At 59.9% G+C, this 57671-nt stretch carries 49 protein-coding genes (1 of these 49 running past the window's edge); 19 read left to right on the top strand and 30 right to left on the bottom strand.

What is annotated here, in order from left to right; genetic code table 11:
• The first annotated feature begins 39 nt into the window (after positions 1 to 39).
• The 4 genes from phaC (JFT81_RS26045) to JFT81_RS26030 all read left to right on the top strand — a co-directional run bounded on the left by phaC (JFT81_RS26045) (position 40) and on the right by JFT81_RS26030 (position 5270).
• Complete coding sequence (gene phaC / locus JFT81_RS26045; RefSeq protein ID WP_201230045.1) at positions 40 to 1719, top strand: class II poly(R)-hydroxyalkanoic acid synthase; 1680 nt, start codon at positions 40 to 42, stop codon at positions 1717 to 1719.
• A 223-nt stretch (positions 1720 to 1942) separates the two neighbouring features.
• A complete protein-coding gene (phaZ, locus tag JFT81_RS26040; protein ID WP_016984597.1) occupies positions 1943 to 2797 on the top strand; it encodes a poly(3-hydroxyalkanoate) depolymerase in 855 nt (284 codons plus the stop codon).
• 139 nt (positions 2798 to 2936) lie between these two features.
• A complete protein-coding gene (gene phaC / locus JFT81_RS26035; RefSeq protein WP_201230044.1) occupies positions 2937 to 4619 on the top strand; it encodes a class II poly(R)-hydroxyalkanoic acid synthase in 1683 nt (560 codons plus the stop codon).
• Positions 4620 to 4649: 30 nt separating this feature from the next.
• On the top strand, positions 4650 to 5270 hold the full coding sequence (locus JFT81_RS26030; protein WP_201230043.1) for a TetR/AcrR family transcriptional regulator: 621 nt from the start codon (positions 4650 to 4652) through the stop codon (positions 5268 to 5270).
• A gap of 192 nt (positions 5271 to 5462) precedes the next feature.
• On the opposite strand, the gene JFT81_RS26025 is transcribed toward JFT81_RS26030, so the two are convergent.
• The 3 genes from JFT81_RS26025 to JFT81_RS26015 all read right to left on the bottom strand — a co-directional run bounded on the left by JFT81_RS26025 (position 5463) and on the right by JFT81_RS26015 (position 7382).
• Positions 5463 to 6425 carry a phasin family protein gene (locus JFT81_RS26025; RefSeq protein ID WP_201230042.1) on the bottom strand — a complete coding sequence of 321 codons (963 nt, stop codon included), beginning with the start codon at positions 6423 to 6425 and terminating at the stop codon, positions 5463 to 5465.
• Positions 6426 to 6435: 10 nt separating this feature from the next.
• Positions 6436 to 6858, bottom strand: a complete 423-nt coding sequence (locus JFT81_RS26020; protein ID WP_201230041.1) for a phasin family protein — start codon at positions 6856 to 6858, stop codon at positions 6436 to 6438.
• Positions 6859 to 7106: 248 nt separating this feature from the next.
• Positions 7107 to 7382, bottom strand: a complete 276-nt coding sequence (locus tag JFT81_RS26015; RefSeq protein WP_201230040.1) for a polyhydroxyalkanoic acid system family protein — start codon at positions 7380 to 7382, stop codon at positions 7107 to 7109.
• 154 nt (positions 7383 to 7536) lie between these two features.
• On the opposite strand from JFT81_RS26015, the gene ubiE reads away from it, so the two are divergent.
• The 10 genes from ubiE to JFT81_RS25965 all read left to right on the top strand — a co-directional run bounded on the left by ubiE (position 7537) and on the right by JFT81_RS25965 (position 15843).
• Entirely contained in the window at positions 7537 to 8307 is a 771-nt protein-coding gene (gene ubiE, locus JFT81_RS26010) for a bifunctional demethylmenaquinone methyltransferase/2-methoxy-6-polyprenyl-1,4-benzoquinol methylase UbiE (protein ID WP_008080626.1), read from the top strand.
• Positions 8307 to 8930, top strand: coding sequence for an SCP2 domain-containing protein (locus JFT81_RS26005; RefSeq protein WP_201230038.1), 624 nt, complete (start codon positions 8307 to 8309; stop codon positions 8928 to 8930). Before ubiE ends, JFT81_RS26005 begins: the two co-directional genes overlap by 1 nt.
• Positions 8927 to 10531, top strand: a complete 1605-nt coding sequence (ubiB, locus tag JFT81_RS26000) for a ubiquinone biosynthesis regulatory protein kinase UbiB (protein ID WP_201230036.1) — start codon at positions 8927 to 8929, stop codon at positions 10529 to 10531. Before JFT81_RS26005 ends, ubiB begins: the two co-directional genes overlap by 4 nt.
• A gap of 120 nt (positions 10532 to 10651) precedes the next feature.
• The gene (gene hisI / locus JFT81_RS25995) at positions 10652 to 11053 is read left to right on the top strand and encodes a phosphoribosyl-AMP cyclohydrolase (RefSeq protein WP_007909357.1); all 402 of its coding nucleotides are present in this window, start codon (positions 10652 to 10654) and stop codon (positions 11051 to 11053) included.
• Positions 11046 to 11378 (top strand): phosphoribosyl-ATP diphosphatase, encoded by a 333-nt coding sequence (locus JFT81_RS25990; protein ID WP_003220849.1) that lies wholly within the window; start codon positions 11046 to 11048, stop codon positions 11376 to 11378. Before hisI ends, JFT81_RS25990 begins: the two co-directional genes overlap by 8 nt.
• A 25-nt stretch (positions 11379 to 11403) precedes the next feature.
• Complete coding sequence (locus JFT81_RS25985; RefSeq protein ID WP_003220847.1) at positions 11404 to 11685, top strand: twin-arginine translocase TatA/TatE family subunit; 282 nt, start codon at positions 11404 to 11406, stop codon at positions 11683 to 11685.
• A 10-nt stretch (positions 11686 to 11695) separates the two neighbouring features.
• Complete coding sequence (gene tatB / locus JFT81_RS25980) at positions 11696 to 12166, top strand: Sec-independent protein translocase protein TatB (RefSeq protein ID WP_201230029.1); 471 nt, start codon at positions 11696 to 11698, stop codon at positions 12164 to 12166.
• A complete protein-coding gene (gene tatC / locus JFT81_RS25975) occupies positions 12145 to 12954 on the top strand; it encodes a twin-arginine translocase subunit TatC (RefSeq protein WP_169844066.1) in 810 nt (269 codons plus the stop codon). The genes tatB and tatC overlap by 22 nt, the downstream gene beginning before the upstream one ends.
• The gene (locus JFT81_RS25970; RefSeq protein WP_201230027.1) at positions 12951 to 13658 is read left to right on the top strand and encodes a 16S rRNA (uracil(1498)-N(3))-methyltransferase; all 708 of its coding nucleotides are present in this window, start codon (positions 12951 to 12953) and stop codon (positions 13656 to 13658) included. Before tatC ends, JFT81_RS25970 begins: the two co-directional genes overlap by 4 nt.
• Before the next feature lie 268 nt (positions 13659 to 13926).
• Positions 13927 to 15843, top strand: a complete 1917-nt coding sequence (locus JFT81_RS25965) for a methyl-accepting chemotaxis protein (RefSeq protein WP_201230025.1) — start codon at positions 13927 to 13929, stop codon at positions 15841 to 15843.
• A 306-nt stretch (positions 15844 to 16149) separates the two neighbouring features.
• On the opposite strand, the gene JFT81_RS25960 is transcribed toward JFT81_RS25965, so the two are convergent.
• The 18 genes from JFT81_RS25960 to hutC form a co-directional block, all read right to left on the bottom strand.
• Positions 16150 to 16884 (bottom strand): amino acid ABC transporter ATP-binding protein, encoded by a 735-nt coding sequence (locus JFT81_RS25960; protein ID WP_201230022.1) that lies wholly within the window; start codon positions 16882 to 16884, stop codon positions 16150 to 16152.
• The gene (locus JFT81_RS25955) at positions 16877 to 17836 is read right to left on the bottom strand and encodes an amino acid ABC transporter permease (protein ID WP_201230020.1); all 960 of its coding nucleotides are present in this window, start codon (positions 17834 to 17836) and stop codon (positions 16877 to 16879) included. The genes JFT81_RS25960 and JFT81_RS25955 overlap by 8 nt, the downstream gene beginning before the upstream one ends.
• Positions 17837 to 17966: 130 nt before the next feature.
• The gene (locus JFT81_RS25950) at positions 17967 to 18764 is read right to left on the bottom strand and encodes a transporter substrate-binding domain-containing protein (protein ID WP_201230018.1); all 798 of its coding nucleotides are present in this window, start codon (positions 18762 to 18764) and stop codon (positions 17967 to 17969) included.
• Positions 18765 to 19137: 373 nt separating this feature from the next.
• Complete coding sequence (mdoH, locus tag JFT81_RS25945) at positions 19138 to 21708, bottom strand: glucans biosynthesis glucosyltransferase MdoH (RefSeq protein ID WP_201230016.1); 2571 nt, start codon at positions 21706 to 21708, stop codon at positions 19138 to 19140.
• Entirely contained in the window at positions 21701 to 23530 is a 1830-nt protein-coding gene (locus JFT81_RS25940) for a glucan biosynthesis protein G (RefSeq protein WP_201230014.1), read from the bottom strand. Before JFT81_RS25940 ends, mdoH begins: the two co-directional genes overlap by 8 nt.
• Before the next feature lie 276 nt (positions 23531 to 23806).
• Positions 23807 to 24244, bottom strand: a complete 438-nt coding sequence (dtd, locus tag JFT81_RS25935; RefSeq protein ID WP_201230012.1) for a D-aminoacyl-tRNA deacylase — start codon at positions 24242 to 24244, stop codon at positions 23807 to 23809.
• A complete protein-coding gene (pip, locus tag JFT81_RS25930) occupies positions 24241 to 25212 on the bottom strand; it encodes a prolyl aminopeptidase (protein ID WP_064117068.1) in 972 nt (323 codons plus the stop codon). The genes dtd and pip overlap by 4 nt, the downstream gene beginning before the upstream one ends.
• Positions 25213 to 25470: 258 nt before the next feature.
• On the bottom strand, positions 25471 to 26277 hold the full coding sequence (gene hutG / locus JFT81_RS25925; RefSeq protein WP_201230010.1) for an N-formylglutamate deformylase: 807 nt from the start codon (positions 26275 to 26277) through the stop codon (positions 25471 to 25473).
• 10 nt (positions 26278 to 26287) lie between these two features.
• A complete protein-coding gene (hutI, locus tag JFT81_RS25920; RefSeq protein WP_201230008.1) occupies positions 26288 to 27493 on the bottom strand; it encodes an imidazolonepropionase in 1206 nt (401 codons plus the stop codon).
• A 472-nt stretch (positions 27494 to 27965) separates the two neighbouring features.
• Positions 27966 to 29498, bottom strand: a complete 1533-nt coding sequence (gene hutH, locus JFT81_RS25915; RefSeq protein WP_201230006.1) for a histidine ammonia-lyase — start codon at positions 29496 to 29498, stop codon at positions 27966 to 27968.
• A gap of 118 nt (positions 29499 to 29616) precedes the next feature.
• Positions 29617 to 31140, bottom strand: coding sequence for a histidine ammonia-lyase (hutH, locus tag JFT81_RS25910; RefSeq protein WP_201230004.1), 1524 nt, complete (start codon positions 31138 to 31140; stop codon positions 29617 to 29619).
• 183 nt (positions 31141 to 31323) lie between these two features.
• Complete coding sequence (locus JFT81_RS25905) at positions 31324 to 32154, bottom strand: glycine betaine/L-proline ABC transporter ATP-binding protein (protein WP_201147601.1); 831 nt, start codon at positions 32152 to 32154, stop codon at positions 31324 to 31326.
• Complete coding sequence (locus JFT81_RS25900; RefSeq protein ID WP_201230003.1) at positions 32151 to 33002, bottom strand: proline/glycine betaine ABC transporter permease; 852 nt, start codon at positions 33000 to 33002, stop codon at positions 32151 to 32153. Before JFT81_RS25900 ends, JFT81_RS25905 begins: the two co-directional genes overlap by 4 nt.
• Before the next feature lie 83 nt (positions 33003 to 33085).
• Entirely contained in the window at positions 33086 to 34054 is a 969-nt protein-coding gene (locus tag JFT81_RS25895) for an ABC transporter substrate-binding protein (protein WP_201147600.1), read from the bottom strand.
• 70 nt (positions 34055 to 34124) lie between these two features.
• The gene (locus JFT81_RS25890) at positions 34125 to 35597 is read right to left on the bottom strand and encodes a cytosine permease (protein WP_201230002.1); all 1473 of its coding nucleotides are present in this window, start codon (positions 35595 to 35597) and stop codon (positions 34125 to 34127) included.
• Positions 35598 to 35752: 155 nt separating this feature from the next.
• Positions 35753 to 37438: a urocanate hydratase gene (hutU, locus tag JFT81_RS25885; protein WP_201230647.1), complete on the bottom strand. Its 1686-nt coding sequence runs from the start codon at positions 37436 to 37438 to the stop codon at positions 35753 to 35755.
• Positions 37439 to 37919: 481 nt separating this feature from the next.
• A complete protein-coding gene (locus tag JFT81_RS25880; protein WP_201230001.1) occupies positions 37920 to 38489 on the bottom strand; it encodes a HutD family protein in 570 nt (189 codons plus the stop codon).
• A 9-nt stretch (positions 38490 to 38498) separates the two neighbouring features.
• Positions 38499 to 39209, bottom strand: coding sequence for a histidine utilization repressor (hutC, locus tag JFT81_RS25875; protein WP_162130175.1), 711 nt, complete (start codon positions 39207 to 39209; stop codon positions 38499 to 38501).
• 145 nt (positions 39210 to 39354) lie between these two features.
• Between hutC and JFT81_RS25870 the strand changes: the two genes are divergently transcribed.
• Complete coding sequence (locus tag JFT81_RS25870; protein ID WP_201230000.1) at positions 39355 to 40719, top strand: formimidoylglutamate deiminase; 1365 nt, start codon at positions 39355 to 39357, stop codon at positions 40717 to 40719.
• Between the two features lie 117 nt (positions 40720 to 40836).
• Here JFT81_RS25870 and JFT81_RS25865 read toward each other — a convergent pair whose 3' ends face one another.
• Both JFT81_RS25865 and JFT81_RS25860 read right to left on the bottom strand, forming a co-directional pair.
• A complete protein-coding gene (locus JFT81_RS25865) occupies positions 40837 to 41406 on the bottom strand; it encodes a lipocalin family protein (RefSeq protein ID WP_166218507.1) in 570 nt (189 codons plus the stop codon).
• Positions 41407 to 41436: 30 nt separating this feature from the next.
• Complete coding sequence (locus JFT81_RS25860) at positions 41437 to 41691, bottom strand: hypothetical protein (protein WP_007952486.1); 255 nt, start codon at positions 41689 to 41691, stop codon at positions 41437 to 41439.
• 281 nt (positions 41692 to 41972) lie between these two features.
• On the opposite strand from JFT81_RS25860, the gene JFT81_RS25855 reads away from it, so the two are divergent.
• From JFT81_RS25855 to JFT81_RS25845, 3 genes are all read left to right on the top strand, one after another.
• Complete coding sequence (locus JFT81_RS25855) at positions 41973 to 43865, top strand: methyl-accepting chemotaxis protein (protein WP_201229999.1); 1893 nt, start codon at positions 41973 to 41975, stop codon at positions 43863 to 43865.
• Positions 43866 to 44073: 208 nt separating this feature from the next.
• A complete protein-coding gene (locus tag JFT81_RS25850; RefSeq protein WP_201229998.1) occupies positions 44074 to 44346 on the top strand; it encodes a type II toxin-antitoxin system Phd/YefM family antitoxin in 273 nt (90 codons plus the stop codon).
• Positions 44343 to 44675, top strand: a complete 333-nt coding sequence (locus JFT81_RS25845) for a type II toxin-antitoxin system RelE/ParE family toxin (protein ID WP_201229996.1) — start codon at positions 44343 to 44345, stop codon at positions 44673 to 44675. Before JFT81_RS25850 ends, JFT81_RS25845 begins: the two co-directional genes overlap by 4 nt.
• A 1-nt stretch (position 44676) precedes the next feature.
• On the opposite strand, the gene JFT81_RS25840 is transcribed toward JFT81_RS25845, so the two are convergent.
• The 5 genes from JFT81_RS25840 to JFT81_RS25820 form a co-directional block, all read right to left on the bottom strand.
• On the bottom strand, positions 44677 to 45279 hold the full coding sequence (locus JFT81_RS25840) for a DUF924 family protein (RefSeq protein ID WP_201229989.1): 603 nt from the start codon (positions 45277 to 45279) through the stop codon (positions 44677 to 44679).
• Between the two features lie 3 nt (positions 45280 to 45282).
• A complete protein-coding gene (locus tag JFT81_RS25835; RefSeq protein WP_201229987.1) occupies positions 45283 to 46293 on the bottom strand; it encodes a class 1 fructose-bisphosphatase in 1011 nt (336 codons plus the stop codon).
• A gap of 336 nt (positions 46294 to 46629) precedes the next feature.
• Positions 46630 to 47994 (bottom strand): DUF3999 domain-containing protein, encoded by a 1365-nt coding sequence (locus JFT81_RS25830; RefSeq protein WP_201229985.1) that lies wholly within the window; start codon positions 47992 to 47994, stop codon positions 46630 to 46632.
• Positions 47991 to 51575, bottom strand: a complete 3585-nt coding sequence (locus tag JFT81_RS25825; RefSeq protein ID WP_201229983.1) for a DUF2339 domain-containing protein — start codon at positions 51573 to 51575, stop codon at positions 47991 to 47993. The genes JFT81_RS25830 and JFT81_RS25825 overlap by 4 nt, the downstream gene beginning before the upstream one ends.
• 155 nt (positions 51576 to 51730) lie before the next feature.
• Entirely contained in the window at positions 51731 to 54181 is a 2451-nt protein-coding gene (locus tag JFT81_RS25820) for a glycogen/starch/alpha-glucan phosphorylase (RefSeq protein WP_201229981.1), read from the bottom strand.
• A gap of 260 nt (positions 54182 to 54441) precedes the next feature.
• Here JFT81_RS25820 and JFT81_RS25815 point away from each other — a divergent pair, with 260 nt between their 5' ends.
• Positions 54442 to 54879: a YkgJ family cysteine cluster protein gene (locus tag JFT81_RS25815; protein ID WP_038359983.1), complete on the top strand. Its 438-nt coding sequence runs from the start codon at positions 54442 to 54444 to the stop codon at positions 54877 to 54879.
• Between the two features lie 284 nt (positions 54880 to 55163).
• On the opposite strand, the gene typA is transcribed toward JFT81_RS25815, so the two are convergent.
• Complete coding sequence (gene typA / locus JFT81_RS25810; protein WP_064117050.1) at positions 55164 to 56984, bottom strand: translational GTPase TypA; 1821 nt, start codon at positions 56982 to 56984, stop codon at positions 55164 to 55166.
• Between the two features lie 139 nt (positions 56985 to 57123).
• Positions 57124 to 57671: the 3' end of a tRNA uracil 4-sulfurtransferase ThiI gene (gene thiI, locus JFT81_RS25805; RefSeq protein ID WP_126359225.1), read on the bottom strand. Its footprint extends 907 nt past the window's final position; 548 of the gene's 1455 nt are visible here — the last part of the coding sequence; its start codon lies off the right edge, out of view — the gene reads right to left on this strand; the stop codon is at positions 57124 to 57126.

The raw sequence follows: 57671 nt of genomic DNA, 5'->3' as shown, positions 1-57671 counted from the left end.
AAAACCGGGTACTCGTCTCAGGACAATGGAGCGTCGTAGATGAGTAACAAGAATAACGATGACCTGAAGTATCAAGCCTCGGAAAACACCCTGGGGCTTAATCCCGTCGTTGGGCTACGCGGAAAGGATCTGCTGGCCTCTGCTCGTATGGTGCTGAAACAGGCCATCAAACAACCGATCCATAGTGTCAAACACGTCACCCATTTCGGCCTCGAACTGAAGAACGTGTTGTTCGGCAAATCCGAACTGCAACCGGCCGGCGATGACCGTCGCTTCGCCGACCCTGCGTGGAGCCAGAACCCGCTCTACAAACGTTATCTGCAAACTTATCTGGCGTGGCGCAAGGAACTCCACTCCTGGATCGACGACAGCAGCCTGTCACCCAAAGACATCGCGCGCGGCCACTTCGTCATCAACCTGATGACCGAAGCCATGGCCCCGACCAACACCGCCGCCAACCCGGCAGCGGTGAAACGCTTCTTCGAAACCGGCGGCAAAAGCCTGCTCGATGGCCTCTCGCATCTGGCCAAGGATCTGGTACACAACGGCGGCATGCCGAGCCAGGTCAACATGGGCGCGTTCGAGGTCGGCAAGAGCCTGGGCGTGACCGAGGGGGCGGTGGTGTTTCGCAACGACGTGCTGGAGCTGATCCAGTACAAGCCGATCACCGAGCAAGTCCACGAGCGTCCGTTGCTGGTGGTGCCGCCACAGATCAACAAGTTCTACGTATTCGACTTAAGCCCGGACAAGAGTCTGGCGCGTTTCTGCCTGCGCAACAACGTGCAGACGTTCATCGTCAGTTGGCGCAACCCGACCAAGGCACAGCGCGAATGGGGCCTGTCGACGTATATCGATGCGCTGAAAGAGGCGGTCGATGTGGTCACCGCGATCACCGGCAGCAAAGACATCAACATGCTCGGTGCCTGCTCCGGCGGCATCACCTGCACCGCCCTGCTCGGCCACTACGCGGCGCTTGGCCAGAAGAAGGTCAATGCCATGACCCTGCTGGTCAGCGTGCTCGACACGACGCTGGACAGCGACGTCGCGCTGTTTGTCGATGAACAGACCCTTGAGACCGCCAAGCGCCACTCGTATCAGGCCGGCGTGCTGGAAGGCAAAGACATGGCCAAGGTCTTCGCGTGGATGCGCCCCAATGACCTGATCTGGAATTACTGGGTCAACAACTACCTGCTCGGCAACGAGCCGCCGGTGTTCGACATCCTGTTCTGGAACAACGACACCACACGGTTGCCGGCCGCGTTCCACGGCGATCTGATCGAAATGTTCAAAAACAACCCACTGATTCGCCCCAACGCACTGGAAGTGTGCGGCACGCCGATCGACCTCAAACAGGTCACGTCCGACATCTTCTCGCTGGCCGGCACCAACGATCACATCACCCCATGGAAGTCCTGCTACAAGTCGGCGCAGTTGTTTGGTGGCAAGGTCGAATTCGTGCTGTCGAGCAGCGGGCATATACAGAGCATTCTGAACCCGCCGGGCAACCCGAAATCGCGCTACATGACCGGCGAAGAGATGGCCGCCAATGCCGATGACTGGCAAGAGAACTCGACCAAGCACACCGACTCCTGGTGGCTGCACTGGCAGGCATGGCAGGCAGAGCGTTCGGGCGACCTGAAAAAGGCCCCACTGAAACTGGGCAACAAGGCGTATCCGGCCGGTGAAGCCTCGCCGGGCACTTACGTTCACGAGCGGTAACTGACACACCTCGACCCCCCAAATTGTGGGGTGAACCTGTGGCGAGGGGATTTATCCCCGTTGGGCTGCGCAGCGGCCCCAAAACCAGCTGACGCGGTATTTCTGAACAACCGCGTGTGAAGATTTTGCGACTGCTGCGCAGCCGAACGGGGATAAATCCCCTCGCCACAAGGCTCACTCCTACACGGAATCGGGTGTACTTAACATTCACAGGGCCTGACGCATGCCGCAACCTTTCATATTCCGTACCGTCGATCTGGATGGCCAAACCATCCGCACCGCGGTACGCCCCGGCAAGCCTCACTTGACGCCCTTGCTGATTTTCAACGGCATCGGCGCCAACCTGGAGCTGGTGTTTCCGTTCGTCGCGGCACTGGACCCGGATCTGGAAGTAATCGCCTTCGACGTCCCCGGTGTCGGCGGCTCCTCGACGCCGAACCGGCCGTATCGCTTTCCCGGCCTGGCCAAGCTGACCTCGCGGATGCTCGATTACCTCGACTACGGCCAGGTCAACGTCATCGGCGTGTCCTGGGGCGGTGCGCTGGCGCAACAGTTCGCTTACGACTACCCCGAGCGCTGCAAGAAACTGGTGCTGGCGGCGACCGCTGCCGGTGCGGTGATGGTGCCGGGCAAACCGAAAGTGCTATGGATGATGGCCAGCCCCCGGCGCTACATCCAGCCATCCCATGTCATCCGCATCGCGCCATTGATCTACGGCGGCTCGTTCCGCCGCGACCCGACGCTGGCCGCCAGCCACGCGGCGAAAGTGCGTTCGGCCGGCAAGCTCGGTTACTACTGGCAACTGTTCGCCGGGCTGGGCTGGACCAGCATTCACTGGCTGCACAAGATCCATCAGCCGACGCTGGTGCTGGCCGGCGACGACGACCCGCTGATCCCGTTGATCAACATGCGCATGCTCGCCTGGCGCATTCCCAACGCGCAGTTGCACATCATCGATGACGGTCACCTGTTCCTGATCACCCGCGCCGAAGCCGTGGCGCCGATCATCATGAAGTTTCTCCAGGAGGAACGGCAGCGTGCAGTGATGCACCCGCACCCGACCCCGCTGGGCGGCTAAGCGCTGCGGCAGGCTTTATGCAGGGCTTTTGTACAACGTGCGCGGCAGGACGCCGCGCAGGCAGCAACGTGTAACAGCGTCTATGGTGTTCTGGTTCGGTGAGTTTGTTTTTGGCCTGAAGACGAAGGAGTGTTGAGTCATGCGCGACAAACCAGCGACGGGCGTAGTGCCCAGCCCCGCCGTGTTCATCAACGCACAAAGTGCGATTACTGGCCTGCGTGGCCGGGATCTGCTCTCGACCCTGCGCAGCGTCGCCGCTCACGGCCTGCGTAACCCGATTCACAGTGCCAAGCACGCGTTGAAACTCGGCAGCCAGTTGGGTCGTGTATTGCTCGGTGAAACTCTGCACCCGACCAATCCGAACGACAGCCGTTTCGCTGATCCGGCATGGAGCCTCAACCCGTTTTACCGGCGCAGCCTGCAGGCTTATCTGGCCTGGCAGAAACAGGTCAAAAGCTGGATCGACGACAGCGACATGAACCCGGACGACCGTGCCCGCGCGCACTTCGCCTTCACCCTGCTCAACGATGCCGTGGCGCCGTCCAACACCCTGCTCAATCCGTTGGCGGTCAAGGAACTGTTCAACTCCGGCGGCCACAGCCTGGTGCGTGGCCTCAGTCATCTGTTCGACGACCTGCTGCACAACGACGGCCTGCCCCGCCAGGTCACCAAGCAGGCTTTCGAGGTCGGCAAAACCGTCGCCACTACCACCGGTTCGGTGGTGTTTCGCAACGAGTTGCTGGAGCTGATCCAGTACAAGCCCATGAGCGAAAAGCAGTACGCCAAGCCGCTGCTGGTGGTGCCACCGCAAATCAACAAGTACTACATTTTCGATCTCAGCCCGCAGAACAGCTTCGTTCAATACGCGCTGAAGAACGGCTTGCAGACCTTCATGATCAGTTGGCGCAATCCCGATGTGCGCCATCGCGAGTGGGGCCTGTCGACCTACGTCGAGGCGGTCGAAGAGGCGATGAACATCTGCCGCGCGATCACTGGCGCGCGCGAGGTCAACCTGATGGGCGCCTGTGCTGGCGGACTGACTATCGCTGCGCTGCAAGGCCATTTGCAGGCCAAGCGGCAACTGCGGCGGATCTCCAGCGCGACCTATCTGGTCAGCCTGCTCGACAGCGAGATCGAAACCTCAGCCACGCTGTTTGCCGATGAACAAACCCTTGAAGCCGCCAAGCGCCGCTCTTATCAAAAAGGCGTACTGGAGGGTCGCGACATGGCCAAGGTTTTCGCCTGGATGCGCCCCAACGATTTGATCTGGAGTTACTTCGTCAACAACTACCTGTTGGGCAAAGAGCCGCCGGCCTTCGACATCCTCTACTGGAACAACGACAACACACGTCTGCCAGCGGCGTTTCACGGTGACTTGCTGGACTTCTTCAAGCACAACCCGCTGACCCACCCCGGCGGTCTTGAGGTCTGCGGCACGCCGATTGATTTGCAGAAAGTCACCGTCGATAGCTTCAGCGTCGCTGGCATGAACGACCACATCACGCCGTGGGATGCGGTGTATCGCTCGACCCTGCTGCTGGGTGGCGAGCGGCGCTTTGTGCTCTCCAACAGCGGCCACGTGCAGAGCATTCTCAACCCGCCGAGCAATCCGAAAGCCGCGTACGTCGACAACGCCAAGATGAGCAGCGACCCGCGCGCCTGGTACTACGACGCCAAACACGTCGATGGCAGTTGGTGGCCGCAGTGGCTGGAATGGATTCAACAGCGCTCCGGTGCCCAGCACGAAACCCAGATGACCCTCGGCAACCCGAACTATCCACCGATGGAGGCAGCACCCGGCACTTACGTGCATGTGCGCTGACGCTTAACCGAACTTTTCTAAGAAGACTGGATGAAAACCCGCGACCGGATTCTCGAATGTGCTTTGCAACTGTTCAACGAAAAGGGCGAGCCGAACGTTTCCACCATGGAGGTGGCCAACGAAATGGGGATCAGCCCCGGCAACCTCTACTACCACTTCCACGGCAAGGAACCGCTGATTCTCGGGTTGTTCGATCGTTTCCAGAATGAACTGGCGCCGCTGCTTGATCCACCGTCGGATGCCGAGTTGGCCCCGGAGGATTACTGGCTGTTCCTGCACCTGATCGTCGAGCGGCTGGCACAGTACCGGTTTCTGTTCCAGGACCTGTCGAACCTGGCCGGACGGCTGCCGAAACTGGCCAAGGGCATTCGCAATCTGCTCAACGCGTTGAAGCGCACGCTGGCTTCATTGCTGGCACGGTTGAAGGCGTCGGGGCAGTTGGTCAGTGACACTCAGGCGTTGGGGCAACTGGTCGAGCAGATCACCATGACGCTGCTGTTTTCGCTGGACTATCAGCGGATTCTCGATCGCGAGGGTGAGGTGAGATTGGTCGTTTACCAGATCATGATGCTGGTGGCGCCGCACCTGCTACCGCCGGTGAAAGTCGCCACCGAACGGATGGCCCTGCAGTACCTCGAAGATCAAGAATAATCTGAGCCAACCCATACCCTGTAGGAGTGAGCCTGCTCGCGATAGCGATCTGTCAGTCGACACCCTTTTGACGGATAGACAGCTATCGCGAGCAGGCTCACTCCTACAGGGATTCGCAGTGGTTTGAGATTATCTGCACAAACAAAAACGCCCGACCTTCACAGGCCGGGCGTTTTGTTTTGCCCTGAAAAATCAGGACTGACTGGTTGGCGTCGACGGTGTCGATGCTGCAGTCGGGGTGGCCACCGGAGTCGGTGCTGCGGCGGAGTTCGACGCGCTGACCGGAGCTGCCGGAGTGGCAGGTTTGGCAGCAGCAGGCGCTGCCGGTTTTGGCGCAGCGGCTTTCGGCGCGGCCGGTTTTTTCACTGCAGGTTTTTTCGCGGCAGCCGGTTTCGCGGCAGGCTTCGCAGCAGGTTTGGCGGCAGCGGTTTTCGCGGCAGGCTTCGCAGCAGGTTTGGCGGCAGCGGTTTTCGCTGCAGGCTTGGCGGCTGGTTTAGCGGCGGCTTTGGCAGCAGGTTTTGCTGCTGGTTTGGCAGCGGCTTTGGCGGCAACCGGTTTGGCTGCAGCTTTAGCTGCTGGCTTGGCGGCTGCGGTTTTCGCCGCTGGCTTGGCCGCTGCTTTGGCGGCAGGCTTCGCGGCCGCTTTGACCAGTGGCTTGGCCGCAGTTTTGGCTGCTGGTTTAGCCGCAGCCGTTTTGGTTGCAGGCTTGGCCGCTGCGGTTTTCGCCGCGACTGGACGGGCCTTTTCGCCAGTGAGTTTTTCGATCTGCTTGGTCAAGGTTTCCACCTTGCTGTGCAGCGCTTTCACTTCATTGCGGCTCGGTACACCCAGGCGCGAAATCGCGCTGTTCAGGCGCTTGTCGAAAGCCCCTTCCAGCTCGTCCCACTTGCCCAGTGCGCGATCTTTCACGCCGCTGATGCGCGACTTGGCCGAAGAAGCGGAGTCCTTGGCGGCATCGACTTTTTTGCCGACTGCCGACTTGGTGAGCTTCTCGGCTTTCTCGCCGTCTTTGACCAATGTATCGAAGAGCTTGCTGCCGTCAGTGTCGATCTTCGAGTACACGCCTAAACCAGCCAGCCAGATTTTGCGGGAGTAGGATTCGACCTTCCCGACCCACGAGCTGCTTTCTTTATCGGTGTTCTTTTTGCCAGCCATCCCGTTCTCCTTAAGATTTACGCGCGACGCGTTCGAGCAATGCCGTCAGCTCATCGAGCTTAGCAGAGAGTGTCTCAACGTCATGTTTAGACGGAATGCCGATACGATTCAAGGCGCTTGCTACACGGGAGTCGAACGCCTTCTCGACCTTGTCGAGCTGAACTTCGACGCGACCTTTGAACGAGCTGACTTCACTCTTGGCATCATCAATCTCGGCGTTGGCCGCTTCGAGTTTTTCGGTGACGACTTTTTTGCCTTTCTTTTCAACAGTTTGACCAGCCTGGATCAACTCTTGAAAGTACTCGCTACCCTCTTGGCCGACCTTGGCGTAGGCACCCAGGCCTGCCAGCCAGATCTTGCGGGCATAGGATTTGACGTCGCTCAGAGCAGAAGTCGAAGCGTCGATTTTTTTCTTCAAAATAACTTTGGCCATGGTGCACCTCACGCGCAGAAGGTTTGAGGAACTGCCCGCGAAAGTGTCGGGCTCAGGCACAAAGTAGGCAGAAAAATTAGAAACGGCACCCTAACAACTGACATAAACAGCAAGGGCACCACAAAACAAATGTGGGAGCGAGCCTGCTCGCGAAAGCGGTGTATCAGTCAATATTTGAGTCGACTGACGCACCGCTTTCGCGAGCAGGCTCGCTCCCACAGGGGGTATCGGGTTACCGAAAATCGCGATCAGACCAGCGCTTTATCCAGGGCTTTTTCGATTTCGGCTTTGATCATGCCGCTCATGGCCGACATCATCAGGCCCAGCTCAACGTCGACCTTGATCGAATCGTCCGCCACATGCACCGCGCCTTTCACACCCGACCGCTTGAGGTTGAGGGTGTCGCCCGACCACTGCGGCTCCAGACCATATTGCTCGGAGAGTTTCTGCGCCAGCTTGTCAGCCTTCTCGCGGGCAGCTTCCTTGCCCAGGGTGTGGGCGCGCTCAACAGTGATTTTGGCCATTGAATAACTCCTGATGGATGAATAGGTGTCGGTAAATCTTGACCGCCGCTGCGGCAAATCGTCCCGAAGGTTGCCCATCTTACCTTTAGCCATTCCAAGACAAAGCATGGCTTGGGGATTAGAATGTCGCGCATTCTCTTTTGGTGACAGCGATATGACTGATCAGCGCAAAGGCAGCGATGCCGAACCCACCACTCACTTCGGCTTCAAAAACGTTCCGGAAAGCCAGAAAGCGGAAAAAGTCGCTGAGGTTTTCCACTCGGTAGCCGCCAAATACGACCTGATGAACGACCTTCTGTCGGGCGGCATGCACCGTTTGTGGAAGCGTTTCGCGATCGAATTGTCGGGCGTGCGCAGCGGTAACCGCGTGCTGGACATCGCCGGCGGTACTGGCGACCTGACCAAAAAATTCTCGCACCTGGTCGGCCCGACCGGTCAGGTGGTTTTGGCTGACATCAACGAATCGATGCTCAAGGTCGGTCGCGACCGTCTGCTCGATCTGGGTGTTGCCGGCAACGTTGAATTCGTTCAGGCGGACGCCGAAAAACTGCCGTTCCCGGACAACCATTTCGACTGCGTGACCATCGCCTTCGGCCTGCGTAACGTGACGCACAAGGAAGACGCCCTGCGCTCGATGCTGCGCGTACTCAAGCCTGGTGGTCGTCTGTTGGTGCTGGAGTTCTCCAAGCCGACCAACGCGCTGATGTCGAAAGCCTACGACGCCTATTCGTTCGCCTTCATGCCGTTGATGGGCAAGCTGATCACCAATGATTCGGAAAGCTATCGCTACCTGGCCGAATCGATCCGCATGCACCCGAATCAGGAAACCCTGAAGTCGATGATGGTCGACGCCGGTTTCGACCGCGTGACCTATCACAACATGACCGCAGGCATCGTTGCCCTGCACCGCGGCATCAAGCCCTGATGCTGCTCACCGGGCTGCTCGCCAGCGTCGAACTCGGCCTCAACCGGGTGCTGCGTCTCGACAGCACGGCGCTGCCGCGGCTCGCGCATTTGACCGGCAAAGTGATTGCCGTCGACTGCCGCAGCCCGGCGCTGCAACTGTTCATCTTGCCGAGCGACGAAGGCTTGATGCTGGCGTCCCATTGGGAAACCGGTGTCGACTGCACCTTGCGCGCCCCGGCTTCGAGCCTGATCAAACTGGCCATGAGCAAAGACAAGACCGCGGTGTTGCACGCCCCGGAAGTCGAGCTCGATGGCGACAGCGGCGTGCTGCTGGATCTGGCCGGCGTGCTGCAGGATCTTGAGCTGGACTGGGAGTACGAACTCTCGCGCTGGCTCGGCCCGGTGGCCACGCAACTGGTCGGCGGCCATCTGCGCAGCCGTGCGCGCTGGTATCAACAAGGATTTGCCAGCCTCAACCAGAACCTCGCCGAATACCTCGCCGAAGAATCGCGCACCCTCGTCGGGCAGCGCGAAGCCGAAGCGCGATTCAGTGAACTGGACCGGATCAAACTTGATCTGGAACGTCTCGAGGCGCGTTTCGAGCGCCTTTCCCGATCCCTCGACCCAAGCGATAACGCATGAAGCTGCTTGCCGTCCGCCGTCTGTTGCGCATCCAGCGCGTCGTGATCCGCTACCGTCTCGATGACCTGCTGTTCGATCTGCCGCTGCCCTGGTTTCTCCTGGCGTTGCGCTATGTGCTGCCGTGGCGCTGGTTCCCGCGTAAATCGCTGGAGCTGAGTCGTGGCGCGCGCCTGCGCCTGGCGCTGCAGGATCTGGGGCCGATTTTCATCAAGTTCGGGCAGATTCTTTCGACCCGCCGTGATTTGCTGCCGGAAGACATCGCCGATGAGCTGATGCGCTTGCAGGATCGCGTGCCGCCGTTCGATTCGCAGCTGTCGATCAAGCTGATCGAAGAACAGCTGGGCAAGAAGATCAGCGACGTGTTCAGCCGTTTCGACGTCGAACCGCTGGCCTCGGCGTCGGTGGCGCAGGTGCATGCCGCGCAGCTGAAAACCGGTGAAGAGGTGGTGGTCAAGGTCATCCGCCCGGGCCTGAAACCGATCATCGCGCAGGATCTGGCGTGGCTGTTCATCCTCGCCCGCGCCGCTGAAAAACTTTCGGCCGACGCACGTCTGCTGCACCCGGTGGACGTGGTGCAGGATTACGAAAAAACCATTTACGACGAACTCGATCTGCTGCGCGAAGCGGCCAACGCCAGCCAGTTGAAGCGCAATTTCGAAGGTTCGCCGCTGCTTTATGTGCCGCAGGTCTATTGGGACTGGTGCCGGCCGAAAGTACTGGTGATGGAGCGCATCTACGGCATTCAGGTCACCGATCTGGCGACCCTCGCCGACCAGCGCACCGACATGAAAATGCTCGCCGAGCGCGGCGTGGAGATCTTCTTCACCCAGGTGTTCCGCGACAGCTTCTTCCACGCCGACATGCACCCGGGCAACATCTTCGTCAGCACCGTCAACCCGTGGAGCCCGCAGTACATCGCGATCGACTGCGGTATCGTCGGCAGCCTGACCCCGGAAGACCAGGATTATCTGGCGCGCAACCTGTTCGCGTTCTTCAAGCGTGACTACCGCCGCGTGGCGCAATTGCACATCGATTCGGGCTGGGTGCCGGCAGAAACCAAGCTCAACGAGTTCGAAGCGGCGATCCGTACCGTGTGCGAGCCGATCTTCGAAAAACCGTTAAAAGATATTTCATTTGGCCAGGTGCTGATGCGCCTGTTCCAGACCGCACGACGCTTCAACATGGAAGTCCAGCCGCAGCTGGTGCTGCTGCAAAAAACCCTGCTGAACATCGAAGGCCTCGGCCGCCAGTTGTACCCGGATCTGGATCTGTGGAACACCGCGCAGCCGTTCCTCGAACGCTGGATGCGCGAACGCGTCAGCCCGAAAGCCTTGCTCGGCAACGTGCAGAGCCAGTTCGAACAGCTGCCGCACCTGGCCAACATGGCGCGTGACCTGCTCGAACGCATGTCCCAGCCGCATGCCTACGATCCGCCGCCACCGTGGCACAAACGCAAGGACGACTGGTTCCTGCGCCTGCTCGGTTGCGCGCATCTGGCCGGCGGGGTGATCCTCGCCATCGGTGGCCCATTGCACGAATTGGGGCATTGGCCGGCCGGAATCATGGTGGCAGTCGGCTTGTATCTGGTCGTTCGCCGATAGCAGGAATCAGCTGCAAGTTATAAGCTGCGAGCTGCAAGCCTGCCGTTACAGGAACACCGCAACCTGCTTTTACTTGCAGATTGAAGCTCAAAGCTTTTAGCTGCGTTTCGGGAATTGAAGATGAAAAACTGGCTGGACGAGATCAAATGGGACGCTGATGGCCTGGTGCCGGCGATTGCCCAGGATCACAAGACCGGACGTGTATTGATGATGGCCTGGATGAACCGCGAAGCGCTCGAACTGACCGCCGCGGAAAACCGTGCAATCTACTGGTCACGTTCCCGTGGCAAGCTGTGGCGCAAGGGCGAAGAGTCCGGCCATGTGCAGACCTTGCATGAGATGCGTCTGGACTGTGACGCCGACGTGATCATCCTGATGGTTGAACAGATCGGCGACATCGCTTGCCATACCGGCCGTCAAAGCTGCTTTTACCGTGTCTTCGAAAACGGCGACTGGAAAACCGTCGACCCGGTTCTGAAAGACCCGCACGCTATCTATTCCGCAGGACACAAACATGAGTGACACCCTGACCCGCCTCGCTCAGGTGCTTGAAGAGCGCAAGGGCGCTGCTGCCGACAGCTCATATGTAGCTAGTCTGTATCACAAGGGCTTGAACAAGATTCTGGAGAAAGTCGGCGAAGAGTCGGTCGAAACCATTATTGCCGCCAAGGACGCCGCCATCAGCGGTGACTGCAGCGACGTGATCTACGAGACCGCCGACCTGTGGTTCCACAGCATGGTCATGCTCGCCCAACTGGGGCAGCATCCGCAGGCTGTGCTCGATGAACTGGATCGTCGCTTCGGTCTGTCCGGACACGTCGAGAAAGCCTCGCGTCCGTCCGCCTGAACAACTTTTAGAGAGGAACAGCAACATGGGCATTTTTGACTGGAAACACTGGATCGTCATTCTGGTAGTCGTGGTGCTGGTGTTCGGCACCAAGAAACTGAAAAACCTCGGCACCGACGTTGGCGAGTCGATCAAGGGCTTCCGCAAGGCCATGAACGACGACGAGAAACCTGCCGCCGATCCAACCGTCACGCCTGCGCAACCGGTGCCACCGGTTCAGCCGCAAGCCACCGCTCAGGCCAATCCGCCGCACACCATTGACGTGCAGGCGCAGAAAGTCGAAGAGCCGATCCGCAAAGACGTGTGAGCACTGACTAATGTTTGGTATCAGCTTCTCTGAACTGCTGCTCGTCGGCCTCGTTGCACTGCTGGTGCTGGGCCCCGAGCGTCTGCCGGGCGCTGCACGCACCGCTGGCCTGTGGGTCGGCCGGCTGAAGCGCAGCTTCAACGCGATCAAACAGGAAGTTGAACGTGAAATCGGTGCCGACGAGATTCGTCGGCAACTGCACAACGAGCACATTCTGTCGCTGGAGCAAGAGGCGCGGAAGATCTTCCAGCCGGTTCAGCAAGAGCCGACGCCGGTTGAAGTTGAGCATGTCGGACAGCAGACGATTCATGCGCCAACCGCGCCTGCTGCACCTGCTCCAATAACAGCACCTGCTGCCGTTGTAGCGCCGACAGAACCGGCGCCCGTTGCCGCAGAAACTTCGGTTGAACACGTAGCTCAAACCGCCGCGCCGATCACACCAGCGCCTCACGACACCACATTGCCGCCGCGAGCCCCATGAGCGATCTCCCCGAAAACGACCAGCACATGCCGCTGGTTTCGCACCTCACCGAGTTGCGCACCCGTCTGCTGCGTTGCGTGGCGGCGATCTTCATCATCTTCGCCGGGCTGTTCGCCTTCACCCAGCAGATCTACACCTTCGTCTCGACGCCGCTGCGCCAGTACCTGCCGGTCGGCGCAACGATGATCGCCACCGATGTGTCGTCGCCGTTCCTGACGCCGCTGAAACTGACGATGATGGTTTCGCTGTTTCTGGCGATTCCGGTGATCCTGCATCAGATCTGGGGCTTTATCGCGCCGGGCCTGTACAAGCACGAGAAGCGCATCGCTGTGCCGCTGCTGGTCTCCAGCATCCTGCTGTTCTACACCGGCATGGCGTTCGCCTATTACTTCGTGTTCCCGCTGATCTTCAAGTTCTTCGCCGCCGCCACCCCGGCCGGCGTGGAAATGATGACCGACATCGCCAGCTACCTCGATTTCGTCATGACGCTGTTCTTCGCTTTCGGCGTGGCGTTTGAAATCCCGGTGGCCGTGGTCCTGCTGGTGTGGATCGGCGTAGTCGACGTCAAATACCTGAAGAAAATCCGTCCGTACGTGATCATCGGCTGCTTCGTGGTCGGCATGATCCTGACGCCGCCGGACATCTTCTCGCAAACCCTGTTGGCCGTGCCGATGTGGATGCTGTTTGAAATCGGCATTCTGTTCGGTGGCCTGATCAGCAAGCGCGAACGCCCGGACGAAACCCCGGCCGACGATCACAACGACCAGCCGCCAGCGACCCAGGCATGAACCTGCTGTTGCTCGAAGAGGCCGATTTCATTGCGGCCGACCGCGTGGTGCTGCGTGATCGTCGCCTGACGCACATGCAGGAAGTCCACCGTTCGGAAGTCGGTGACAGCCTGCGTGTGGGGCGTATCGATGGTTTGATGGGCTCGGCGGAGTTGCTGCGGCTGGAGGCAGGTGAGGCTGAATTGCGCGTCACCCTCGATCAGCCGCCACCGGCGAAATTGCCGCTTACTCTCGTGTTGGCCCTGCCCCGCCCGAAAATGCTCCGCCGGGTGTTTCAGACCGTGGCAACCATGGGCGTGTCCAAGGTGATTCTGGTCAACAGCTACCGAGTCGAGAAGAGTTTCTGGCAGACGCCATTTCTTGAACCGGAAGCGATTCGCGCAAATTTGATCCTCGGTCTTGAACAGGCACGCGATACCGTGCTGCCAGAAATCATCATCGAGAAGCGCTTCAAGCCTTTTGTTGAAGACCGCCTGCCGGCGATTACCGAAGGTACCCTCGGCCTGGTCGGCCATCCCGGCAACTATCCGCCGTGCCCGCGCGCGCTCAGCGAACCGGTCACATTGGCCATCGGCCCCGAAGGCGGCTGGATCCCTTACGAAATCGACCTGCTGGCCAAATCCGGCCTGCAACCGGTGCAACTGGGCGAGCGCATCCTGCGCGTCGAAACCGCCGTCACCGCCCTCCTCGCCCGCCTGTTCTAAGCGTCACACCGATCCCCTGTAGGAGCTGCCGCAGGCTGCGATCTCTTGATGTTGTCTTGTTAAAGCAAGATCAAAAGATCGCAGCCTGCGGCAGCTCCTACAGTCCAGCGTTCCGGCATTCCAGCGTTCCAGCGTTCCAGCAGTCCAGCAGTCCAGCAGTCCAGCATTCCAGCGAGCCTCAGGACTGCCGGACAAATGGTGTTACAGATTGCCATCACTCAGCCGATACAGTCCCCATAAGTCCAATTAGTGGTCGGGGAGTCGTCGCATGTACCGTTGGTTAGCCGAGAATCTTGGGAACGTCAGCGTCAAACGCAAGCTGGGTATTGGTTTCGGCCTGGTGCTGTTGCTGACGCTGTTGATCACCTTCACCGGCTGGTCCGGCATGAGCGGCATCATCAGCCGTGGTGACAAGCTTGGGTTCATTTCCAGCCTCAACGAGCTGACCAAGGACCTGCGCCTCGCGCGCCTGGACTATGAAGCACGCCGTGGCGAACAAGGCCCGGGCGCGGTCAACGAACTGCTGAGCAAACTCGACAGTGGCCTGCAAACCGCCCGCAGCCTGATCGAGCAACCGTCCGACGCAGCCATGGTCGATCAGCAACTGGCCGCCGTCGCCGAGTACAAACGCGCCTTCGCTGACATGACCCAGGCCACCGTGCAGCGCGAAGACGCTCGCAGCAAACTTGGCGCCAGTGCCGACAACGCTGTGGCCAAGGTGTCCGAAGTTGAAAAATCCGTGCTGCAGGGCGATAGCGTCGCGCAATTCAATAGCGTCATCGAGCTGAGCAAACTGCTGCAACAGGCGCGCTACCAGGTTCGCGGCTACACCTACAGCGGCAAGGCCGACGCCGAACAGCCAGCGCTGGACGCGATCGACAATGCGCTGAAAAACCTCGAAAGCCTGCCATCGAAACTGCCGGAGCAGCACATCGCCAACCTGCAACAGGCCGCTGATTCGATCAAAGCTTATCGTGCGGCGGTCAGCCAATTCCGCGACTCTCAAGTCAACACTGCCAAGGCTCAGGCAAGCATGTCGACTCAGGGCGAGATCCTGCTCGACGTCAGCAAGAAACTCACCGAATCGCAAACCGTCGTGCGCGACACCGATGCCGCCCACGCCAAGAACATGCTGATGATCGCCACGCTGCTGGCCGTAGCTTTTGGCCTTCTGGCGGCTTGGGCGATCACCCGTCAGATCATCATTCCACTGAACCAGACCCTGCAAGTCGCTGAACGCGTGGCGGCCGGCGACCTGACTCACAACCTGGTCTCCCTGCGCCGCGACGAACTCGGCCAGTTGCAACGCTCGATGCAGAGCATGACCCAAGGTCTGCGCGAGCTGATCGGCGGGATCAGCGACGGCGTTACGCAGATCGCCAGCGCCGCTGAAGAGCTGTCGGCCGTGACCGAGCAGACCAGCGCCGGGGTCAACAATCAGAAGATCGAGACCGACCAGGTCGCCACTGCCATGAACGAAATGGCCGCGACCGTGCAGGAAGTCGCGCGCAACGCCGAGGAAGCTTCGGAAGCCGCCGTGGCCGCTGACCAGCAGGCCCGCGAAGGCGACAAAGTGGTCGGCGAAGCCATCGCGCAGATCGAGCGTCTGGCGGTTGAAGTGGGTCACTCCACCGAAGCCATGGGCGAACTGAAACGCGAAAGCGACAAGATCGGCAGCGTCCTCGACGTGATCAAATCCGTGGCCCAGCAAACCAACCTGCTGGCCCTCAACGCGGCGATTGAAGCGGCGCGTGCCGGTGAAGCCGGACGTGGTTTTGCCGTAGTCGCCGACGAAGTACGCAGCCTCGCCCAGCGCACGCAGAAGTCCACCGAAGAGATCGAAGAACTGATTGTCGGCCTGCAAAACGGTACTCAGCAAGTCGCAACGATCATGGACAACAGCCGCACCCTGACCGACAGCAGCGTTGAGCTGACCCGTCGCGCCGGCGGTTCGCTGGAAAGCATCACCCGCACGGTGTCGGCGATTCAGGCGATGAACCAGCAGATTGCGGCAGCAGCTGAACAGCAGAGCGCGGTGGCTGAAGAGATCAACCGTAGCGTGTTGAATGTGCGCGATGTGTCGGATCAGACGTCGGCGGCGAGTGAAGAGACCGCGGCGTCGAGCGTTGAGCTGGCGCGGTTGGGGACGCATCTGCAGATGCTGGTGGGTCGCTTCAAGGTTTGAGGTGATTCATCCACCTCGGTTCGCTGTGGACCGAGGTGATGCGATTCGCGAGCAGGCTCGCTCCCACATTGGACCGTGTCCGCCTGGACAACTCGGTCGACTGTGGGAGCGAGCCTGCTCGCGAAGACGTTCTGAAAGACGCCGCAGTTACAAAACCTGACGCAGGAAAGCTTGGGCGCGTGGATCCTTCGGCGCATCAAAGAACTCTGCCGGCGCAGCATCTCCCACATTGGACCGTTCGCCTGGACAACTCGGTCGACTGTGGGAGCGAGCCTGCTCGCGAAGACGTTCTGAAAGACGCCGCAGTTACAAAACCTGACGCAGGAAAGCTTGGGCGCGTGGATCCTTCGGCGCATCAAAGAACTCTGCCGGCGAGGCATCTTCCAGCAGTTTGCCGTGATCGAAAAACAGCACCCGATCCGCCACTTCCCGGGCAAAGCCCATCTCGTGGGTCACACAGACCATGGTCATGCCTTCTACGGCCAGGTTCTTCATCACGTCCAGCACCTCGCCGACCATTTCCGGGTCAAGTGCCGAAGTCGGCTCGTCGAACAACATAACCTTCGGTTCCATCGCCAGCGCCCGCGCAATGGCCACGCGCTGCTGCTGACCACCGGACAGGCGCGACGGAAACTCGTTGGCCTTCTGCGCAATCCCGACCTTTTTCAGCAACTCCATGGCCTTCGCCTCGCGCTCTTTCTTGCCGCGCTTGCGCACGACTTTCTGCGCCAGACAGAGGTTTTCCAGCACGGTCATGTGCGGGAACAGATTGAAATGCTGAAACACCATGCCGACTTCACGGCGGTAGGCATTGACGTCGGTCTTCGGGTCGGCCAGTTGCAAGCCGTCGATGCTCACCGAGCCTGAGTCGAATTCTTCCAGGCCGTTGAGGCAACGCAGGAAGGTCGATTTGCCGGAACCGGACGGGCCGATCACCACCAGCACTTCGCCCTTGGCAACCGTGGTGCTGACGTTATCCACCGCGCGCACCACTTGCCCACGGGTGTCGAAGACTTTTACCAGTTCGCGGACTTCAATCACTTTGCGCGAGCCTCCGCTCAAGCCGGCTGGCGATTTTCGACAGCGGCAGGTTGATCAACAGGTACAGGCCGGCGACGCAGAACAGAATCTCGAACGGCGAGAACGACGTGGTGATGACTTCACGGCCGCTTTTCAGCAGCTCGGTGATAGCGATCACCGACACCAAGGACGTGTCCTTGACCAGACTGATGAACTGCCCGGCCAATGGTGGTAGCACGCGCTTCAAGGCTTGCGGCAGCACCACATGGCGCATCGACTGGCCGGCACTCAGTCCCAGCGAGCGCGCCGCTTCGTTCTGCCCACGGGCAATCGACTGCACGCCGGAACGGATGATCTCGGCGACATAAGCGCCGGTGAACAACGACAGCGCGGCGATCCCGGCGAACTCGCGGGACAGGTTCATCACCGTGCCGATGAAGAAGTAGAAAATGAAGATCTGCACCAGCAGCGGCGTGCCGCGCACCAGTTCGACATAAATCGTCGAGAGGTCGCGCAGGGTCGGGTTGCTCGACAAGCGGCACAGCCCGGTGACCAGGCCGATCAACAGGCCCAATACGCCGGACACCACCGACAGCCACAACGTCGTCCACAGCCCCCACAACAGCGGCCCTGCCGCCCAGTGACGGGTGACACCGACGACGTCGCCTTCAGCCACATCGTCGCCCTGAGCGAATTGCAGACTGTTCTCGTCGACCGTCAGGTGTTGCTCGTCACCGGCGTCGTTGCGCAGGGTGACTTGCGCGCTGCCGCCCTTGCGCACCAGCTCCGTGACGGTGGAGATGTCAGTGGCACGCTGGGTTTCTTCGGCCTGATAGGCGAAGTACTGCGGCACGCGATTCCAGCGCCATTCGTAGGACATCAGCGACGTCGCGTAATACAAAGCGCCCGCCAGGCCGACCAGCACCAACACGGTGAGGACGTGCCACGGCCATTGGGCTTTTTTATGTTTCATTGCAGGTTCCGGGATTGGTGTTGCTTACAAGGCCCTCTTCGCGAGCAGGCTCGCTCCCACATTGGAATGCATTTCAAATGTGGGAGCGAGCCTGCTCGCGAATGGGGCGACGCGGTCTGGCTGACCGGCGTTATTCCATGTCCTTGAGCCACTCGGTGCTCTTGAACCACTTGTCATGGATGCGATCGTAGGTGCCGTCTTCGTGGATCTGGTGCAGGAAGTTGTTGATGAAGTTGATGCTGTCGTAATCACCCTTCTTCAGACCAAACGCCAATGGCTCGTAGGTGAACGGCTTGTCGAGGAACACCAGTTTGCCAGCGCCGACCTTGGTCACCGCAACCACGTTGTACGGCGCGTCATAGATAAACGCGTCGGCCTTGCCGTTGACCACGTCGAGCACGGCTTCCTGCTCATTGTCGTAGCCGTGGTACTTGGCTTTGGAGATCAGCTTCCTGGCGACCATTTCGCCGGTGGTGCCGAGCTTGGAGGTGATGCGGTAGTCAGCAGTGTTCAGGTCTTTGTACGACTTGATGGTGCCTTCCAGCTCCTTGCGGATCAGCAGGGTCTGGCCAACGACGATGAACGGTTCGCTGAAGTTCAGGCGCAGGTTACGCTCCTGAGTCAGGGTCATGCCGCTGCCGATCATGTCGAACTTGTCGGTCATCAGCGCCGGGATGATGCCGTCGTAACCGGTCGAAACCAGCTCGAGTTTGACGCCCATGGCCTTTGACATGGCTTTGAGGATGTCGACTTCGAAGCCGATGATTTCGCCGCGCTTGTTGGTCATTTCGAACGGCATGTAGGTCGGATCCATACCGACTTTCAACGTACCGCGTTTGACCGCGTCATCGATTGCGCCAGCCTGCGCCGCATTGACTGCAACCAGTGCCGTGACGCCGACCAGCAGCATCGACAGATACTTCTTCATCTTCAAGTCCCCAAAACCATTGCGTTTGCGGCGCGAAAACCAACAGAGGCAGGCAAAAAAGCCCGGGTGCGCCAATTCGGGGACGGATGCTAACGCACTCGTTTTTTTGCACAAGGTTTAATGGACGATTTGTTTAACAATCAAGGGCTGCCCCCTCAACCCAGCCCTCCCGAAACGTCGGACCGCCCCCAAGGGGGCGAGGGGGAAGGGAGCAGATCGGGGAATGTTCAAAACTTGAGTTCGACTCGATATCTCAGGTCGGCGTAACTCGCACATCCAACTTGGTCAGTCCCCTCTCCCTCTGGGAGAGGGTTAGGGTGAGGGGCTTTTCAGCTGGCCAAAAAAAACCCCGCAACATCGCGGGGTTTCTTTATCAGGCCGGCTGCGCCTGCAGGCTCAGCGGTCGCAGCGGCAGCAACGGCGCATGCGGATCGGCTTTCACCGAAGCGCGCCATGCATCCAGCCACTCGGCGTGACCTTCGGCCCAGACCAGCTCGTGCAGTCGCGCCAGAGCCACCGGATCGCTCAGCAGTTGCAGGCGATCATGGTTGCTCAGCGCCGCCGGGCCAACCTTCAGGGCGTGACGCACACGCTCCTGACGCAGCCACTCGATCGGCTCAGCCTGGCCGTGACGGGACGTCGCCAGCGAGCACGCCAAAGCGTTCTGCTGTGGATCGACCACCGCACGGACAAAACCGTCGTTGAGCGCGTGCCAACGGTTTTCATGGGTGTACTTGTCGGTGTCCAGCAGTGCCTGTGGCGGATTGTATTCCTCAGGGATGAGGAACAGGCTCTCGTCACGGGACTTCAGACCCAGGCCGACACGGCTGGAGATCACCGATACCGGGATCGACAGCATCAGCGAACCGACGATCGGCACCAGCCACCACAGGAAGCTCGGGTTCAGCCAGACCACCAGCAGCGCCCAGCAGAAGCCCAGCAGGGTTTGCGGGCCGTGGCGCTTGACTGCTTCGCTCCATGGCGTCGAGTCGTCGTCACGCTGCGGCGAGTTCCAGGTCGCCGCCCAGCCGAGGAACGCGGCCAGTACGAAACGCGTGTGGAAAATCATCCGCACCGGCGCCAGCAGCATGGAGAACAGCATCTCCAGCAGCATCGACAGGGTCACCTTGAACTTGCCGCCGAACTCTTTCGCGCCCTTCGCCCAGATCAGGATGATGCTCAACAGTTTCGGCAGGAACAGCAGCACGATCGTCGTCGAGAACAGTGCAATCGCCTTGTCCGGGTGCCATTGTGGCCACAGCGGATAGAGCTGACGTGGTTCGAGGAAGTATTGCGGCTCCATCAGTGTGTTCACCGCCAGCAGCGCGGTCGACAACACCAGGAAGAAGAACCACAACGGCGCCGACAGGTACGACATCACGCCCGTCAGAAACACCGCACGGTGCACCGGGTGCATGCCTTTGACCAGGAACAGGCGGAAGTTCATCAGGTTGCCGTGGCACCAGCGACGGTCACGCTTGAGTTCATCGAGCAGGTTCGGCGGCAGTTCTTCGTAGCTGCCCGGCAGGTCGTAGGCAATCCACACACCCCAACCGGCACGGCGCATCAGCGCGGCTTCAACGAAGTCGTGCGACAGGATCGCTCCGGAGAACGCGCCTTTGCCCGGCAACGGCGCCAAGGCGCAGTGGTCGATAAACGGCTTCATGCGGATGATCGCGTTGTGGCCCCAGTAGTGGGATTCACCCAACTGCCAGAAGTGCAGACCGGCGGTAAACAGCGGGCCGTACACACGGGTCGCGAACTGCTGCATGCGCGCATACAGGGTGTCCATGCCCGACGCACGTGGCGCGGTCTGGATGATCCCGGCGTCCGGCGTGGCTTCCATCAAGCGCACCAGACTGGTCAGGCACTCGCCGCTCATCACCGAGTCGGCGTCGAGCACAACCATGTACTTGTAGTCACCGCCCCAACGACGGCAGAAGTCGTCGAGGTTGCCACTCTTGCGTTTCACCCGACGGCGACGGCGGCGATAGAAGATCTTGCCGAAGCCTTTGGCCTCGCGGCAGACATCCAGCCACGCCTGTTGCTCGGCGACGCAGATATCGGTGTCGTTACTGTCGCTCAACACGAAAAAGTCGAAACGATCGAGATCACCGGTGGCGGCGACCGATTCGAACGTAGCGCGCAAACCGGCAAACACTCGCGGCACGTCTTCGTTGCAGATCGGCATCACCAGCGCGGTGCGTGCGTCCTTGGCAATCGGCTCGTTGCCGGCGCTTTTACCGGAGATACGGTATTTATCGTGACCGGTGAGCAGCTCAAGGAAGCCCATCAGCGCGGTCCAGAAACCAGCCGAAACCCAGCAGAACAGAATCCCGAACAGAATCAGGATGCTGGTTTGCAGCGCATACGGCAGCACTTGCGTGGCTGTTTGCATCAGCGGTTGATGCAGGACTTCATCGAGATCGACGAACGACCAGCCCTGGTACGGCATGATGCCTTTCATGTACCAGCCGGCGACGATGGTCTGGCCGAGCATCAGCACCAACAGAATGTAGCGACGGATCGAACCGACAGTGCGCCAGCGCGCCGCCGGCAGGACGTTTTCGTCTTTCGGCGGCTGTGGCGGGTTGGTGCGACCGGTCAGACGGCGCCAGCCACGCACCAGAATATTGGTGCGCCACGGCTCCGGTACGACCTTGGTGCGACGAATCGGCGGCGTGGCCTTGAGGCTGACGCGGCCGCTGGCGTCGAGCGCCAGCATTTCCGCTTCTTCCAGCTCTTCGGCGGTGCTCAGGGTCAGGCGCTTGCCCACCGAAGCCTGGGCGGCCTCGGCAGGAGCGTCGAACGTTGACGACGACAGGCGTTGATGCAGTTCGCTGAACGACTGGCAACCCGCGAGTTCCGCGCGCTGCTCGTCGGTCATCGGCAGATGCGCCAGATACTCGGACAGAGTCTCTGGCTGTACTTGAGAGTTACTCATCGGCAGGCAACTGATAGCTCCAGGTCTCGGTCAGGACTTCTTCAGTCGGTGCCGATTCCGGTGTGGCTGGGGCCGCGTCCGCAGCGGCTGGCTGCTTGGCGTCTTTGTTGGCCTTGTCCTTGGCATCTACGGCTGGCTTGGCGTCGGCCTGTTTGGCCTCGGCTGCCTTGGCTTCCTTGGCTTCCTTGGCTTCCTTGTCGAGTTTCTCTTGTTGCTTGGCGGCGACCTTGTCGGCCTTGGCGACAGACGAATTGGACGCCGGCACAGATTTCGCCAGATCAGCGGTTACGACAGGCTGAACCAAGGCAGCACGCATCTCGGTCGACTTGCTCGCGTCCTTGATTTTCATCCGCAGGGTCAAACGCCAGCCCTTGGTTTCAGGGTTGTAGCGCACGCTGTTTTCAACCAGTTCGGCGTTGTCGCCAACGCTGACCTGGCTGCGAACGTCCGCATCCGGAGTCAGGGCCGCGAGCGATGGACCTTCGAAATCGACCAGGTAGGCAACGCTGCCATCCGGCTGACGGATCAGGTTCGATTGCTTGACGTCACCAGTCGAACGCAGCGTCTGCGAAACCCAGGCGCTGTCCGGCGCGTGAATCGCCGCTTCGTCCATGGTCCAGTGCAGGCGGTAGGCGAAGTCCAGAGGCTTGCCTGGCTCCGGCAGGGTTTCCGGGCTCCAGAACGCAACGATGTTGTCGTTGGTTTCGTCGGCGGTCGGGATTTCTACCAGATCAACAGTGCCTTTGCCCCACTCGCCCTTCGGCTCGATCCAGGCGCTTGGGCGCTTGTCGTAACGATCGTCGAGGTCTTCATAGTGGCTGAAGTCGCGGCCACGTTGCAGCAGGCCGAAACCACGCGGGTTCTCGACGCTGAAGTTGCTCACGGCCAGGTGCTTAGGGTTGTTCAGCGGACGCCAGATCCACTCGCCGTTGCCGGCATGAATCGACAGACCACTAGAGTCGTGCAGTTCACGACGATAGTTGAGGACTTTCGACGGCTGGTTGGCGCCAAACAGGAACATGCTGGTCAGCGGCGCAATGCCCAGTTTGCCGACCTTGTCACGCAGGAACACCTGCGCCTTGACGTCAACAATGGTGTCGCTGCCCGGACGCAGGATCAAACGGTAAGCACCCGTAGCACGCGGCGAATCGAGCAAGGCGAAGATCACCAGATGCTTGTCGCCTGGCTTCGGCTGTTGAATCCAGAACTCGCGGAAACGCGGGAATTCTTCGCCCGACGGCAGCGCAGTATCGATCGCCAGGCCACGCGCCGACAGACCGTAGGTGTGGCCCTTGCCAACAACGCGGAAGTAACTCGCGCCGAGCATGGTCATGATTTCGTCTTGCTTGTCGGCCTTGTTGATCGGGTACAGCACACGGAAACCGGCATAACCCAGTTGTTCGGTGGCTTTCGGATCGAATTTCAGGTCGCCGAAATCGAAGCGCGTCGGATCGTATTTGATCTCTTCGACGGTGTTCGCCGTGATTTCGTTGATTTTCACCGGCGTATCGAAGTGCATACCCTGGTGATAGAAGGAGAGCTTGAACGGGGTCTTCTGATCAGCCCACTCAGCCTTTTCGGTGAGGAAGCGGATTTTCTGATAGTCCGCGAACTTCATGTCGCGGAACTCGTTCGGCAGATTGCTGCGCGGGGCTTCGAACTTCTGCCCGGCCAGTTCTTTAGCCTTCGCCGATACATCGTCAAGATTGAACGCCCAAAGCTGGCCGGCGCTGAGCAGGCACAGGAGCGCCGAGCCCGCTACCAGAGCACTTCGCACGCGTTTGGCAGACAATTTTGCTGCATTACAGGGACTAACAATCACGAGCAACCCTCGCCGAAAACAGATCAAAAAACCAACGGCCAGCTATCTATATGCCAGGTTGGCGAGCATTGTTCCGACTCCGCTAGGGCAAAATGATTCCCCAATCGGATCCGGACAAGTCTCTACCTAAGTCAAAATGGACCAACGAACGCTGATCCCCGTAGCGCGCGATTATCTAGTAGCCCGCATGACAACGCATCAGGGGTAACAAAGTATTTATCGCGAAAAATGCCTGTTTTCAGTCGAAAAGCCCTAGAAAAGATGTTTCAAGCGCTTTCATGTCTGTAACAGGAAGGTTACCGGACCATCGTTGACCAGGTGCACCTGCATATTCGCGCCGAATCTACCTGATGCCACAGTGCCATGCATCTGTTTCGCTCGGTTTAATAGATAGTCGAACAATTCCTCGCCCAGGGCTGGAGGGGCCGCTGTCGAAAAACTCGGTCGCAGCCCGCTTTTTGTATCGGCGGCCAGGGTGAACTGAGAGACCAGCAGCAACCCACCACCCACATCGGCCAGGGACAAGTTCATCTTGCCCTCGGCGTCACTGAATACCCGATAGTTAAGCAGCTTATGCAGAAGTTTGTCGGCGCTGGCATGCGTGTCGTCGGGTTCGACCGCCACCAGCACCAGCAAACCTTGATCTACCGCCCCGACTACCTCGCCCGCGACTTCAACCCGTGCACCGCTTACGCGCTGTAAAAGCCCCTTCATGCTTCTTCCGGCGGCAGGTCGAGCAGGCGACGCGCCATGTTGCTCGCCGCGCGCACCAGCGCATCGGTGATCCCCGGTTCGGAGGCGGCATGGCCGGCATCACGAATGACCTGCAGTTCGCTGTTCGGCCAGGCCTGGTGCAATTCCCAGGCATTGTCGAGCGGGCAGATCACATCGTAGCGGCCGTGAATGATCACGCCGGGCAGATGAGCGATCTTGCCCATGTCGCGAATCAGTTGATTCGGCTCGAGGAAGGCGTTGTTGGTGAAGTAATGGCATTCGATCCGCGCAATCGACAGCGCACGTTGCGGCTCGGAGAAACGATCGACCACCAGCGGGTTCGGCCGCAGGGTCGCGGTGCGCCCTTCCCAGGTCGACCAGGCTTTAGCCGCGTGCATCTGGGCGATCTGGTCGTTGCCAGTGAGGCGTTTGTGGAAAGCGCTGAGCAGGTCGTCGCGCTCGTCCAGCGGGATCGGTGCAATGTAGTCCTGCCAGTAATCGGGGAACAGACGGCTGGCGCCAGCCTGATAGAACCACTCGATTTCTTGCGGGCGGCAGAGAAAGATCCCGCGCAAGATCAGACCGTGAACACGCTCAGGGTGGGTTTGCGCGTAAGCCAGCGCCAGGGTCGAACCCCACGAGCCGCCGAACAGCACCCATTTGTCGATGCCCAGGTGTTTACGGATGCGCTCAAGGTCGGCGACCAGATCCCAGGTGGTGTTGTTTTCCAAGCTGGCGTGCGGGGTGGAACGGCCGCAACCGCGCTGGTCGAAGGTGACAATGCGATAGAGATTCGGATCGAAATAGCGACGGCTTTGCGCGTCGCAACCGGCGCCGGGGCCGCCATGGATGAACACAACCGGCAAACCCTCCGGTGAACCGCTTTCGTCGACGTACAGCGTGTGGGTGTCATCGACAGCCAGATCGTGCCGGGCGTGAGGTTTGATCTGCGGAAACAAAGTCTGCATTGCGCGCTCCGTAAAGGGTCGAGGTCATCCCTGGGGGGACTTCTATTTATTCTGCCGTTGGGCATCATAAACCCGATTTACGTCAATGAGCATGCTCGCTCGCTGTCACAGCTTGTCAGACATGCACCACAGTCTGCTGCACACAAAAACTTGTAGGAGTGAGCCTGCTCGCGATGGCGTTGGTTCAGGCAATATTTCAGCGACTGACACACCGCTATCGCGAGCAGGCTCACTCCTACAAGGGTTGGGTGCCAAGCGCTATTTTTGCGCGTAGTGCTTTTGCCCCCAAGCCAGGTAGCCTTGCAGCAACTCCTTGAGGACCACCCGCGTCGGCTCGGCCAGGTCGGCGCGATAGCGGAACGGTTCGAACTCTTCCATGTAGGTGCTCTGGCACAACTCCAGTTGCACTGCGTGGATGTTCTCGGCCGGGTTGCCGTAATGACGGGTAATGTGACCGCCCTTGAAGCGGCCGTTGAGCACGTGGCTGTAATCGTCGTGGCGCGCGCAGATGGCTTCCAGCTGCGTAGCGAGTTGCGGATCGCAACTGGCGCCATTGAAGGTGCCCAGGTTGAAGTCCGGCAGTTTGCCGTCGAACAGGTGCGGGATGATCGAGCGGATCGAGTGCGCATCGAACAGCAGCGCATAACCGAACTCGGCCTTCAGCCGCGCCAGCTCTTCCTGCAAAGTGCGGTGATACGGCGTCCAGATCTGTTCAAGATAAGTCGCGCGCTGTTCTTGCGAAGGCTCATGCCCTTCGCGGAACAACGGGATGCCATCGAACAGCGTCGCCGGGTACAGGCCGGTGGTCGCGCCGGTGTACAACGGTTTGTCGTCGGACGGCCGGTTCAGGTCGATGACGAAACGCGAATACTCGGCAGCCAGCGTACTGGCGCCCAGCGCTTCAGCGAAGTCATAGAGCTGCGGAATATGCCAGTCAGTATCCGGCAGGCTTTTCGCGTCGGCGATCAGCCCGGCCTCGACCTCCGGGGTCAGGCGCAGGCCGGCGTGCGGCATGCTGATCAGCAGCGGCACGCGACCTTGTTTGAAGCTCAGAACCTTATCCACAACCGCTCTCCTACAGACTTGATTCGACGCCGTGACGGACGACGCGTTTATCCAGATCACCACCGAGCCAGTAGGCCAGATCCGCCGGACGATCAATCTGCCAGGCAACGAAATCCGCCACCTTGCCGACTTCCAGTGAACCGTGTGTATCGGCCATGCCCAATGCCTGCGCGGCATGAAGGGTCGCGCCGGCCAGCGCCTCTTCCGGAGTCATGCGGAAACAGGTGCAAGCCATGTTCAACATCAACCGCAACGACAGCGCCGGCGAGGTGCCCGGATTGAGGTCGCTGGCGATGGCGATCTTCACTTTGTGCTTGCGCAAGGCTTCCATCGGCGGCAACTGGGTTTCGCGCAGGAAATAGAACGCGCCCGGCAGCAACACCGCGACGGTGTCGGCTTCGGCCATGGCGATGGCGTCGGCCTCGTCCATGAACTCCAGATGATCGGCCGACAACGCCTTATAGCGCGCGGCAAGGCTGGAGCCGTGCAGCGACGACAATTGCTCGGCGTGCAGCTTCACCGGCAGTCCGAGTTTTTGCGCCGCAATGAATACGCGCTCGACTTGCTCCGGCGAGAACGCCAGGTATTCGCAGAAAGCATCCACGGCATCGACCAGCCCTTCGGCGGCCAAGGCTGGCAGCATCTCGGTGCAGATCAGCTCGATGTAATCGTCGGCGCGATCCTTGTATTCCGGTGGCAACGCGTGGGCGGCCAGACAGGTGCTGCGCACGCTGATCGGCAGCTCTTTTTCCAGGCGACGAATCACTCGGAGGATCTTGCGTTCGTTGGCCAGATCGAGGCCGTAGCCGGACTTCATTTCCACCGTGGTGACGCCGTCGCGCATCAGGCTTTTCAGGCGTTTGGCGGCGCTGGCGAAAAGCTCGTCTTCAGTCGCTTCGCGAGTCGCGCGCACGGTGCTGGCGATGCCGCCACCGGAGGCTGCGATCTCGGCGTAGCTGACGCCTTGCAAACGTTTTTCAAACTCGCCGCTGCGGTTACCACCGAACACCGTGTGGGTGTGGCAGTCGATCAGGCCGGGGGTGACCCACGCGCCTTGCAGGTCGTTGACCGCCGGGTATTCGCCGGACGGCAATTGATCGCGCGGGCCGATCCACTCGATGAGCGCACCGGACGTGACGATGGCCGCATCCTCGATGATCGAGTAGACGCCTTGCGCCATGGTTGCGACGTGGCAGTGTTGCCAGAGGGTTTTCACTATTAGCCTCCGTTATGTTCGTTTGGCGGGGAGCCTTGAAAAGCCCCTCACCCTAGCCCTCTCCCGGAGGGAGAGGGAACTGACCGGGTTGGTCTGTCGAGGTACATCGACCTGAAACTCCCGAGCCGAACTCAGGTCTTGAAGCTCACCGAGATCGGCACCCCTTTTCCCTCTCTCACAGGGAAGAAAAAGGACTAACCTGATTGCTCTGTCGAGGTACATCGACCTGAAACTCCTGCGCCGAACTCAGGTCTTGAAGCTCACCGAGATCGGCTCCCTTCCCCCTCTCTCACAGGGAAGAAAAAGGACTGACCGGATTGCTCTGTCGAGGTACATCGACCTGACTCCCGAGCCGAACTCAGGTTCTGAAAACCATAAAGATCGGCTCCCTTCCCCCTCTCCCCCTTGGGGGAGAGGGTTGGGGTGAGGGGGATAGATTTCCGTAACAACAAACCTCCCCCTGAAAACCCACTTACAAACTAGGCAGCAACTTAGCCGGAACCAGTTCGGTCAGGCAGCGCGAAGCCAGCAGTTCAGTCGCTGCATTGATGTCCGGCGCAAAGAAGCGGTCTTTTTCATAGAAAGGTACTTCCTTACGCAGAATCGCCCGCGCCTGTTCCAGCTTCGCCGATGTCTTCAGACCGTTACGCAGATCCAGCCCTTGCACCGCCGCCAACCATTCCACCGCAAGAATCCCGCGAGTGTTCTCGGCCATTTCCCATAGACGCTTGCCAGCCGCCGGGGCCATCGACACGTGGTCTTCCTGGTTGGCCGAGGTCGGCAGGCTGTCGACCGAATGCGGATGGGACAGTGCCTTGTTCTCGCTGGCGAGTGCCGCTGCGGTTACCTGAGCGATCATGAAACCGGAATTGACGCCGCCATTGGCCACCAGGAACGGCGGCAGTTGTGACATGTGCTTGTCCATCATCAGCGAGATACGGCGCTCGCTCAGCGAACCGATTTCAGCGATGGCGAGTGCCATGTTGTCAGCGGCCATGGCCACCGGTTCAGCGTGGAAGTTACCGCCGGAAATCACGTCGCCTTCAGCGGCGAATACCAATGGGTTATCCGACACGGCGTTGGCTTCGACCGCCAACACTTCCGCCGCCTGACGGAACTGGGTCAGGCAGGCACCCATGACTTGCGGCTGGCAGCGCAGCGAGTACGGATCCTGTACTTTTTCGCAATTCTGATGCGAGTCAGAGACTTCGCTGCGCTCACCGAGCAGATCACGGTACGCGGCAGCGGCATCGATCTGACCTTTCTGGCCACGCGCCGCGTGAACGCGTGCATCGAACGGCGAGCGCGAACCCAATACCGCTTCAACCGTCAGACCGCCCAACGCGATTGCGCCAGCAAACAGGTCTTCACCTTCAAACAGACCACGCAACGCAAACGCCGTGGAAACCTGCGTCCCGTTGAGCAGCGCCAGACCTTCTTTCGCCGCCAACGTCAGCGGCGTCAGGCCGGCCACTTTCAGCGCTTCAGTGGCTTCCATCCACTCGCCCTTGTAACGCGCCTTGCCCTCGCCCAGCAGCACCAGCGACATGTGCGCCAGCGGCGCCAAGTCACCGGATGCACCCACCGAACCTTTCAACGGAATGTGCGGATAAACCTCGGCGTTGATCAGCGCAATCAGCGCGTCGATCACCACGCGGCGGATCCCGGAGAAACCGCGGCTAAGGCTGTTGACCTTGAGCACCATGACCAGACGCACCAAGTCATCGCTGATCGGCTGGCCAACGCCAGCGGCGTGAGACAGCACCAGCGAACGCTGGAGGTTTTCCAGGTCTTCGCTGGCGATGCGTGTAGAGGCCAGCAGGCCGAAACCAGTGTTGATGCCGTACGCGGTGCGGTTTTCGGCGAGGATCTGCTCGACGCAGGCAACGCTCGCTTCGATCTGCGCAGAAGCGCTGTTGTCGAGCGTCAGCTTGACCGGGTGCTGGTAGACGTCACGCAATTGGGCCAGGCTCAGTTGGCCAGGGATCAGGTTAAGCGCAGTCATTTAAATGCTCCTTTTGAGACATTGTTATTAACTTGCCATTCGCTCCGGAGCATTCCGTTATCCGTCGCTTTCAGCCTTTTGGGCATCCGGCGCCTTGGCACGCTGGCAGGGTAGTTTTTCAGTGCAAATTCGATAGAACGTTGTGCAGCAAATTCGGCGTTTTCAACACGCTCACGGCCGCGGCGATGTCCGGCGCCAACCAGCGATCCTGATCATAGGCCGGGACGGTTTCACGCAGCAGTCGCCACGCGACATCGGTGCCCGCGCCGAAGCGTTGCTCCTTGAGGAATTCAAACGCCTGCGCCGCCAGCAAGTATTCGATGGCGAGGATCTGCGTGCAGTTTTCCAGTGCACGGTGCAGCTTGAGCGCGGCGTTGGTGCCCATGCTCAAGTGGTCTTCCTGCAGGCCTGAAGTGATGTAGTTGTCGAGCACCGCCGGTTGCGCCAATTGGCGGTTTTCCGCACACAGCGAGGCGGCAACGTATTGCACGATCATCATCCCGGAGTTCACCCCCGGGTTGGCCACCAGAAACGCCGGCAGACCGCTGACGTGCGGGTTGACCAGACGATCGAGTCGACGCTCGGCAATCGAACCGATTTCGGCCATGGCAATCGCCAGCAGATCCGCCGCCATCGCCACCGATTGCCCGTGCGGGTTGGCCTGCGACATGACTCGGAAATCATCCGGCGCGCCCAGCAGCAGCGGATTGTCGGTGCAGCCATTGAGTTCGGTTTCGATCTGTTTGATCGCGTGCGCCAGTTGATCGCGCGCGGCGCCGTGCACCTGCGGGATCGAACGAATGCTCAGCGCGTCCTGAGTACGAATGCCTTTGCTCGACGCGATGACTTCACTGCCGTCGAGCAACGCGCGCAGATTAACGCCGACCTGCTGCATGCCCGGATGCGGTTTCAACGCAATGATTTCAGCGTCGAAGGCATCGATCTGGCCGCGCTGAGCTTCGAAACTCATTGCGCCGATGACGTCGGCCCATTGCAGCAGACGCGTCGCGTCGGCAATCGCCAGACAGCTGAGGCCGGTCATGCATGGCGTGCCGTTGACCAGGCACAAACCGTCCTTCGCGCCGAGTTGCACCGGTTGCAGGCCCTCTTCGGCCAATGCCTGTTGCGCAGAAGTGATTTGCCCGCGATAGCTGACATTACCGACGCCCAACAGCGTGATACCGATGTGCGCCATGTGCGTCAGGTAACCCACCGAACCTTGCGACGGCACTTGCGGGGTGATGCCGCGATTGAGCAGCGCCAGCAGGCCTTCGACGACGCGGCGATGAATGCCGGATTTGCCGTGGCTGTAGTTGTGGATCGCGGCGCAGATAATCGCGCGGGTCTGCTCGTCGGCGAGTACCGGGCCGACGCCGCAGGCGTGGCTGAGCAGCGTGTTGCGCGAGAGTTGGCTGAGTTGTTCGTCTTGCAGCGAGACATTGGACAAACCGCCCAGACCGGTGTTGACGCCATAGGCACGCTCGCCGCTTTCGACGATGCGCTGGACGATGGCCTGGGCGTTTTCGATGCGCGCCCAGGTGTCACTCGACAGCTCAAGTTGAGCGCCATGACGAGCCACGGCGACGACGTCCTGCCAACGAAGCGGCGCACCAGTGATAACGATTCTTTCAGCCTGAGACATCTAAAACCTCATACCAATTCTGTTGATGCAGGTAACCCCGTGGCGAGGGGATTTTTCCCCGTTCGGCTGCGAAGCAGTCGTAAAACCTACCATCGCAGTCTGTCAGTCAGACTTGGGCGCATGGTTTGGGGCGGCTTCGCCACCCAACGGGGATAAATCCCCTCGCCACAAAGGCAATCCATCTCAAACCACCGCTGCACGCCGCTGCACGAACCGGTCGACGTACTCATCCGCCGGCGAATGCAGAATCTCGCGTGGCGTGCCGACCTGGATCAATTTCCCATCCTTGAGAATCGCAATGCGATTGCCGATACGCACGGCCTCGTCGAGGTCGTGGGTGATGAAGACGATGGTTTTGTGCAGGGTCTTTTGCAGTTCCAGCAACTGATCCTGCATCTCGGCGCGGATCAGCGGATCGAGGGCGCTGAACGCCTCGTCCATCAGGATGATGTCAGTGTCCGCCGCCAAGGCCCGGGCCAGGCCGACACGCTGGCGCATGCCGCCGGAGAGCTGGTGCGGATATTTGTTTTCGTAGCCCTTGAGGCCCACGGTGTTGATCCAGTGCAGCGCCCGCTCCGAGCACATTTGCTTGCTCTCGCCGCGCACCTTCAGGCCGTAGGCGACGTTGTCGAGTACGGTCTTGTGCGGCAGCAGGCCGAAGCTCTGGAACACCATGCTGATCTTGTGCCGGCGAAATTCGCGCAGGGCTTCCATGTCGTATTGCAGGATGTCGACGCCATCGACGAGGATCGCGCCGCTGGTCGGGTCGATCAGGCGATTGAAGTGGCGCACCAAGGTCGATTTGCCCGAGCCGGACAAGCCCATGATCACGAAGATCTCGCCAGTGCCGATGCTCAGCGACAGGTCGTTGACCCCCACCACGCAACCGGTCTCGCTCAGCACCTGATCCTTGGTCTTGCCTTGCCCGACCATCGCCAGCGCATCCTTGGCGCGGTTGCCGAAAATCTTGAAGACGTTTTTGACTTCGATCTTGCTCACGGTTGCGTTGTTCATTTGCTCACCTCATGCCGTGGCCGACCGTACGCCTGAGTAATGCGGTCGATGACCACTGCGAGAATCACGATCGCCAGACCGGCCTCAAGACCGCGCCCGACGTTGAGGGTCTGAATCCCCACCAACACATCTTCACCCAGACCACGGGCGCCGATCATCGAGGCGATCACCACCATCGACAGGGCCATCATGGTGGTCTGGTTGATCCCGGCCATGATGCTCGGCAAGGCCAGCGGCAGTTGCACGCCGAACAGTTGCTGCCAGCGGTTGGCGCCGAACGCGTTGATCGCTTCCATGACTTCGCCGTCGACCTGACGGATGCCCAGGTCGGTCAGGCGAATCAGCGGTGGCGCGGCGTAAATGACCGTGGCGAAAATCGCCGGCACCTTGCCCAGACCGAACAGCATCAGCACCGGAATCAGGTACACGAAACTCGGCATGGTTTGCATGATGTCGAGCAGCGGCATCAGCACCGAACGCAGGCGATTGCTGCGCGCCGAGAGAATCCCCAGCGGGATGCCGATCAGCACCGAAATGATTGTCGCGACCATCATCAGCGCCAGCGTCTGCATGAGCTTGTCCCACAGGCCGACAGCGCCAACGAGGAACAGCAAACCGACGATGACTGCCGTGGTCAGCACTTTGCGCGTGGCATGCCAGGCGATGACACCGACGATCGCCAGCATCAACCACCACGGCGCCGCGCGCAGCAGGCCTTCAAGGTTGACGATGGCCCACAGCAGGGTGTCGGAGATATGGCGGAAAACATCACCGTAGTTGGTGACCAGCGAATCGACCCAACCGTTGACCCAGTCGGCGATGGAAAAGGTAAAGCTTTCGGGAAACATAAGCGGCTCTCAATCAGAAATCTCAATCAAGCGTTTACGGCATATCTCCCGGCCAGCCTCGCGGTTAGCCGGGAGGTATCGACCTACAGCGCCGCGTCGATTTTCTTGGCTGCGTCGTCACTGACCCACGCATGCCAGACCTCAGGATGTTCCTTGAGGAAGATTTTCGCCAGTTTTGGCGACTCGATACGTTCCTTCGCCATGCGACCCAGGTTCTGGTTCAGCAGGTCAATCGGCAGGTTGACCTTTTCCAGCACGGCGACCAGCTCCGGCGCCTGTTCGTGGAAGGTTTTCGACAGGCCGACCTTGATGCTCACAGACTTGTCGACGCCCGGTTTTTCTTCGAGCTTGACCAGATCGACCTGGCCCATCAGCGGGGTTGGCGACCAGTAGTAGAACAGGATCGGCTCGCCACGCTTGTAGCTCGACAACACTGCCGCATCGAGTGCCGGGCCAGTGCCCGGACGGAAGTTGGTGTAGCTGTTTTCGAGGCCATAGCTTTTCAGCATTTCGCTGTTGTCCAGCTCGCAGGTCCAGCCGGCCGGGCAGTTGTAGAAGCGGCCCTTGGATGGCTCCTCGGCGTCCTTGAACACCGCTGAGTATTTGCCAAGGTCAGCGATGTTTTTCAGGTCTGGGGCTTTCGGCTCCAGCTTGCGTTTGGCGTCGCCTTCGATCACGTAGCGCGGCACGTACCAGCCTTCCACTGCGCCAACCACTGGTGCGCCGACACCGACAACCTTGCCGGCCTTCTCGGCCTTGTTCCAGACTTCGCTGCGGCCGACCCACTCTTCGGCGAACACTTGAATGTCGTTGCTGCTCAGGGCGTTTTCCATGGTGATGGAGTTGCCTGGCAGGCTGTCGGTCTTGCAGTCGTAACCTTTCTCCAGCACCACTTGCAGAACGTCGGTCAACAGCATGCCGCTTTCCCAGTTCAGGCCGGCGAATTTCACCGGTTTGCCCGATTCGCACCAGCCAGCCGCCTGAGTGGCGCCGGCGCTGGCAAGCAGGCCCATGGAAAGCAATGCGGTCAGCAGGGTCTTGTTCGATTTCATTGTCGTGACGCTCCTAATCATGAATTGGGCTTACGGCAGTCAAGAGGCATCCAGCCCTGTCCACGTCCAATCAGGCCTGCGCCGCAGCGCGAACGGCCCCGCTTGTTTCAGGTTGTGCAACGCTGTTCTGCTCGACCGGCAGAATCAGTTGATCGGGTACGGCGCTGTGCCATTTTTTTGCGCACACGTAATAAACGGCGGCGGGCAACACCAGACCGATGATCCAGGAAATATCCACATCACCGAGGGCGGCCACCAGCGGACCGGTGTAGAACTTGGTGGAGATGAACGGCAACTGCACCAGCACGCCGAACACGTAGACACTGATACCGAGCAGGTTCCAGCGCCCATAGCGACCGTTTGGATCGGCCAGCGCCGGCACGTCATAACGCTCGCGTGTGATGCAGTAGTAGTCGACCAGATTGATCGCGCTCCACGGGGTGAAGAAGGCGAGCAGGAACAGGATGAAAGACTTGAACGCACCGAGGAACGAGTGCTGACCGAGCAGCGCGATCAGCGTCGCTGTGCCAACGATCACCAATACGAAAACCAGACGCTGCATGCGCGTGACGGTCAGGTGGCCTTTGAAACCACTGATGATGGTCGCGATGCACATGAAGCTGCCGTAGGAGTTCAGCGTCGAGATGGTCACCTTGCCGAACGCGATGCTGAAATACAGCAGCGCAGCGGTGGCACCAGTGCCGCCCAGACCAACGATGTAGGCGACTTCGTGACCGGCGAATTGACCGTTGGCGGAGGCTGCAGCAAATACACCGAGGATCATCGCCACTTGCGCGCCCACCACCGAACCGGCACCGGCGGCAAAGAAGGTTTTTACCGCCGAGGTGTTGCTTGGCAGGTAACGGGAATAGTCAGCCACGTAAGGGCCGAACGCGATCTGCCAGGAGGCCGCGAGCGATACCGCGAGCAAGAAGCTGCTCCAGCTGAAATGACGAATTTGAAGGAGTGCGCCGACGTCGGTCTGGCTCATCAAACGCCAGAACAGAAACACGAAGGCAATCACGCCGATAACACTGGCGACACGGCCGATCCAGTGGATCACGCGATAACCGAGCACCGTCACCAGCACAATCACGCTGGCAAAAATCAGGATGCCAACGCTGTCGCTGACGTTAAACAGCTGGCCCAGCGCCTGGCCGGACAGTACCGTGCCCGTTGCGGTGAAGCCCAGATACATCAAGCACACCAGCACGATCGGGATGGCCGCGCCATACACGCCGAACTGCACGCGGCTGGAGATCATCTGCGGCAGACCGAGCTTCGGCCCTTGTGCCGCATGCAGCGCCATTACGCCGCCGCCGAGCAATTGACCGATCAACAGACCGATCAACGACCAGAACACATCGCCGCCCAGCACCACGGCCAGGGCCCCGGTGACAATCGCGGTGATTTGCAGGTTGGCACCCATCCACAGGGTGAACTGGCTAAACAGACGACCGTGTCTTTCCGCTTCCGGGATGTAGTCGATCGAACGCCTTTCGATCAACGGTTTGATGCTTGCACGATCGGTGTTAACAGCCATGATTCAACCTCTGTGGATTGTTATTCGAGTTCACTGAGCGTCTTGCGCACTACTGTGGGAGCGAGCCTGCTCGCGAAGGCGTCAGCACATTCAACACGTGTGTTGGCTGACAGTTCGCATTCGCGAGCAGGCTCACTCCTACAGGGGTTTTGCGTTTATTTACCGGTAATCATCGGCAGGTTCAGGCCCTGCTCCTTGGCGCAGTCGATGGCGATCTGGTAACCGGCATCGGCGTGGCGCATAACGCCGGTGGCCGGGTCGTTGTGCAGCACGCGCGCAATGCGCTCGGCCGCTTCGTCAGTACCGTCGCAGACAATCACCATGCCCGAGTGCTGCGAGAAGCCCATGCCGACGCCGCCGCCGTGGTGCAGGGAAACCCAGGTCGCACCGCTCGCGGTGTTCAGCAAAGCGTTGAGCAGTGGCCAGTCGGACACAGCGTCGGAACCGTCCTGCATCGATTCGGTTTCACGGTTCGGGCTGGCGACTGAGCCGGAGTCGAGGTGGTCGCGACCGATCACGATGGGCGCCGACAGTTCGCCGCTGCGGACCATTTCGTTGAATGCCAGACCGAGCTTGGCGCGCAGGCCCAGACCGACCCAGCAGATACGTGCCGGCAGACCCTGGAAGCTGATGCGCTCGCGGGCCATGTCCAGCCAGTTGTGCAGGTGGGCGTCGTCCGGGATCAGTTCTTTGACCTTGGCGTCGGTTTTGTAGATGTCCTGCGGATCACCCGACAGTGCCGCCCAACGGAACGGGCCGATGCCACGGCAGAACAGTGGACGGATGTAAGCCGGTACGAAGCCAGGGAAATCGAACGCGTTTTCAACGCCCTCTTCCTGCGCCATCTGACGGATGTTGTTGCCGTAATCGAAGGTCGGAATACCTTGCTTCTGGAATTCCAGCATGGCTTTGACGTGCACGGCCATCGACTGCTTGGCGGCTTTGATCACAGCGGCCGGTTCGGTCTTGGCGCGGGCACGGTATTCGTCCCAGGTCCAGCCGGCTGGCAGGTAACCGTTCAATGGATCGTGGGCGCTGGTCTGGTCGGTGACCATGTCCGGGCGCACGCCGCGCTTGACCAGTTCCGGCAGAATTTCTGCCGCGTTACCCAGCAGCGCGATGGAGATCGCTTTGCCTTCTTTGGTGTATTTGTCGATGCGCGCCAAGGCGTCGTCGAGGTCTTTGGCTTGCTCGTCGACGTAACGGCTTTTCAGGCGGAAATCGATGCTGACCTGCTGGCACTCGATGTTCAGCGAGCAAGCGCCGGCCAGGGTTGCAGCCAGAGGTTGTGCGCCGCCCATGCCACCGAGGCCGGCGGTCAATACCCACTTGCCGGTGAGGTTGTCGTTGTAGTGCTGGCGACCGGCTTCAACGAAGGTTTCGTAGGTGCCTTGGACGATGCCCTGGCTGCCGATGTAGATCCAGCTGCCGGCGGTCATCTGGCCGTACATGGCCAGGCCTTTGGCGTCGAGTTCGTTGAAGTGCTCCCAGCTCGCCCAGTGCGGTACGAGGTTGGAGTTGGCGATCAGTACGCGCGGTGCATTGCTGTGAGTCTTGAACACGCCGACCGGCTTGCCGGATTGCACCAGCAGGGTCTCGTCGTCGTTCAGGTTGGTCAGGCTTTCGACGATTTTGTCGTAGCACTCCCAGTTACGTGCGGCGCGACCGATACCACCGTAGACCACCAATTCTTTCGGGTTCTCGGCGACTTCCGGGTCGAGGTTGTTCATCAGCATGCGCAGCGGCGCTTCGGTCAGCCAGCTCTTGGCGGTCAGCTTGTTGCCGCGTGCGGCACGGATTTCTACGTCACGGTGCTTCGTAAATGTAGTAGCAGTGGTCATTTTGTTGTCAGTCACGAAAAAGACTCCTCAGCGATCAATTCAAACCAACCCTGGCAGTGGGCAAGCAGCCTGTGCGCTTCAATGCGCGACAAGCGAATCAGTGGACGCTGCGGACTTATACGCATACGTCTTTACTTGTACATACAAGCATATGCAATCAAGCGGCCAACTTGTTGGAGGGGTGATCAAGAAAAATTGCAGGCACGGCTGGAGGGCGCCTGAATCAAGGGTTCTGGCGTGGATGAAATTTTTTGTGGGGATGATTTCGCGAGTTGGGACTTTGTTACACAAGCATGGTTTTGCGCCACGCTGGGGCGTTCGGTAACAAGTTGGTGCAAGGTTGGGAACAGGAAGTGTGAATGCATTTGTGGCGAGGGGATTCATCCCCGTCGGGCTGCGCAGCAGCCCCGCTTCTTCCAATCGAAAATGGGGCCGCTTCGCGACCCAGCGGGGATAAATCCCCTCGCCACAGGGGTTGTGTTCAGTTTTGGAGGAGTTCGATTACGCAGCAAGCGGCATTAGTGGTGACTTCAACCAGTCCGGCGTTACCGTCCAGTTGCAGGCAATCATGGCGACCGAGTTGCGCAACGCTGTCACCGACCCGCACTTGCAGCAGCTCGCTGACACTGAACACCAGCACCGTCCCCGCCGAGCTGAAGAATCGCTGCTCGCCGTCCAGCCACTGCAACCGCGCGCGGTAACGCTGCGGTGCATAGATCAGGTTGAAATCGCGAATCGCACCGCCGAGCAGCGTGCAGGAAACCTGGCTTTCACCGCTGAAGGCAAAGGGGTCGAGCGGTAACAACGGCCGCGTATCCTCACCGTCAACGCACAAGGTCATGCCGTCACCCTGCAGCACAGTGATTACCCGCTGGTAACCGGCGAATGTCGAAAATCCGCCCGACTCGGCGATGTCGGCAATCGACAGGCGCCAGCCGAAACCGTCCAGCCCTGCCCCCGCATCACGGGTGATTTCCTCGGTGCTGCCGCCGCCGTTTTTCCACGGCATGCGCGGGTAGCCTTCGGCGCGTAAAACCTTCAAACCATTCATTTGTGCTCTCTATTTATGGAACCGCCCTTCCAGACGATGACGAGAACCCGGGTGAATCAAACGTGCAGCGGTCACCGGCTGACGCCCCGACCACGTACGGCGACGAATCAGCAGGCACGGCTCACCCTTCTCGATCTGCAACAACTTGCATTCGGACGATTCAGCGAGGATCGCTTCAACCACGTGTTCGCCCTCGGTCAGCGGCGCGACCTGATTGAGATAGGCGTAAGGCGTTTGCAGGGTGAAGTCCTGCTTGAGGTATTCCGGGGCGACCAGCGCGTTGACGAAGCGGTCTTCGATTTGCACCGGGATGTCGTTTTCGTAATGGACGATCAGCGAGTGGAAAACCTTCTGCCCTTCACGCATGTCCAGTGCCAGCGCGCGCTCGGAACCGGCAGCCTCTTCTTCGAGGGTGATCACCTGGCAGGTGTGGCGATGGCCACGGGAGGCGATTTCGTCGGCGATGTTGTGCACTTCGAACAGCGCGGACTGGCTCTTCGGCTCAGCTACAAAAGTACCGACGCCTTGCATGCGCACCAGCAGACCGTCGGCAGTCATCTCGCGCAACGCGCGGTTGATGGTCATGCGGCTGAAACCGAGCTGGTTGACCAGCTCGCTTTCGGACGGCACGCGGTAGTGCGGCGGCCAGTTACCGCTGTCGATTTGCTGGGTGATCATCTGTTTGACGCGGGCGTACAAGGGCGCCGGACTGTCGCCCATGTTCGCGGCCAACGGGGAAACTGGAGGCGGAGTCGGCACGGTTGATCCTTGTTCGTCGGTAGAGGTTGCTAGCTTGCCGGAGTTTACCGGGCAGGCAAACGTCTGTATATGTATATACAAATAACACACGATGGGGTGCTGAACCATGTCCGCTTTCTTTGCCGAACGCGCGCTGCTGCCTAACGGATGGGCCAACAATGTACGTCTTGAGGTCAGCGCCGATGGCCTGCTGACCCAAATCCAGGCCAATTCCACCGCAGATGGCGCCGAACGGTTGAGCGGTCCGTTACTGCCGGGGATGCCCAACCTGCACTCCCACGCCTTCCAGCGCGCAATGGCAGGGCTGGCTGAAGTGGCCGGCAACCCCAACGACAGTTTCTGGACGTGGCGCGATCTGATGTATCGGCTCGTCGGCAAAATCAGCCCGGAGCAACTTGGCGTCATCGCCCGTCAGCTGTACATCGAAATGCTCAAAGCCGGTTACACCTCGGTGGCCGAATTTCACTATGTGCATCACGACAGTAATGGCCAGCCGTATGCGGATCCGGCCGAACTGGCGTTGCGCATCAGTCAGGCGGCCAGCGAAAGTGGCATCGGTCTGACCCTTCTGCCAGTGCTCTACAGCCACTCCGGTTTTGGCGGCCAGACGCCCAACGACGGCCAGCGCCGCTTTATCAACAGCACCGAAAACTACCTGAATCTGCAATCGCGTTTGCAGCCGCTGTTGGCTCAGCAAAAAGCGCAGTCGCTGGGCCTGTGTTTCCACTCGTTGCGCGCGGTCACCCCGCAGCAGATCAGCGAAGTATTGGCCGCCAGCGACAAGCAATGCCCGGTGCACATCCACATCGCCGAACAACAGAAGGAAGTCGACGATTGCCTGAGCTGGAGCGGTCGTCGTCCGCTGCAATGGCTTTACGAAAATACCGAAGTCGATCAGCGCTGGTGCCTGGTTCACGCCACCCACGCCAACCCTGAAGAAGTCACGCTGATGGCCAAGAGTCGCGCCATCGCCGGTTTGTGCCTGACCACCGAAGCCAATCTGGGCGACGGGATTTTCCCGGCCGTGGATTTCCTCGCGCAGGGCGGACGCATGGGCATCGGTTCCGACAGCCATGTGTCGCTCAGTGTGGTCGAGGAATTGCGTTGGCTGGAATACGGTCAGCGTCTGCGCGATCAGCGGCGAAACCGTTTGTATGGCGCGGATCAGCCGATGGTCGGCCGTACGCTGTACGACGCGGCGCTGGACGGTGGCGCTCAGGCATTGGGGCAGCCGATTGGTGCGCTGGAAGTCGGCAAGCGTGCGGACTGGATCGTGCTCGATGGCAATGACCCGTATCTGGCGACCGCCAGTGGCGACGGGATTTTGAATCGCTGGTTGTTTGCTGGCGGGGACCGTCAGGTGCGCGATGTACTGGTCAACGGCCAGTGGGTGGTGCGCGATGGCCGGCATGCCGGGGAAGAGGACAGCGCACGCGCCTTCACCCAGGTCCTGCGCGACCTTTTAGGCTGACACATAACCAAATGTAGGAGTGAGCCTGCTCGCGATAACGGTGTATCAGACATAAATATGTGGCTGACACATCGCTATCGCGAGCAGGCTCACTCCTACATTGGTTTTGCAGTGTTCTTAATTAGAAGTCTTGGCCATCTGCCGATCCGACGCTCGCCAGATCAATCGCGTGGTGTCGTAACCCTGTTGCCGCGCCTTGCTCAGCAACTCTTCACGCACCACACCGTTGACGGTCGGCGTGCGCGACAGCAGCCACAAGTACTTGCGACTCGGGTCGCCGACAATCGCGGTTTTGTAGTCGTCACTGACGTACAACACCCAGTATTCGCCCTTGGCCACACCCGGAATCAACCGCGAGAACCAGGTATCGAACTCGACCCACAACTTGTCGGTCTTGCCCGGCACCTGTGGATAAGCCGTGCCCTTGACCTCTTCCCACTGCCAGTCCGTTGTCATGCAACGGTTGAACACCGCAACGTTGCCATCGGGCTTGAGGGTGTAACGGGCTTCGGATTGCGCGCAATTGCGCTGGAAGTACATCGGCAAACGCGCCAGTTCATACCAAGTGCCCTGGTAACGCTTGAGATTGACGCTGTTGACGGTCTTCGGCGCCAACGGATCTACGCCGGAACTGGCGCAGCCGGCCAGTACCAGGCCAGCAAAAAGGATTAACAATAACCGCTTCATTTTTCTTCTCCGTGGGCGCGAAGCCCCGGTTTACTTCAGGCCTTGGCCGGAAAACATCAGCACTTTGTCACCGGCGTACTGCACGCTGATAAAGCTGTTCTTGTCGCCCCAGGTGCAACTGGACATGCCGAGCGCGCCCGAGCAATCAGTCGGCTTGCCGAGCAGAGTCTCAACTTCGGCCTTGGCCATCCCGGCCGAGAGCTTCGAGTAGTTTTCCTGATTGACCTTGCTGCATGCGGCCAACAGCACGCAAAACGAAAGCAGGGCGATAGATCGCAGCGACATGGTGTAACTCCTGGAACGAGGGGGGATGGCATGGTGCCAACCAGAAGCTTAGAAGAGAAAACCCTCATCTGGTTCCCTCGACCGAGGGCTATTTATCCCTCCACTCGTCCGGCATTCGTCGATAAATCAGACACTTTGTAGGGCTATTGGGCATTTCGTCGCCTTTCCTGAAAGGCGCCTAATCTTTGGCGCCCGGTGGCCGAAATAAGAGCAGCGCAAAGCCCCCGAGTGTGGCAAATTGCCGCCCTTTCTTGACCAGCCCCTTCGCGGTAGTTCATTCGATGACCAGAAACATGAAATTCAGCCACAAGATCTTGTTGGCTGCCGCCCTCGTGGTGGCCGTTGCGTTCGCCTGTTTCATCTTGTTCAACGACTATCGACAGCGCGAAGCCCTGAGCAGCAGCACCGAAGCTTCAATGCAGGAACTGGGCAGCCTGACCACCAGCAACATTCAGACCTGGCTGGAAAGCCGCATTCAATTGCTGCAGTCGCTGTCGCAGCAAGTCGCCGTCGACGGCAACGCGCCCGCCAGCCTCAAGCGCATCATCGACCTGCCCGCCTACACCGGCAATTTCCAGCTCAGCTACTTCGGCGGCGCTGACGGCGTGATGTTCTCGGTGCCCGCCGGCAACCGCGCGCCGGACTACGATCCGCGCGCACGCGGCTGGTACAAAGCCGCCAACAGCGCACAGCAAACCATCGTCACCGAACCATACATTGCGGCCTCGTCGGGCAAACTGGTGATCACCGTCGCCACGCCGGTGCAGCGTCAAGGCCAGATGCTCGGTGTCGCCGGTGCCGACATCGACCTGACCAGCATCAGCGCGATCATCAACTCGCTGAATTTCGGCGGCCACGGCCACGCGTTCATCGTCAGCGCCGATGGCAAGATCCTGATCCACCCGGACAGCAAACTGGTGCTCAAGACTCTGGCCGAGGCCTACCCTACCGGTGCGCCAAAAGTCAGCCCGGGCCTGAAAGAAGTCGAGTTCGACGGCAAGACCCAACTGATCTCGTTCACCCGCGTCAACGGCGTGCCTTCCGCCGACTGGTACGTAGCGCTGGTGCTGGACAAAGACACGGCTTTCTCGATGCTCAGCGAATTCCGCACTTCGGCGCTGATCGCCATGATCATCGCTGTGGTGATCATCATCGCCCTCCTGGGCATGCTGATCCGTGTATTGATGCAGCCGCTGTTGACCATGGGCCGGGCCATGCACGACATCGCTGAAGGTGAAGGCGACCTGACCAAGCGTCTGGTGATTCACGGCAATGACGAATTTGGCGCCTTGGGCACCTCGTTCAACCGTTTCGTCGAACGTATCCACACCTCGATCCGCGAAGTGTCTTCGGCCACTGGGCAGGTCAACGAAGTCGCCCTGCGCGTGGTCGCAGCGTCGAATTCGTCGATGTACAACTCCGACCAGCAAGCCACTCGCACCAACAGCGTCGCTGCGGCGATCAACCAGCTCGGCGCCGCTGCGCAGGAAATCGCCCAGAACGCCGCCCTCGCCTCGCAGCACTCCAGCGATGCGCGCAGCCTGGCGGTCGACGGCCAGCAGGTGGTGGATAAAACCATCCAGGCGATGCAACAGCTGTCGGCGAAGATCAGCGATTCGTGCGGCAACATTGAAACCCTGAACAGCAACACGGTGAACATCGGCCAGATTCTGGAAGTGATCACCAGCATTTCGCAGCAGACTAATCTGCTGGCGCTGAACGCCGCGATCGAAGCCGCGCGCGCCGGTGAAGCCGGCCGTGGTTTCGCCGTGGTCGCCGACGAAGTCCGCAACCTCGCCCACCGCACTCAGGATTCGGCGCAGCAAGTGCAGAAGATGATCGAAGAGCTGCAAGTCGGCGCGCGTCAGGCGGTGAGCATCATGACCGAGAGCCAGCGCGAGAGCGAAAGCAGCGTCGGCATCGCCAATCAGGCTGGCGAACGCCTGGGCAGCGTGACCCAGCGCATCGGCGAAATCGACGGGATGAACCAGTCGGTGGCCACTGCAACCGAAGAGCAGACCGCTGTGGTCGAGTCGATCAACGTCGACATCAACGAGATCAACACGCTGAATCAGGAAGGTGTGGAGAACTTGCAGGCGACGTTGCGGGCTTGTTCGGATCTGGAGCAGCAGGCGGCGCGTCTCAAGCAGTTGGTGGGTAGCTTCCGCATTTAAGACGCGGCCACTGGCCCCTTCGCGAGCAAGCTCGGCTCCTACAGTGGTTCTGTGTCGTTCACAGATATCCTGTAGGAGCCGAGCTTGCTCGCGATGGCGACATCAGCGACGAAGGAATGTGGACATTGGAACACGTTGGTCAGCTCTCACTGACGCTGGACTGAATTAGGACTAAACTCAGTCCTGTTCAATTTGGCGGGGTTCAATCATGAAGCTTTCATCGCAAATCAAACCGATCAGTTACCTGAAAAGCCACACGGCCGAGATCGTCAAAACAATCACAGAAAGCCGCGAGCCGCTGGTAATCACTCAAAATGGTGAAGCCAAGCTAGTGGTCATGGACGTGAAAAGTTTTGAAGAGCAAGAAGGCACGATGGCGTTACTTAAACTGTTGGCGATGGGTAACCGGGAGATCGAGGAAGGCAAGTTTAGTGATGCTGAAGATGTCTTTGCCGAACTGGATAAGGCCGATCATCAATGAGTTTAAAGGTCGTTATTCTTCAGTCCGCACAAACAGACCTCAGAGAACTTCGCACCTACCTCGTCAGACAGTTCTCCACCCAAACCTGGCAAAGTACTTATGCCGATCTCAAGACTGCGATTCTTGGTCTCGCAGATCTGCCTTATTCCGGATCGATCCCCGAAGAAATCGAGAAGCTCAATCTCGGCCAATACCGCCAGATTGTGTTGGGGATGAATCGGGTTATTTATGAAGTACGAGATGAAACGGTTTTCATCCATATCATTGTCGATACGCGAAAAAGCCTGCCGGCGCTGTTGATGAGGCGGCTTCTACGAGGTAATCCTTGATTTAGAACCTTGACCCAGGCTTAGAAAGAAACACCAACTCCTCAGCCGTAGATTCCCGCCCCAACACCGCATTGCGATGCGGAAACCTTCCAAACCGCGCAATCACTTTCTGATGCCGCTCGGCATAATCCAGATTGTCGGCAAACACCGCCCTCTGCGCTTCCGGCTGTTCAGCCACCAGATCGATAAACCGCGAAACCGCTTCGTTCTGCACCGCGAGGTTTTCGCAGTGTTCAAACACCAGATAAATGAATACGCGCTGAATCGGTTTTAACTGCCGGTCGAAATCCGCCGCAATGCCTTGCGCAACAAGCTTCTGCGCACGCAGATCGCCGGAGAAGGCATTGGGGGTGTCGCGAAAAATCATTCGCGGCAGTTGATCAAGCAACAGCACCACCGCCAGCCAACCTTCGGGACGTTGCGTCCATTCGGTCAATTCGCCGGCCAGGGCCTGATCGACAAAGACCCCGAAATGCTCACGCGCTTCGAGGTCTTGGCTGTCTCGCTTACCGAACCACAACTTGCCCTTGTCAGCCGAAATGTCGTCCGGTGATTCGGCATGTCCGAACCACCAATCGAGCAACGGCTGCCAGGGCGCGGTCATGGTTTATTCCTTGTGGTAAGCCGTAGCGCGTGCGACTTCTTCTTTCGAGCCGAGGAACACCGCTACGCGCTGGTGCAGGCCTTCAGGCTGGATGTCGAGAATGCGCTGGTGACCGTCGGTGGACGCGCCGCCCGCCTGCTCCACGAGGAACGACATCGGGTTGGCTTCGTACATCAGACGCAGTTTGCCTGGCTTGGAAGGCTCACGGCTGTCGCGCGGGTACATGAACAGACCGCCACGGGTCAGGATGCGGTGAACGTCGGCAACCATCGCCGCGACCCAACGCATGTTGTAGTTCTTTTTCAGCGGACCTTCTTCACCGGCCAGCAGCTCGCCAACGTAGCGCTGTACCGGGGCTTCCCAGTGACGCTGGTTGGACATGTTGATGGCGAATTCCTGGGTCGATTCAGGAATGGTGATGTTTTCGTGGGTGAGCACGAAGCTGCCCATTTCACGGTCCAGGGTGAAACCCTTGACGCCGTCGCCCAAGGTCAGGATCAGCATGGTCTGTGGACCGTAGATCGCGTAACCAGCGGCAACCTGTTCGGTGCCTGGCTGCAGGAACGCTTTCTCGTTCAGCGGCTCGTTCTGGCTCAGGTATTCGTTCGGGCAACGCAGTACCGAGAAGATCGTGCCGACCGGGGCGTTGATGTCGATGTTCGACGAACCGTCCAGTGGGTCGAATACCAGCAGGTACGCGCCTTTCGGGTACTTGCCCGGGATCTGGTAGGCATTGTCCATTTCTTCGGACGCCATGCCGGCCAGGTGACCGCCCCATTCGTTGGCTTCGAGCAGGATCTCGTTGGAGATCACGTCGAGCTTCTTCTGCACTTCGCCCTGTACGTTTTCGGTGCCCATGCTGCCCAGAACACCACCCAGGGCGCCTTTGGACACGGCGTGGTTGATCTCCTTGCAGGCACGCGCCACCACTTCGATCAGGAAGCGCAGATCGGCAGGAGTGTTGTTGCTGCGGGTCTGCTCAATCAAATAGCGACTCAGGGTAACGCGGGACATGGACGGCTCCGGTGGAATGGGGGGCTAAAAACCCGCGCAGTTTACAGGGAGTCTGAAAACGTAGCGAGCGAAGACGCCCGGTAACGTGCGTTGGGGTGTAATTGCCTGCATGAGACGTGATTGTCGGTGGAGAGTTCAGGTAGCGGATTTAGCGTAGTCCGAAATCGGACGAAGGTAACCAGAGTGAGGAGATCGGTTTGGGGTATGTATTGATTGAGAGATCGCTTTCGCGAGCAGGCTCGCTCCCACAGGGAATTTGAGTGAACAAAAAGTTGGCGTCCACTGAAGTCCATTGTGGGAGCGAGCCTGCTCGCGAATGGCGCGCAGCGCCAGCCATTAGCTGCTGGCAGGAGGCTTGCGCAGCAAGCTGAACGCCATCGCCCCAAGAAACACCACACTCAGCAACAACACCGCCCACAGCCCTAGCTTCTTCCAATTGGTCTCCGCCACCGCCGCCGTCGTGGCCGTCGAAGTCTGGGTCGCCACCACCTCCCCCTGAACCACAGCCTTACCCAACCCCGCCAGCTTCTCCGGTTTGAAATCCGGAATCAGCGTCGCCAGTGGCAGGTTCGCCGTCTTCACCGTCGCATTGCCCAGCGCCAGACTGTACGGCCCCTCCCCCCGTGCGAGGAATATCACCTGCGTCGCCCGCACCGCGTATTTCAAACTCGGTGCCTGCTCGCCCAGACCACCACCGCGCTCATCCACCGTCAGCTTCAACTGCTGAACGGTCTGCCCGTAAAGCGCCAATTCGTTCTTCACCACGTCCTGGCCATTCTGGGTCAGGCGGTAGAGCAAACCACTGCTCATGGTCTGCCACGGCAGGCTGCTTTCGCGACGGCCCGACAGCGTCACCGGCGCCAGACTGTTCGGCTGCTTGATCTCGACCTGAACACGCTCGACGCTCAGCCCCATCGGCAACTGCCAAGTGTATTCCCCGGCCTTGGTGCTGCTGCCGGCCAATGCCTGCGACCAGACCAGTGGCAGCGGCACATCGCGCGGGTCGCTGCTTTTCAGTTGCACTGAGGTCAGGATCGGCGCCGAACTCGGCGACTCCCAGAGCAAACGCAAGTAACGCGCGGATTGCCCCGGCAGTGTCACTTCATGTTGTTCGATGCGCTCATCGGAGAACGTCAGCCGCGCCACCTGCCCTTCGCCCCACGGCTGCCAGTGCTGCAAGTCGTCGCTGGCCTCGATGCTGAAACGCTGGAAGCCATCGCGCTCGCTGGTCCAGTCGAGGATCAGCTGTTGCAGCGGCGCCTTGATCGCGCTGGCATCAAGCAGCCAGCCACGCAGCACTTCTTCACCGGCCTCCAACTGGCTGGACGGTTGCACTTCAACCAGCGTGCCGGTGGTGGTGGATTGCACACGCACGTTCGGCGCGCGCTCAGTGGCGTCGGCCGCGTTATACAACGGGAACCATTTCACCTCGTGCAACTGGCCGTCGTCGCGGGTCTGCGCCGATTCACGCGCCAAGGCATAAGCCTGCGGCTCACCGGCGGCGTTGAACACACGCAGGTCACTGAGATCAGTCTGACGCGCCTGCAATTGCACGTTCAGCGGCAGTTCGAGGCGATACCACGGGCCGTTGCCACTCACTGCCAGCGGCACCTGCGTGGCGAAGTCCGCCGGTTTTTCCTGGGCGCCGGCGGCCATCACCACGCCCAGCGCCAACCACCCCAGATTTCGCATGCGACTCAAGATGAAACTCCTTCGGTGCCCGGGGCTGGCTTGTCCGCCGCCGGTTCAGCTTCGATGCGTTTGGGCGGCAGCGGCGCGAAGTAGCCGACCACCAGCAGCAACACGCCGACGCCGATAAACGAGACGATCCGGGCGAGGCCGCCACGGTTGCTCAGTTCGACAAAAACAAGTTTGGCCACCACCAGCGCGATCAGTGCCGCGCCAATCAGCCACACCTCGCGGCGGTGGCGCAAATGCCCGCCGATCATCAGCCCCAACGCCATCAGCGTCCAGACGATGGACAGGCCAGCCTGCACCAGCATCGAGGCGAGCAGCGTGTCCAACTCAAACGGAATGCCGGCCCAATGGTGCGCAGCACGGGTCACCAATGCCGTGCAGAAGGCGAACAGCGAAACCCCGGCGATCAGTTGTGTGGCGTGATCGGCGTAGTCCGGGCGAATCGACAATTGCGCAACCGCAGTGCGCGACCAGACGTAAACACCGAACAGCGCGAACAACAGCCCCAACTCCAAAGGGTTGAGCAATGGCACATAAGGCAATGGTTCGGCGTTGCCATCGCTGACGCCGTTTGCCAGCCAGAACCACGCGAGCATCAGCACCGCCAAAGGCGCGGCGGCGTACAAGCGGTATTCGCGAGCAAACGCCGCCACCGGCCATGGCCAGTTGCGTGGTGCAGCCGCCAGCAGCAGATACAAGCTCGGCAGAATCGCCCAGCCCAACCAGCGCCAGGCGTTGTATTGTTCGGACAACAGCAGCAAGCCGTAACGCAGCTCCAGCGCCAGCACGCCGATCAGCAGCCAGCAACCGAGCACATGAGCAGTGCTCAACGCCCGCGCCGGCAGCATCGGCGCCAGGCGCCGCAGACTGAAGAAATGCACCGCGAACACTGCCGCCCACGCCAGCCAGCCAAAGTCGGCCGCCGGGTGATAACGCGAGTGCCATGCAGCGAGCAGCACCAGCCCGGCCGTCGGAACCAGCAGAGTGCAGAGCAAACCGAGCGCCGGCCATTTCAAGCGCAGCGACAACACAGTCCACAACGCCACGCTGACGGCGGCAACCAGCAACAACAAGGTTGCTTGCAGATTCGGCGAGGCAAATCGCAGCACTTCGCTGACCCACGCCAACGCCCACCAACCGGCGCCCCACAGCAGCAACACTTCGGACAAACGCTGCAAACTCAACGCATCAAATGCCGTCGCATGGTTGCCCAGTTGCAGGCGCCACGCCCCGATCATGGCGGCCAGCCCCAACACCAACGGCGTCCAGAACCCAGCGTGCGCCAATGGCCGCAAACCTTCGCTGGACAACGGCCCGAGCAGTTCAGGGCCGGCCAGCAAAAACGCTGCGCCGCCAATCAACTGCAACAACAGACCGAAGACAAAACTCACGCGCTGTTGGAGGTACAGACTCAGCCAGATAATCAGCAAACCACTCGCGGCCCACACCGCACTTGCGGTCTGCCACGGCAGCACGAACAACACCGCCAGATTGATCAGCACCAACCCGGCGAGCAACACCACCGACAAACCGCGCAACAGACGCACATCGCCGCGCACCATCTCGTCGCGCGCCGCCAGGAGCATGCCGGCAATCAGCGCCAAGCCAATCAGCGAGGCACTGAGCAAACCGCTCCAACCGGCATTGAACACCGCCGCCGAGTCCTCGCCTGCCCCTTGCAAGCGCAGCAGAAACAGCGCACCACCGAGCAACTGCACGGCGAACGCAGTAAACAGAAAGGTGCGTGATTGCAGGCGCAAACCGACAAACAACGTCAGCAGACCCGCCAACGCCCAACTGATCGCCGTGCTTTGGACGAAGAAGAACAATGGCGCCAGCAGATAGAGGAAGGTCAGGCCAAGGCACGCGAGCACCGGCAGGCCTTGGCGCTCCCAAGGCGATGCCTGCTCCGGCGCTGCCTTGCGCAGTTGATAAAAGCTGAACAGCAGCGCGGTGCCAAGCATCAGCGCGCCCAACGGAGCGCCGTCGAGCAGACTGCTGTCACCGAAGCGCAATTGGCTGAGGAACGCCAGCGCCGAGCCCAGTTGCAAGAGCAACGCGAAGGCCCGGGCGAACGGCCGATGCTGACGCAAACCGAGCCAGAAGATCCCCGCGCCTTCCACCGCCCACGCCGCCGACGTCCATCGGGCATCGAGGCCCAGCGGAATCGCCAGGCTGGCGAAAATCACCCCGAGCGCCAGACAGGTTTCGCCCAGCAGCACAGCGCGGCCGCCCATCAACACCTTGGCCAGCGCCATGTAGATCATGCCCAGCGCCAGCGCACTGAACGCAGCGGCAAACTCCAGATGCTGCACCAGCGCAAACTGCAAACCGAAACCGATAATCGGCGGGCCGAACAGCATCGTCCCATCGACGTAATCGCCCTTGCGCGCCGACCACTGCAGCAGCGCATCGCGGTCGCCATCCGCCGGAGCATCGGGCATATCGCGCAATTTGCGGCGGGCAAACAACAGACCGATGGCGAGGTACATCAGGAAGAACAGAATCAGGAACGGTTCAGTGCTCCACAACAGCTCTGGCGTATAAGAGCGCAGGCCCCAGGCGAAGCCAATACCGAAGGTGCCGACGAAGCCGATCAGGTTGAGCAGACGCCAGGCCTTGAACCAGGCGATGGCGAGGATGCCGGCGTTGAGCAGCGCGAAATAACTGAACAGGGCGATGTGGTTACCGGAGCCGGTCGAGGTCAGGATCGGCGCGGCGAAACCGCCCAACGCGGCCACTGCCGCCAACGCCAGCGAATCCTGTGTAATCGCCAGAATCGCCGAAAACACCGTGACCGCCACCAGCAACCCTAGCGCGGCGGAAGGATCGAGCAACGGATGCAGACGCATCGCCGCAAACACCGTCAGGTACAACACGGCGATCCCGGTGCCTTGCAGCATCAACGCGTAGTTGCTGTTGCGTCGGCGCAGCCACCAGCCCAGCGCGAGCAAGGCCAATGCCGCCGCGGCGACTCCGGCATAGCGCAACTCAATCGGCACGACCATGCCTTCGGTGGCATAGCGCAGCAGGAATGCCAGGCCGAAGAACAACAACACCACGCCGACACGCAGCACGGTGTTGCCGCCGAACAGCCAGTTACGCGCAGCGTTGATGCCGCGTTCGATGAGGTTTGGGCCACGCGGCGCGGCAGGTTGTTGCGGTACGCGCGGCGACGGCTCAGCGCTCCAGACATCGGCCGGCAAGGCTTGACTGGCCTGATTGGCCACGGCGGAGATAGGTTCGAGGTCGGGCGGCAGCTCCCAGATCAGCTCCGGCGCAGCGGCTTGTTCGACCGCTTCGGCGGGTTCCATGACAGGCTCTGCGACAGCTTCCACAATTGGCGGTGGCACCGCATGCGACGGTGAGCCTTCGAGCAGAAACAGACGCTGGGCGACGCCCTGCAAAGCTTCCTTCACCTGTTCAAGTTGGTGCTTTTGCTCAGCCATTTGCGAGCCAAGCCGCGCGATGCGGATCGTCTGCCCGATCGCCAGCCCCAGCAGCGCGCCCAACAGCGCATCACTGAGCGACTCGTCGAGCAGCCAGCCGAGCACCAGCCCGATCAACATGAACATCCATTGCATGGTCGATATCCCTAAGCGCGAAGGCCAATCCGCAGAGATTAGCGCAGCCTGAAGCAAAAAGATCGCAGCCTGCGGCAGGTCCTACATAACCCTGTAGGAGCTGCCGCAGGCTGCGATCTTTTCCGGCGCGCGATTATATCGAGCCGAGCGGAAAGTTACTCCAGCGCTTTCCAGATATCCGTGGCGTACTCGCGAATCGTCCGGTCCGACGAGAACCAGCCCATCCGCGCGGTGTTGAGCACCGCCGAACGCCACCAGTTATTGGAATCGTGCCAATGCGCTTCAACGCGTTTCTGCGCCTCCCAATACGAGTCGAAGTCGGCACACACCAGGAAACGGTCGTAATCCACCAGCGAATCGATCAGCCCGGTGTAGCGCGACGTGTCATCCGGCGAGAACACACCACTGCGAATCGCTTGCAGCACATCGTTCAAACGATGCGAGGCGGCGATGTCCGGGGCAGCGCTGAACTCGTGATTCTGTTTGCGCGCTTCAACCTGCTGCGCGCTGAGGCCGAAGATGAACATGTGCTCGGCGCCGATGCGCTCGCACATCTCCACGTTGGCGCCGTCGAGGGTGCCGATGGTCAGCGCGCCGTTGAGGCCGAATTTCATGTTGCTGGTGCCTGACGCCTCGAAACCGGCGGTGGAAATCTGCTCGGACAAGTCCGCCGCGGGAATAATGCTCTCCGCCAGGCTGACGTTGTAGTTGGGCAGGAACACCACTTTAAGCAAGCCACGCACGGTCGGGTCGTTGTTCACCACCCGAGCGATATCGTTGGTCAGCTTGATGATCAGTTTGGCCTGGTGATAACTCGCCGCCGCTTTACCGGCGAAGATTTTCACCCGCGGCACCCAATCGACTTCCGGCTCGGCGCGGATCGCCTGATACAGCGCTACGGTGTGCAACAGGTTGAGCAACTGGCGTTTGTATTCGTGGATCCGTTTGACCTGCACATCGAACATCGCCGCCGGATTGACTGCGATGCCCAAGCGCTCATGAATCAGATACGCCAGGGCCTTTTTGCTGTGCAGGCGCTGTTCGGCGAAGGCTTTGCGGAACGCGGTTTTCTCGGCAAAAGGTTCGAGATCTAGCAAGCGTTCTTCGGGGTTATCCAGCAGATCCGGGCCCAGCGCATCGACCAGCATCGAGGTTAATTCCGAGTTCGCCTGATACAACCAGCGGCGGAAGGTAATGCCGTTGGTTTTGTTGTTGATCCGCTCCGGGTAGAGCTTGTGCAGTTCGGCGAACACGGTTTTGCGCATCAGCTGCGTGTGCAGCCCGGACACGCCGTTGACGCTGTGCGAACCGAGGAATGCGAGGTTGCCCATGCGCACGCGACGGCCGTTGTCTTCTTCGATCAGCGAGACCGCGCGCAGCACGTCGAAATCGTGAATGCCCTTGGCGCGCAGCGAATCGATGTGCTGGGCGTTGATCAGGTAAATGATCTGCATGTGCCGTGGCAGCATGCGTTCCATCAGGCCTACTGGCCAGGTTTCCAGCGCTTCCGGCAGCAGCGTGTGGTTGGTGTACGACAGCGTGTCGACGGTGACTTGCCACGCGGCATCCCACGCGACGTCATAAACGTCGACCAATTGACGCATCAGTTCGGCAACGGCGATCGAGGGGTGAGTGTCGTTGAGCTGGATCGCCGCGTGATCGCCCAAGGTCAGCACCGAGGTGTGCATGTTGCGATGGCGGCGCAGCAAATCCTGCAAAGAGGCGGCGACGAAGAAGTACTCCTGACGCAGGCGCAGCTCCTGCCCGGCTTCGGTGCTGTCCGCCGGGTAGAGCACGCGCGAGATACTTTCTGCACGGGCGACTTCGGCAACGGCGCCCAGGTGGTCACCAGCGTTGAAGCGTTCCAGGTGCAAATCTTCCATGGCCCGTGCGCGCCACAAGCGCAGAGTGTTGACGCTCGCCCCACGCCAGCCGACCACCGGAGTGTCGTAGGCAATCGCGCGAACGGTTTCCGCTGGCGACCAGACTTGCTTGGACTTGCCGGACGGGTCGGTAACGGTTTCAACGCTGCCACCAAAGCCGATGGAGTAGACGACTTCCGGCCGTTCAAACTCCCATGGGTTGCCGAAATCCAGCCAGTGCTCGGTCTGCTCCTGCTGCCAGCCGTCGACGATGGCCTGGCGGAACAAACCGTGTTCATAACGAATGCCGTAGCCATGGCCGGCGATGCCGAGGGTCGACATGCTTTCCATGAAGCACGCCGCGAGTCGGCCGAGGCCGCCGTTGCCAAGCGCCGCATCGGGTTCCAGCAAACGGATGCGTTCCAGGTCGACGCCGAGTTCGGTCAATGCTTCACGGGCGACGTCGAGCAAGCCGAGGTTGCTCAGGCTGTCGTAGAGCAAGCGGCCGATAAGGAATTCCAGCGAAAGGTAATACACCCGTTTCTGGCCTTTGCGGTAAATCTGCCGGGTGTGGTCCATCCAGTGCTCGACCATGTGATCGCGCGCAGCCAAAGCGATGGCTTCGAACCAGTCATGGTCGAAGGCGTGATCAGGGTCTTTGCCCACCGCGTAGGTGAGTTTGGTCAGGACGGCGTCGCGGAATGCGGCCACCTCTGCTTCGCGAACTAGTGGTTCTTGAGTCATCGATAGGACCTCGAGCGAGCGGGGAATTGTCTGAGCCTAGACGGTCTGACCGACGGTAGCGGCTCTGGTTCGGCAGTTTTTCCCGAGACTGTGAGATAGCCCGGCATTACCTTGTCGAGTGAGCTAATGAATGCAGGGGCCGTGCCGAATTGTCCGGCAATGTGCCTGCATGCAGAAAAAATCTGGCGAAAGGTTGTTCAAAAATCCACCAGTCCCGGTATGATCGCGCGCCCTGATGCACACACGCCTGGTAACTCCCGATGATGAAGCCCAACCTGATTGCCGCCGCCGAGATCGATCGTCTCGATACGTGGGCAAAATATTCAGCCCCGATGTGCGGCTCCTGCGTGTCCAGCTGCTGCACGCTGCCGGTTGAAGTGAAGATCAAGGATCTGGTGCGCATCGGTGTGGTCGACGAGTTCGAACTGGGCGACCCGCCGAAAAACATCGCCAAGCGTCTGCAAAAGGAAGGCCTGGTCGAACGCTTCAATCAGAAATCGGGGATCTTTACCCTGCAGCGCATGAGCAACAACGATTGCTACTACCTGGATCGTAAGAGCCGCCTGTGCACCATTTATGACAAGCGCCCGGATACCTGCCGCAATCACCCGAAAATCGGCCCGCGGCCGGGTTATTGCGCGTACAAGCCGAAAGAAGTGGTGCGCGAGCAGAATTTCCGGGCGATCGAGAAGTTCTAAAAGCTTACCCTCACCCCAGCCCTCTCCCGGAGGGCGAGGGGGCCGACCGAGGTGTCTGGCGCCTGACACCGACCTGAAAAATCCAGTCGATTATGGATTCGATACAACCTGTTCTGGTCGGCGTATCTATAGAGCATCCCCCATTCAGTCCCCTCTCCCTCCGGGAGAGGGCTAGGGTGAGGGGCTTTTGATCTTCAAGACCCAATCTGCACATCCCCTCAGACAAACAAAAACGCCCCCGGTCTCTCGACCGGGGGCGTTTTCATTCAGCCGGAACTAATGACTCAGTTCTTGGCTTTCTTGGCAGCGCGGGTACGCTCGCTTTCGTCCAGGATCTTCTTGCGAAGACGGATGGACTTAGGAGTAACTTCGCACAGCTCGTCTTCCTGGATGTATTCCAGAGCCTGTTCCAGAGTGAACTTCACTGGTGGAACCAGAGCGATGGTTTCGTCTTTACCCGAAGCACGCATGTTGTCGAGCTTCTTGCCCTTGGTAGGGTTAACGCCCAGGTCGTTGTCACGGCTGTTCTGACCAACGATTTGACCGTTGTAGATCTCTTGACCGTGTTCTACGAACAGCTTGCCACGAGCCTGCAGGGTTTCCAGCGAGTAGGTCAGTGCCTTGCCGGTTTCAACCGAAACCAGAACGCCGTTCTGACGGCCGGACATGTGGCCCGACTTGACGGTGTCGTAGCGATCGAAGATCGAGGTCAGGATGCCAGCACCGTTGGTCAGGGTCAGGAACTGGTTACGGAAACCAATCAGACCACGAGCAGGGATGTTGTATTCCAGACGAACACGGCCCTTACCATCCGGAACCATGTTGCTCAGGTCGCCCTTACGCAGACCCATCTCTTCCATGACCTTGCCCTGAGCTTCTTCAGGGATGTCGATGGTCACGTTTTCGAACGGTTCTTGCTTGACGCCGTCAACTTCACGAATGATTACTTCAGGACGGCCCAGGGCCAGCTCGAAGCCTTCGCGACGCATGGTTTCGATCAGTACCGAGAGGTGCAGCTCACCACGGCCGGAAACCTTGAACTTGTCAGCGGTGTCGCCTTCTTCAACGCGCAGAGCAACGTTGTACAGCAGCTCTTTGTCCAGACGGTCCTTGATGTTACGGGACGTCACGAACTTGCCTTCTTTACCGCAGAAAGGCGAGTCGTTTACCTGGAAGGTCATCGAAACGGTTGGCTCGTCAACGGTCAGAGGCTTCATCGCCTCGACAGTGTCCGGGTGGCACAGGGTGTCGGAGATGAACAGCGAGTCCATACCGCTGATGCAAACGATATCGCCTGCTGCAGCTTCTTCAACGTCAACGCGGTGCAGACCGTGGTGACCCATCAGCTTCAGGATACGGCCGTTACGGCGCTTGCCGTCGGCACCGATCGCCACAACCGGAGTGTTCGGCTTGACGCGACCACGAGCGATACGGCCAACGCCGATAACACCCAGGAAGCTGTTGTAGTCCAGAGCGGAGATCTGCATCTGGAACGCGCCATCACGGTCAACGGCCGGAGGCGGAACATGGTCGACTACCGCTTGGTACAGCGGGGTCATGTCTTCAGCCATGGCGGTGTGATCCAGACCGGCAATGCCGTTCAGGGCCGAGGCGTAAACAACCTGGAAGTCCAGTTGTTCTTCGGTAGCACCGAGGTTGTCGAACAGGTCGAAGATCTGGTCCAGAACCCAGTCCGGACGCGCGCCTGGACGGTCAACCTTGTTGATTACCACGATTGGACGCAGGCCGGCTTCGAAAGCCTTTTTGGTCACGAAACGGGTTTGCGGCATAGGGCCGTCTTGAGCGTCAACCAGCAGCAGAACGGAGTCAACCATCGACATTACGCGTTCAACTTCGCCGCCGAAGTCGGCGTGGCCCGGGGTGTCCACGATGTTGATGTGGTAGCCGTTCCAGTTGATGGCGGTGTTTTTCGCCAGAATGGTAATACCGCGCTCTTTTTCCTGGTCGTTGGAGTCCATCACGCGCTCGTCGTTGAGCTCGTTGCGCTCCAGAGTGCCGGATTGACGCAGGAGTTTGTCTACCAGGGTGGTTTTACCATGGTCAACGTGGGCAATGATGGCGATGTTGCGTAGATTTTCGATCACTTGTGTATCTCGATCAGAGGATTCGGTTTGCTGACAAGTCTTGGCAGCGATTAGCAGTAGTGTCCGGCATGGCCGTTACAGCTTGACGGCGGTGTCGGGGGGCCGGTGACGCAGGCCACAGGCAAACAGCCCCGGGCACTTAGCTCGGTCGATAAACGCGCACATTGGCATGCCCCTCACTGAGCAAATGGTGAGCATGCAGGCGACTCATCACGCCTTTGTCGCAATACAGCAGGTACTGGCGAGTCGGATCCAGCTCCTTGAAACGAGCGTTCACTGCGTAGAACGGCATCGTCTGTACTTCTACGCCAGCGAGTTCCAGCGGCTCATCCTCGGCGGCATCCGGGTGACGGATGTCGATCACGATCTGGCCGGCCAGTGCTTCGCTGACTTCTTCAATCTGTACGTCCTGGCCCAATTCGTCGATCACCCGATCGATCGGCACCAGTTTGGCGTTTTCGAGCGCTCGCTCGAGCACCGCCATGTCGAATTCTTTCTCTTCGTGTTCAACGCGCCCGCGTTTGGCGGCGGTCTTCGGATTGACCGAGATAACGCCGCAGTACTCCGGCATGTGCCGGGCGAAATCGGCGGTGCCGATCTCGTTGGCCGTGTCGATGATGTCCTGCTTGTGCGCGACGATCAGCGGCCGCAGGACCAGTTTGTCAGTCACGCAGTCGATCACCGACA

This window comes from Pseudomonas sp. TH43 (genome assembly GCF_016650635.1).
Taxonomy (GTDB): Bacteria; Pseudomonadota; Gammaproteobacteria; order Pseudomonadales; family Pseudomonadaceae; genus Aquipseudomonas.
Note: the sequence above shows the minus strand (reverse complement) of the source record. Positions and strands in the feature narration are given on the sequence as shown.

What these genes read in the sequence shown, in the direction of transcription:
- pip (WP_064117068.1), bottom strand. Translation starts at nt 25,212, where the DNA reads ATGCAGACTTTGTTTCCGCAGATCAAACCTCACGCCCGGCACGATCTG.
- JFT81_RS26025 (WP_201230042.1), bottom strand. Translation starts at nt 6,425, where the DNA reads ATGGCTGGCAAAAAGAACACCGATAAAGAAAGCAGCTCGTGGGTCGGG.
- JFT81_RS25820 (WP_201229981.1), bottom strand. Translation starts at nt 54,181, where the DNA reads ATGACTCAAGAACCACTAGTTCGCGAAGCAGAGGTGGCCGCATTCCGC.
- JFT81_RS25895 (WP_201147600.1), bottom strand. Translation starts at nt 34,054, where the DNA reads ATGAAATCGAACAAGACCCTGCTGACCGCATTGCTTTCCATGGGCCTG.
- hutH (WP_201230004.1), bottom strand. Translation starts at nt 31,140, where the DNA reads ATGTCTCAGGCTGAAAGAATCGTTATCACTGGTGCGCCGCTTCGTTGG.
- phaZ (WP_016984597.1), top strand. Translation starts at nt 1,943, where the DNA reads ATGCCGCAACCTTTCATATTCCGTACCGTCGATCTGGATGGCCAAACC.
- JFT81_RS25965 (WP_201230025.1), top strand. Translation starts at nt 13,927, where the DNA reads ATGTACCGTTGGTTAGCCGAGAATCTTGGGAACGTCAGCGTCAAACGC.
- JFT81_RS26030 (WP_201230043.1), top strand. Translation starts at nt 4,650, where the DNA reads ATGAAAACCCGCGACCGGATTCTCGAATGTGCTTTGCAACTGTTCAAC.
- phaC (WP_201230045.1), top strand. Translation starts at nt 40, where the DNA reads ATGAGTAACAAGAATAACGATGACCTGAAGTATCAAGCCTCGGAAAAC.
- hisI (WP_007909357.1), top strand. Translation starts at nt 10,652, where the DNA reads ATGAAAAACTGGCTGGACGAGATCAAATGGGACGCTGATGGCCTGGTG.
- JFT81_RS25845 (WP_201229996.1), top strand. Translation starts at nt 44,343, where the DNA reads ATGAGTTTAAAGGTCGTTATTCTTCAGTCCGCACAAACAGACCTCAGA.
- JFT81_RS25835 (WP_201229987.1), bottom strand. Translation starts at nt 46,293, where the DNA reads ATGTCCCGCGTTACCCTGAGTCGCTATTTGATTGAGCAGACCCGCAGC.
- ubiB (WP_201230036.1), top strand. Translation starts at nt 8,927, where the DNA reads ATGAAGCTGCTTGCCGTCCGCCGTCTGTTGCGCATCCAGCGCGTCGTG.
- JFT81_RS25950 (WP_201230018.1), bottom strand. Translation starts at nt 18,764, where the DNA reads ATGAAGAAGTATCTGTCGATGCTGCTGGTCGGCGTCACGGCACTGGTT.
- JFT81_RS26005 (WP_201230038.1), top strand. Translation starts at nt 8,307, where the DNA reads ATGCTGCTCACCGGGCTGCTCGCCAGCGTCGAACTCGGCCTCAACCGG.
- ubiE (WP_008080626.1), top strand. Translation starts at nt 7,537, where the DNA reads ATGACTGATCAGCGCAAAGGCAGCGATGCCGAACCCACCACTCACTTC.
- JFT81_RS25990 (WP_003220849.1), top strand. Translation starts at nt 11,046, where the DNA reads ATGAGTGACACCCTGACCCGCCTCGCTCAGGTGCTTGAAGAGCGCAAG.
- JFT81_RS25970 (WP_201230027.1), top strand. Translation starts at nt 12,951, where the DNA reads ATGAACCTGCTGTTGCTCGAAGAGGCCGATTTCATTGCGGCCGACCGC.
- hutH (WP_201230006.1), bottom strand. Translation starts at nt 29,498, where the DNA reads ATGACTGCGCTTAACCTGATCCCTGGCCAACTGAGCCTGGCCCAATTG.
- JFT81_RS25880 (WP_201230001.1), bottom strand. Translation starts at nt 38,489, where the DNA reads ATGAATGGTTTGAAGGTTTTACGCGCCGAAGGCTACCCGCGCATGCCG.
- tatB (WP_201230029.1), top strand. Translation starts at nt 11,696, where the DNA reads ATGTTTGGTATCAGCTTCTCTGAACTGCTGCTCGTCGGCCTCGTTGCA.
- hutC (WP_162130175.1), bottom strand. Translation starts at nt 39,209, where the DNA reads ATGGGCGACAGTCCGGCGCCCTTGTACGCCCGCGTCAAACAGATGATC.
- JFT81_RS25840 (WP_201229989.1), bottom strand. Translation starts at nt 45,279, where the DNA reads ATGACCGCGCCCTGGCAGCCGTTGCTCGATTGGTGGTTCGGACATGCC.
- JFT81_RS26015 (WP_201230040.1), bottom strand. Translation starts at nt 7,382, where the DNA reads ATGGCCAAAATCACTGTTGAGCGCGCCCACACCCTGGGCAAGGAAGCT.
- mdoH (WP_201230016.1), bottom strand. Translation starts at nt 21,708, where the DNA reads ATGAGTAACTCTCAAGTACAGCCAGAGACTCTGTCCGAGTATCTGGCG.
- JFT81_RS25985 (WP_003220847.1), top strand. Translation starts at nt 11,404, where the DNA reads ATGGGCATTTTTGACTGGAAACACTGGATCGTCATTCTGGTAGTCGTG.
- JFT81_RS25860 (WP_007952486.1), bottom strand. Translation starts at nt 41,691, where the DNA reads ATGTCGCTGCGATCTATCGCCCTGCTTTCGTTTTGCGTGCTGTTGGCC.
- JFT81_RS25890 (WP_201230002.1), bottom strand. Translation starts at nt 35,597, where the DNA reads ATGGCTGTTAACACCGATCGTGCAAGCATCAAACCGTTGATCGAAAGG.
- JFT81_RS25955 (WP_201230020.1), bottom strand. Translation starts at nt 17,836, where the DNA reads ATGAAACATAAAAAAGCCCAATGGCCGTGGCACGTCCTCACCGTGTTG.
- JFT81_RS25855 (WP_201229999.1), top strand. Translation starts at nt 41,973, where the DNA reads ATGACCAGAAACATGAAATTCAGCCACAAGATCTTGTTGGCTGCCGCC.
- JFT81_RS25905 (WP_201147601.1), bottom strand. Translation starts at nt 32,154, where the DNA reads ATGAACAACGCAACCGTGAGCAAGATCGAAGTCAAAAACGTCTTCAAG.
- hutU (WP_201230647.1), bottom strand. Translation starts at nt 37,438, where the DNA reads ATGACCACTGCTACTACATTTACGAAGCACCGTGACGTAGAAATCCGT.
- JFT81_RS25825 (WP_201229983.1), bottom strand. Translation starts at nt 51,575, where the DNA reads ATGCAATGGATGTTCATGTTGATCGGGCTGGTGCTCGGCTGGCTGCTC.
- dtd (WP_201230012.1), bottom strand. Translation starts at nt 24,244, where the DNA reads ATGAAGGGGCTTTTACAGCGCGTAAGCGGTGCACGGGTTGAAGTCGCG.
- JFT81_RS25815 (WP_038359983.1), top strand. Translation starts at nt 54,442, where the DNA reads ATGATGAAGCCCAACCTGATTGCCGCCGCCGAGATCGATCGTCTCGAT.
- JFT81_RS25870 (WP_201230000.1), top strand. Translation starts at nt 39,355, where the DNA reads ATGTCCGCTTTCTTTGCCGAACGCGCGCTGCTGCCTAACGGATGGGCC.
- phaC (WP_201230044.1), top strand. Translation starts at nt 2,937, where the DNA reads ATGCGCGACAAACCAGCGACGGGCGTAGTGCCCAGCCCCGCCGTGTTC.
- JFT81_RS25865 (WP_166218507.1), bottom strand. Translation starts at nt 41,406, where the DNA reads ATGAAGCGGTTATTGTTAATCCTTTTTGCTGGCCTGGTACTGGCCGGC.
- JFT81_RS25900 (WP_201230003.1), bottom strand. Translation starts at nt 33,002, where the DNA reads ATGTTTCCCGAAAGCTTTACCTTTTCCATCGCCGACTGGGTCAACGGT.
- JFT81_RS26020 (WP_201230041.1), bottom strand. Translation starts at nt 6,858, where the DNA reads ATGGCCAAAGTTATTTTGAAGAAAAAAATCGACGCTTCGACTTCTGCT.
- JFT81_RS25850 (WP_201229998.1), top strand. Translation starts at nt 44,074, where the DNA reads ATGAAGCTTTCATCGCAAATCAAACCGATCAGTTACCTGAAAAGCCAC.